The organism is Amycolatopsis sp. NPDC058340 (genome assembly GCF_042723975.1).
In the GTDB taxonomy this organism is placed as follows: Bacteria; Actinomycetota; Actinomycetes; order Mycobacteriales; family Pseudonocardiaceae; genus Amycolatopsis.
In genome coordinates this window covers 97,798-143,926 of sequence record NZ_JBHXIB010000019.1, presented here as the reverse complement: position 1 = coordinate 143,926, position 46,129 = coordinate 97,798, and the positions used below count along the sequence as shown (strand labels likewise).

Here is a 46,129-nt window from a genome sequence, read left to right as displayed (position 1 = left end):
TTCGCAACCTTCAACGTCGCGAAAGTGGCTTTCGCGACACCTGGGCCCGGTGCCAGGAGGAGCCGCGCGGCGTCAGTTGACGCAGGGCACGCCTTCGGCGGTGATCGGCTTCTCGTCGGACTGCTCGGGCGGCGGCGCGGCGGCCGACGAACCCGCGGCGTTCTGCGACGAACCCGAGCCTTCGGCCCCGCTCGGCGCCTTGAAGTCCGAACCGAGGAAGACCATCACGTGCCCGGCCTCGACACTCTTGTCCTCTTGGACGGTCGGGCTGCCGCCGAGCGCGTCGGCGACCGCCTGGCCCGCCGCCTTCTCACCCTTGGCGACCCAGACCACCGTCTTCTTGCGCGCGCTCGCGGTGGCCGTGTCGCCCGCGGTGAAGCCCTTGTCGACGAGCGTCTTCAGCACCGACGAGGCCAGCCCGTCGCGGTTCGTGGAGTTGCGGACGTCGACCGTGGTCGCCTTGTTGGGCGATTCGGCGGGCGGCGCCTGCTGCTGTTCGCCGGGCTGCGGGCCCGCGAGCCCCTGGACGAAGCTCTTGACCTGCTTCGGGTCGACCTGGATGGCGACGCCGTCGTTCGGGGTCTTGTACTCGATGTTGACGATCGGGATCGTCCGGAATTCGAGCTGACCGCCGGTCAGGCTCTTCATCTGCTGCGCGAACCCGAAGACGTCCCAGTTCTGGTTGAGCACGACCGACTTCTTGATGGCCGTGATCAGGTCGTTGAGCTTGCCCGGGTTCGCGAGCGTGCCCGCCGACAGCACCTTCCGCGCCATCCCGGCCATGAACACCTGCTGCCGGACGACCCGGTCGAGGTCGCCGCGCGGCAGCCCGTGCCGCTGCCGGACGAAGCCGAGCGCCTCGACCCCGGAGATGGTGTGCGGGCCCTTGGTGAACTTCGCGCCGGAGAACTGGTCGTTGACGTCGTTGTTGAGGCAGACGTCGACCCCGCCGATGGCCTGCGTGATCTCGCTGAAGCCCAGCAGGTTGATGGCGGCGTAGTTGTCGATGGTCGATCCGGTCAGCTGCTCGACCGTTTTGATCAGGGTCTTCGCGCCGGCCTCGTTGGCCTTCTGGTCGAGTTCCTTCGGGTCGGAGACGCCGTCTTCCTGCAGCTTCTTGCGCTCGTCGAGCATCGCGCGGGCGTAGGCGGAGTTGATCTTGTGCTTGCCGTAGCCGCCGGGGATGTCGACGTAGGAGTCACGCGGGAGCGAGATCGCGACGGCCTTGGAGCCGTCGTTCGGGATGTGCACGAAGATCAGCGAGTCGGTGTTCAGTTCGCCGTCGGCCTGCCCGGCGCGCAGCTGGGCCAGCACTTCCTTCGACAGCGGGTTGCCCTGCGCGTCCGTGCGGCTGTCGAGGCCGACGAGCAGGATGTCCCGGGCGCCGTCGGCGGGTTTCTCGCCTTCGTCCGCGCCGATACCGACGTTCGCGAAGGTCAGGCCGTCCATCGCGGCCCACGCGTAGCCGGTCAGGCCCATCACCAGCAGCGACACGAGGCCGAGGGCGATCTTGGGGCCGCGGAACGACTTGCGTCGCGGGGCCGGGCGCCGGGGCGGCTGACCCGCGGACTGCCGGGCAGGCGCCGGGCGGGCACCACGAGGCGGGGCCGGGCGGGAAGGAACGCGTCCGGGCGCGTCCTGCCTAGGCCGGGCGGGACGTCGATCCCCATGCCCATTCCGAGGCGGGTACTCCACGCGGTCTGCTCCTTCTGTTCGTTACCGGTTCGACGGTCTCTTCAAGGGACGCATGGTGCCTGTTGCGGGTTGTCGCAGGATTACACATCCCCCCGAAGATGTGGCACGCACCACCGGTTTCCTCTCAAGGGTACGGAAATCGCCTGGTCAGCGCCGTGCGGTTCAGGGAAGGACACGCCGGGCGGCGCGGGCGGGGACCAGGGTGGCGGCCGCCGCGAGCATCGCGACGACGATCGTCGCGACCGGAAGCGCGACGGAAGCGGCGCTCACTCGCTCGCCTTCGAGAGCGGTCATCAAGGGCGGCGCGCAGGCGACCGCGCAGACCAGCCAGGTCCCGGTCATCCGGCTCGTGCCGGTGCGCACGGTGTGCAGCAGGTACACCCCGAGCAGCAGGTTGACCAGGCTCTGAACCGGCCCGAAGCGGATCCCGAGCAGGTCGGCGTCGGCGGAGGCACCGCCGAACCGGGTCAGCGCGAACCCGAACACGCCGAGCATCGCGTACGCCATCCCGACCGTCGCCGCCGCGCGGCAGAACACCATGGCGCGCAGGCCCGGTTCGTCGACCGTCCGCTGTTGCGGTCCCGAATGGCGTTCGAACCACCAGAAGACGAGCACGGCCGGCACGGCCAGCAGGGCAAGCGCGAGCAACACCCTCGGGCGAGCCAGCCAGCTGAGCCCGTCCACGAACGGCCCCGGCAGGTAGACGACCGCCACGAGCAGCAGCATCGCGGACAGGAAGCCGAGGTACAGGCTCATCGGGGCGCGCAGGACGAGACGCGCGGCCGCGGCGATCGCCGGACGTCCGCCGAGGCGGGCCAGCGGCCGGGCGAGCAGGCCGAGGAGCGCGAGCTGCACCAGGCCGAGCAGGAGCACACCCCACGGCGGACCCGACAACGCGGCCGGGGCGCCGGGACCGCCGAGCAGCATCGGTCCTTCGCCGCGGACGACGACCGTGAGGCCGAGCCCGGCGGCGCCGGTGAACGCAGTCGCCACGAGGACGCCGCGCGGCAGGCGGGCACCGGAGGCGTGGGCGAACGCCAGCTGCTGGACGAACAGGGCGAGGAACAGTGTCTCCGCGTAGCGAGGGACGGCCGAGCCGGACCACTGCGCGGCCACTTCGCTCGCCAAGGTCAGGGCCAGCAGCCCGGCGACGGATGCGGCCCGAGTCCGGTGATAGAGCGCCAGCAGCGCCGGTGCGAGGACGACGGTCAGCAGGAAGACGCCGAGCAGCCACAGCGGGTGAAGCGCGATCCGCATGACCGTGGCGTTCGTGCCCGTCGGGATCCCCAGCACCTCCAGCGCGAGGGGGACGACCAGCGCGACCACGGCGAAGATCAGCGCCGGGCGCAGCAGCGGGCTCGCCCGGTCGGCGAGGTACTGCGGGTAGCGGCCGCCGCTCGCGCGGATCGACCGCCAGCCTGCTTCGTTGATCCGGCCGACCGAGAAGAAGATGAGCGGGCAGAGCTGGGCCAGCCAGGTGAACGGCCACAACGACCGCTCCGGCGCCCCCGCCCAGTGCGCGAGCGCGACGGCGGATTCGCCGAGCATCATGAGCACGACCCCGGCGACCCCGAGCAACGCCCATCGGCCGACCGGGACGACCGGCCGCGGTTCGCGGGGGAGCGTGACGGCGGTCCGGCGGGTGCGGACCCAGCCGCGGAGGCGGAACACCAGCAGCGCGCCGATCACCAGCACGCCGGCGATCATCGGGCCGAGCGGGTCGCCGACCGGCGGCCCCCAGCGCTGATGCCAGGAGTTGAGCACGAGTCCGGCGGTGTAGAGGGAGGCGACGACGTCGCAGGTGCCGCGCGAGTCCATCGGGTTGAGGACGCAGGCGTTGTGCATGTCGGCGGAGAGCCGGTCGTCGAGCGAGGCCCTCGCCTCCTGGCCGAGCGGATGCCCCTTGCGCTCGGCGTAGCGGAGGATGTCGTAGCCCAGGTCATGGGCCTTGCAGGGGACCGCGTAGTCCCATTTGGTGTTGTCGTCGCCCCAGGGCGCCGAGCATCCGCCGTCGGTGTGGACGGCGCGCATGGTGCCGTCCCGCGCGGTCATCACTCCAGGGGTGATCCCGCTGACCGCGGTGAAGTCGGCGGGCAGTTCGGCGATCGCGTTCTCGACCGGGCCCGGCCGCACCAGCGCGTCGACCGCGTTCTGCGCGGCGAGGATGTCACCCGTCGGTGGTCCCTGGTCCGGCGGCGATGCGGGCCGTGACGCGATCAGCCCGAAACCGAACACCAGCACGGTGACCAGCAGTAACCAGCCCGAAGTCGACCATGGCCGCCGGATCCGGGCAGGACGAGCGGCGGCGTCGGCTGTCGCTGGCATGGCGTCAAGGGTGCCATCCGCCGATCAAGGCCGACATCCGGATAACCCCCGGGTTTCGCCCGGAAGGGTGACCTGGGGCTGAAGGACGCTTTCACCGCATGCGACGCGGTGAAGGCTCCTTTCGTCGCATGTGACGCGGTGAAGGACGCTTTCAGCCCTCGACGGCGGGCGGGGGAGCGGGCCGGTCGACGTCCTGGGCGAAGCGCACCTGGTTCCGGCCGTTCTCCTTGGCCACGTAGACGGCGGCGTCGGACGAGTGCAGGAGTTCCTCCAGTGATTCACCGTGACGAGGGAACAGTGCCGCCCCGATCGAGGTAGTACGACCCGAGATGGTCACCCGGCTGCCCCTTTTGTCGGTAGTCACTATATGCAGTTCGGCGATAGCGCTGCGCACTCGTTCGGCGGCGAGTTTGGCCGCCGTTTCGTCGATATCCGGCAGGAGTACGAGGAATTCCTCGCCGCCGAACCGGCCGATGACGTCGGCGGGCCGGGTGACCTCGTCCAATTTCCGCGCCACATCACGGAGGACGTCGTCGCCCGCCGGGTGTCCATATGTGTCGTTAATCCACTTGAAGTGGTCGAGATCAATCATCAGGAGTGCCAGGTTGTCGTCCGATCGGGCAGTCCTTCCGAGTGCCCGTTCGGCCGACTCCGACCATCCGCGCATGTTGAGAACACCGGTTTTCGGGTCCGTGCGCGCGTCGTTTTGCAGTTGGTCGATCTCGGCGAGGCGATTGAACACCACCGTCACCACGGCCATCACGATCACCATCGGTGGCATGATCAACAGCAGCACCGCGGTGACCGCGCCGAGGCCGATCGTGATGGCCTCCAGCAGGTTGTCCGCCGCGTTGCCGAGCACGGTGGACATCGGCGGCCGCTTCGGCGAGCCGATCGCGAGGATGCCGCCGATGTAGGCGATCTGCACCGCTTCGAAGACCATCCCGGTGACGATCAGGACACCGAACTCGCCGAGGGTGTCCCAGCCGGAAATCCGACCCCATTCATGCGGTCCGAACGCGGCGAAGGTGAGCGACGCCAGTGTCACCGAAACGCCGTGGGTGACCGACGAGAACACGAAGTTGTGCGCGGGCCGCCGGGCGATGAACCAATGCTGGATCCGGACGATCGCGATGATGGAAAGCGTCAGCGAAAGCGGCAGGATGACCGCGGCCGGAAATGTCCATACCGCGGTGAGGTCGATCAGGACGGTACGGCTTCGATCGCGGCGCCTTTCCTCCTGTCGCTGAGTGAGCTGAATATGCGCCGTGGCGCCGACGGCGAGAATGGCGAAACGAACCCAGTCGATTCTTCCCGGATTCGTCGAATTCATCGTCGCGACGACCATGATCGCGATTCCGATGACCTCCATCGCGAAAAGGAACACGATGAACCGCTTCGGCCGCTGCCACAGCGCCCACGCCCTGGGATCGTAGGGATGGCGCTCCGGAGGGCCGGCCTGGTCACCTTCCGGGCTTGCCCGCCCGCGTTCGGTCACCGGTACACCGCTGTCCGCGGCGGCCGTCGCCGTTGCGTCGTCAAGGTCGCCGGTGCCGTCACCGTGCTGGCGACGGTCGCCGGTCTCGGCTGGCAATTGCTACCTCTTTTCCGCCCGGACGGCACGGCTGAGTAATCTCACCGGTACCGACTGATACACCGTTCGTATTCCACGGCCGGTATCATCCCATCGCAACAGTTGTCCGACAGCGGCAAGGGTGCCCGCGAACACGGACCGGAGGTGGCAATCGTGTCCCGTGATTTCTGATCTTGGCGGCTGAATGTTTTTCGAGACGCGTCGCGGAAGGGGTGACGGATAGTGTCCAGTCGTGACTTCTGAGCCCGGACAAGGTATTAGTTCGCAGCAACGAGGAGGCCGGGAGGTGTCGGACAGTGTCGAGCCGTGACTTCTGATCGAGAGTCGTTTCTTTTCACCGAGGTGTCGAAGGTCCGAGCGTGGAAGCAGTGTCCCGTGTGGATTCCTCATGACAGCAACGGTTCCGGGCTGGATCCGTTGATATGCCCCCAGCTGAGCGCGACCAGTACGGCCAGCAGCAGGCCGACCACGCCTGCCAGCGCGATGGCCGAGGTCGCCGACCCGAGCCGCTCGGCGGCGAGCCCGCCGAGTCCCGCCCCTATTCCTTGAGCCACCCGCAATCCCGTGCGGTACACCCCACCCGCACCGCCCCGTAGTTCGTTCGGGACCCAGGTGATGAACGTGGCGCTCACCGTGATCAGGTACGCCCCCGCGGCACCCGCCGCCGCCAACAGGAGCAACGCCGGAATCAGCCCCGGCTGGAGCGCGAAGGCGATCAGGGCGACCATCGGTAGTGCCGCCAGCACGCCGAGCAGCTTCCGCCGTTGTTCCGCCGAGACGAACCTGGACAGCAGGAACGCCCCGATCACGAACCCCAGCGGATCGGCGGCCAGCAGCCAGCCGACGGCCTGTTTCCCCACGCCCATCTCCGCGGCGAGCGGCGCGGCCAGGCCTTCGGGGATGACGGCGAGACCGACCAGCCACGAGAACCAGATCAGCACGCGCAGGTGACGGTTGCCGAAGACCTGCTTCACCGCGCCGAACCAGCTGCCGTTGCCGTCGGACGCCGCCGCCCGCCGGGAGACGGAGAAGCGGACCACTGCCGCGCTCAGCAGGAACGTCGCGGCGTCCAGCGCCAGCGCCCAGCTCACCCCGACCTGCGATACCAGCAGGCCGCCGCCCGCCAGGCCGAGCAGCATCGCGGTGTTGGTCGAGATGCCCCGGATGTCCTGGCTCTTGAGATAGAGGTCGTCGTCGGTGAACACCTCGCGGGTGAGCGCGTTCTGCGCCGCGTTGCCTGGCGCGTTCACGAGCCGCGCCAGCACCACCAGCCCGCACAACACGGCGAGCGGGGTGCCCGGGATCGCCATGATCGCGATCAGCACGCCCTGGATCAGGGACGAGACGACGAGGACGGTGCGTCGCGGGTAGCGGTCGGCCAGCTGGGAGAGGCCGAGACCGCCGGCCAGCGCGGGCAGGAAGGTCAGGGAGTAGACCACCGCGGAGAGCAACGCGGAGCCTGTCCGGTCGTAGACGAGGATCGCCAGCGCGACGATGGTGAGCTGGTCCCCGATGAGGGACTGCACCTCGGCGAGCCAGAGTGCGCGGAACTCGCGGTTCGCCAGGGCGGCGGTCATCCGCGGCGCCGCGTTCATCTTCACTGCGTGACCACCTCCCCCCGATCGGGTGAACTTACTTCCCTCGCATTCTTGCCTGCCGTGTTACGTGGTCAGCGAGGGAGTCACAGTTGCCGTCCCGCCGGACAACGTTCAGTATGCCTCCGGCTACAGGGAGACGAACAGAAGACGCCCCGATCCTTCGCCTGTTGGGCCGATCGGGCTACGCCGTCTGACCGGTGGGTGACGCCGGCCTGACTCGCCCGCGGGTATCTGCGCGCCGATCGCCTTGCCCTCGCTCGGCGCAGCCGGGCCGCCGTTCGCCGCCGCCGTCGTTCCGGCTGGGCCGAATGGGCCAACACTGAGTAGAGACCGGCCTGGAGGTGGAGGCCGGCTGGGTCAAAGGGGTGAAGGCGATGAACGGTTTGCTCGATGACAAGGCCGTCGTCGTGACCGGGGCGGGACGGGGCCTCGGTGAGGCGTTCGCGGTGCACGTCGCGAGGGCGGGCGGGGCCGTCGTGGTCAACGACATCGACGCCGGATTGGCCGAACGGACGACGGAGAACATCCGCCGGTTCGGCGGCAGGGCGGTCGCCAGCGGGCACAGTGTCGCCGATCCGAAGCAGGCGCAGGAGATCGTCGACCTCTGCCTCGCGGAGTTCGGCGCGATCGACGGACTGGTCAACAACGCGGGCCTCAACTACGAGGCGCTGCCGTGGGAGGACGACGTCGAGCAGGCCAGGGAACTGGTCGAGGTGAACGTCCTCGGCGTCATGTACACCGGGCTCGCCGCGATCAAGGCGATGGTTTCGCGGGGCACCCCCGGCTCGATCGTCAACATCTCGTCCGGGGCGTCGCTCGGGCAGCGCAAGCTCGGCGTGTACGCCGCCAGCAAGGGCGCGGTCGCTTCACTGACCTACTCCTGGGCGCTGGACCTGGAGGAGAGCGGGATCCGGGTGAACGCGGTCTGCCCGCTCGCGCACACCCGGATGGTGTGGAAATCCGAACGGTCGCTGCGGGCCTGCCCGCCGGACCGGACGCCGTCGCGGATCGCGCCGGTCGTGCTGTTCCTGCTCGGCTCCGGATCCGACGGGATCACCGGGCAGATGATCCGCTGCAACGGGCCGCAGCTGCACGTCATGGGCCAGCCGTTCCTCAAGCAGCCCATCCTCGAACGGCCGGTGTGGGACACCGAGACCGTGCAGCGCGCCTTCGACGAGGTCTTCAGCGCGCACCTGGAGAACTACGGCCTCGAAAAGCGTGTGCCACCCCGGCTGCGCAAGTGGACGGAGTCGACCCGGACCGCCTGACTCACGTGATCAGACGGACGACACGCGTGATCAGGTGGACGACACGCGTGATCGGGCGTGCCGTCCGTCCGATCACGTGAGTCGTCCATCCGATCACGCGTGTCGTCCGGTTCAGCCGATCACGAAAGGGAGTTTCGCGGCCAGGTCGCCGAGTGCGGCCTTCTCGGCGCCGGTCGGCTGACGGCGGCCGGTGCCGACCAGCAGCGCGTCGGTGTCGGAGAACGACGCCGGGAACGTCTCCCCGATGCGCCGCTCCATGATCCGCCGTGTCTCGGCGAGCGCGTCGGCGGCGGGGCCGTCGAGATGCGGGAGATGCGCGACCAGGTCGAGGTGGTGCAGCGTCCACTCCAGGACGTACGCGGAGAGGAAGTCGCCCGCCGTCAGGACGATGTCGCGGGTGGCGACCCTGGCCGCCGGGTCGGCGAGGCCGGCGGCCCGGCCCGCGGCGGAACCGACGTCGTCGAGGTGGAACTTGAGCAGCCGCGGTTCCTGGTACGCGGCGGCGAGCCGCACGATCAGCGCGTCGAGGTCGTCCTCACCGGTGGGCGGCTTCTCGGAGACCTCCCAGTAGGTGACCTCGTCGCGCGTCGGTTCCGTGTCGGCGGGGGTGGCGAGCGTGATCAGCACGTCCTGGGCGTCGATCACCAGGTGACACACCAGATCCCGCACCAGCCAGCCGGCGCAACCGGACGGCTTGCCGAAGTCTTCGTCGGGGGTTTCGGCGACGGCGGCGAGCAGCGCCGCCCAAGATCGGGAAAAGAGATCCACGGCGGCAAGTTAGCAGCGGTCGCCGACCGGTCGCGACTCCTTTCGTCCCGCGCTCGAAGCCGTAACTCGCGTGATTGAAGCCGGAACTCGTGAGTTACGGCTCCAGACACACGAGTTACGGCTCCAATCACGCGTGATCCGGGTTCCGTGCGTCAGGAGCCGGCGGCCGGGGCGGGTTCGGGGGCGGCCGCGTACAGGTCCGCGATGGTCGGCGCGTACCGGTCGTTGATGATCCGCCGTTTCAGCTTCAAAGTCGGCGTGACTTCGCCGGTTTCCGGTGTCCACGCCTTGGGGATCACGTGATACCGCTTGATCTGCTCGATCCTGGCCAGCCGCGCGTTCGCCGCCTCGACGGCCTTCTCGATCTCCGCGCGGACCTCCGCGTTGTCGGCGAGCGATTCGCCCTCGGCGAGCTGGATGCCGTTCGCGGTCGCCCAGCCCGGCGCGATCTCGTCGTCGACGACGATCAGCGCCGTGACGTACGGCCGTTTCTCGCCGATCGCGACGGCCTGCCCGATCAGCGGGTGTTCCTTGAGCAGTCCTTCGATCTTCGTCGGCGCGATGTTCTTGCCGCTCGAGGTGATGATCAGTTCCTTCTTGCGGTCGGTGATCGTGACGAAACCGCGTTCGTCGATCGTCCCGATGTCGCCGGTGGCGAGCCAGCCGTCGGCGTCGACGTCCGGTTTGATCGAGCCGTCCGCCTGCAGGTAGCCGAGGAACACGATCGCGCCGCGGACGAGGAGTTCGCCGTCTTCGGCGACCTTCACCTCGATACCTTCCAGCGGACGGCCGACCGAGCCCGCCTTGAACGCCGACGGCGTGTTGGACGTGACCGCGCCGGTGGTCTCGGACAGCCCCCAGACCTCCTGGATCTCGACGCCCAGCCCGGCGATGAAGTACAGGATCTCCACCGGAAGCGCGGCGGCGCCGCTGGAGGCGACCTCGATCTGGTCGAGGCCCAGCATCGCCCGCACCGGCGCGAGCGCGGCCGCGTCGGTCTGCGCGATCTTCTCCGCCAGCTCCGGTGGCACCTCCTTGCCGTCACTGCGCAGTTTGTAGCCCTGCTGCAGCAGTTCGTTCGCGCCGAGAAGACCGTTCCGCTTCTCCTCCGGCAGCGAGCCGAGCAGGTTCTTCAGGCCCGCCACCATCTTTTCCCACACGCGCGGGACACCGAAGAAGCTCTTCGGGTGCACTTGGCCCAGCGCGCCGACGACACCCGTCGGGTCGCCGACGGTGTGCACGTGCCCGGCCCACACGATCGGCATGTAGATCGACAGCTCCCGTTCGGCGATATGCGCGAGCGGCAGATACGCGATGTTCGTGGCGTGCATCGGGGAGTCGTGCAGTTTCTGGACGGCGACGGCCTGATAGATCGCGTTGCGGTGCGACAGCACGACACCCTTGGGGTCGCCGGTGGTGCCGGAGGTGTAGATCATCGACAGCGGGTCGTCCGGGGTGATCGCGGACCACGCCGTCTCGAACGCCTCCGGGTCGGCCGCATGGGCTTCGGCGCCCGCCGCGCGGAGATCGGCGAAGGACAGGAAACGCTTGTCGTCCGGAGGGATCACGGACGCGTCGAGCAGGACGACGTGCCTCAGGGCGGGCAGGTCGTCGAGCACCTGGGACCAGCGGGCGAGTTCGTCGGCACCGGCGAGGACGACGACGCCGGCAGCGCTGTGCCGGGCGACGAAGCCGATCTGCTCCGGGCTGAGCGTCGCGTACGCGGTGCACGGGATCGCGCCGAGATGGGCGGCGGCGAGATCGGCGATCAGGTGTTCGGGACTGCTCGGCGCCATGATCAGCATCCGGTCGCGGACGCCGAGCCCGAGCCCGGCGAGCCCGCGGGACACCTCCGCGATGGCGGTGCGGAATTCGGCCCAGGTCAGGGTCGGCTTGCCCTCGATGTCGAGTGACGTCACCGCCGGCAGGTCACCGAACTCCTGGGCGTTGCGGTGAAGCAGGGCGGGGATGGTCTGGCCTTCGATCTGCTCGGCGACGGTCGGCTGGGTGGTCAACGCTGGCCTCCTCGATGCTGCCTGATCAGGCACACTGTAAGGGCTGTCGGCAGTGCTGGATAGAGAATCGCGGCCACGGTTGCGCTACGCGAAATGTCCACCTTTTCCGTTTTCACCGCGTCAGTCATGGACTTCTCGAACACTCTCGCCGACGATGGTGGCCGTGACTGACCTCGTAGCGGAGGCCGCGGCGCTGGACGCGGCCGATCCCTTGGCGCACAAGCGAAACGAATTCGACCTCGACGCTTCCGTCGCCTATTTCGACGGCAATTCGCTGGGCGCCCCGCCGAAGCATGTGGCAGAACGCGTCGCCGCGGTCGTCCGCGAGCAATGGGGCGGCCGGCTCATCCGGTCCTGGTCGGAAGGCTGGTGGGAGGCGCCGGTGCGGGTCGGCGAGCGGATCGCGCCGCTGGTGGGCGCCGCGCCGGGTCAGGTCGTCGTGGCGGATTCGACGAGTGTGAACCTCTTCAAGGCGCTGGTCGCCGCCACCCGGCTCCGGCCCGGCCGCGACGAGATCCTCGTCGACGCCGACACCTTCCCGACCGACGGTTACATCGCCGACGAGGCCGCCCGGCTGACCGGGCGCACGGTGCGCCGGGTCGCCGCCGAGGACATGCCGGCCCAGGTGGGCGAGCGGACGGCCGTCGCGCTGATCAACCACGTCGACTACGTCACCGGGCGCGCCCACGACATGCCCGCGCTGACCGCGGCTCTGCACCGTGCCGGGGCGCTGGCGCTCTGGGACCTCTGCCACAGCGTCGGCGCGCTGCCCGTCGAGCTGGACGCGGCGGGCGTGGATCTCGCCGTCGGCTGCACTTACAAGTTCCTCAACGGTGGCCCCGGCTCGCCCGCTTTCCTTTACGTGGCGGCGAAATGGCTGGACCGGTTCGAGCAGCCGCTGGTGGGCTGGGCAGGCGACCGCGACCCGTTCGCGATGCGGGGCGCGTACGAGGCGCACGCGGGTATCGCGCGCGGCCGCGCGGGCACACCCGACATCCTTTCGCTGCTCGCGCTCGACGCAGCCCTCGACGTCTGGGACGGCGTCGATCGCGGACCGCTGCGGGAGAAGGGCCTCGCGCTCGGCGACTTCTTCTTCCGGTGTGCGGACGAGCTCCTCGACGGCGCGACGATCCCGACCCCGCGCGGCCGGGACCGCGGGCACCAGATCTCGGTGCTCGACGACGACGCGGCCAAGACGATGGCGGCCTTGATCGACCGCGGGGTGATCGGGGACTTCCGCCCGCCCAACGTGCTGAGGTTCGGGCTCGCGCCGCTGTACACCACCTACGGCGAGGTGCTCCGCGCCGTCACGACGCTTCGGGAGCTTCGAAGCTGAACGAGATGACACTGGCGGTGGCGAAAATGGTGAACCGCATTCGGAAATGGGTGGCAAATAGGTGATCGCCTCGCCCCGGCGGGGGAGATCCGGGGATTCTTCGCGAATTCGCTGTTAGGCTCGACATTCGCTCTCGCCGCGAGTGTGACATAGATCCTTCCCCTGTGGCGTAAGGGAAACCCGCGCCGCCCGTCTCACCGGCGATGGCGCGGGCCACGGCGCCTGGAGAAGGAGGGGATCGTGTCGTTCGCCTATGTCGTCGTCGCCGTGTTCGGTGTCGCCTCCGGTTTTCTGCTCAACGAATTCGGCTCCCGGTACCCGGTGGAGACGGTTCTCGTCGCGATCCTCATCTGCGGGGTGGCGACCCTGTGCTGGGCGGGTGTCCGGATGCTGCGGGACGCGTCCGGGCGGGTCGAGGAGCTCCTCGACGACGAACTCGGCCGCGCCAGGGAAGATCATTTCGCCGATTCCTCGGTGATAAGCGCCGGCAATTCTCGATTCCGTGGCGCGAAGGGTGTGACGACGGCGTTCCTCCGCGGCGATGTCGTTCGCAAACCGAACGGTATGTGGAGCCCTGGTCCGAAAGCGTGAGCGACGTCACGGCGAGTAGTTTTCGTCGGCTTTTCCGTCGGGACGAGGAGCCCGCGAGGGGTGACTTGATCGAGTCCGAAGAGTGTCGATCAAGCCGCTGCCTGCGCTAAACCGCCAGGTGACCTACTGGTCGGTCACTTGGCCGGGTGCCCTGTCCCACGTGGTGGACTTTCCTGGTCCGGCCGCCTCGTGTCAGCAGGTCACGGCCATACGCGACTACCCTTCGCGTCTGGACTTGACTCACCCGTTTGGGTCTCCTAGCGTCTTCGCGGGCGGAGCGGACCACGCTGTGTTGATCCGGCTATCGGATCCCGCGGGTATGAGATCCCCGGCGACCCGACACCAAAAACTGCCGGAAGGAAAACGGACCACGGTGAAGCAGATTTCCCTTCGACGAGGCCGCGGCTCTTCGATTCGTTCGCGCGTTCTGACGATCGCGCTCATTCCGAGCATCGCGCTGATGCTGGTCGGTCTCGCGATCGGCGGGTACCTGATCTTCGACGCGGTCAATGGTCGTGACTACGCGCAGCGGATCCGTGACTCGGAAGCCCCTTCTCTCCCCTTCTTCGTCCAAGTACAGGAAGAGCGGCGCCTGGCGCTGCGCGAACTCGCCGGCGACCGGTCGCAGCACGCCACGCTCACCGAGCAGCGCGCCAAGACCGACGCCGCCGCCCAGGGCGTCGCCGCGCATCTGCAGAAGTTCGTCGGGGACTCGCCCGACAGCGTGCAGCGCAACATCGCCACGCTGAACGGGCTCCTCCAGAAGATGCCGCAGATCCGGCAGTCGGCCGACTCCGGCCAGCTTCCGCTGCTGGACGCCTTCACCTTCTACAACCAGATCCTCGACCAGTTCGTCGACGGTCTCACCGGGCTGGCCCAGGACGCGCCGAACGCCGAGAACGCGTACCAGCGGATCACGGCGGTCCCGCTGTTCACCGCGATCGACCAGATGCAGCGTGCGAACGCCCTCGCCGCCGCGGCCGTCGCGGGCGGCGGGTTCACCGACGAGACCTACCGCGCGTACGTCACGGAGGTCGGTTCCTACCGCTCGCAGCTGGAGTCGTCGGTCTCCCGGATGCTCCCGGACGTCAAGGCGAAGTTCGACCAGCTCGTCGCGAGTGATCCGTGGAAGGCCGTCAACACGGTCGAGAACACCTTCCTGCAGAACAGCAAGGCCACGCTCCCCATCCCCGAGCAGACGTGGCTGCAGGCCGCGCGCGGCGTCAGCGACGCGATGATGCGCGGCTTCGTCGAGCAGAGTGGTACGGCCACGACGCAGGCGGTCGACGACGCCGACCGGACGCTGATCACGTCGGCCATCGCCGCGGCCATCGCGCTGCTGGTGGCGATCGGCGTGTTCGTCGTCGCCCTGCGGCTGTCCAACCGGCTCATCGGACGGCTGGCGCGGCTGCGCGAGGACACCCTCGACGTCGCCGAGATCCGGCTGCCGGAACTGGTCGACCGGGTGCGGGCGGGCGAACCCGTCGACCTCGACGACAAGGGCCACTTCCTCGACCACGGCGACGACGAGATCGGCCAGGTCGCCGAGGCCTTCAACAAGGCGCAGCAGACCGCCATCGCGGCCGCCGTCGAAGAGGCAAGGACCCGTGAGGGCACCAAGACGGTGTTCCTCAACATCGCGCACCGCAGCCAGGTCATCGTGCACCGCCAGCTCAAGGTGCTCGACCAGGCCGAGCGCAAACAGGAGGACCCGGAGCAGCTGGACACGCTCTTCCAGCTGGACCACCTCTCCACGCGTGCCCGCCGCAACGCGGAGAACCTGATCATCCTCGGCGGCGGCCAGCCCGGCCGTCAGTGGCGCAAGCCGGTGACGCTCGCCGAGCTGACCCGCGGTGCCTCGGCCGAGACCGAGGACTTCGCCAGGGTGAAGACGGCGAAGATGCCCGCGATGGCGGTGCAGGGCCCGGTCGTCGGCGACCTCGTGCACCTGCTCGCGGAGCTGATCGACAACGCGACCTCGTTCTCGCCGCCGCAGTCGCGCGTCGAGCTGCGGGGCAACGTGGTCGGCAAGGGTGTCGTGATCGAGGTCGAGGACCAGGGTCTCGGTATCGAGCCCGAGCAGGCCGCCGAGCTGAACGCGATGTTGGCCGATCCGCCGGACTTCGGCATCATGGCCTTGTCAGCCGAGCCACGGCTGGGCCTGTTCGTGGTCGCGCGCCTCGCCGCTCGGCACGGGATCTCCGTGCACCTGCGCGAATCCGCGTACGGCGGCACCAGGGCCATCGTGCTCGTCCGCACCGACCTGCTCGCGCCGGTCCCGTCTGATCAGCCGGAGGACGAGGTGGACCCCGAGAGCACCGAGGTGCCGGAGGCCGCGCCGCTGCTTCCGGGCCGTCGTGCCCGCCACCGCACCGAGATCCCGGCGGAACGGCCCGAACTCCCGGTGCCGATGCCGGTCGCGCCGCAGCCCCCGCAGCCCCAGCCGCAGCAGGGTCCGGAGCAGCCCGGCGGCGCGTTGCCGCCGCTGCCCCCGCGCCCGCCGCGGGTGCCCCGGCCGGAGACGCCGCGGCCCGAGCCGATCCGCCCAGAGCCCGTGCGCGCCGAGGGACGTCCGCAGCCGGTGCAGCCGCCGGCCTGGCCGCCCGCCGACACCCGGCCGCAGGACGGCCGTCCGCCGCAGACCCGGCGGCCCGGCCCCGAGGCGCCCGGCAGGCCACCGCTGCCGCAGCGCCGCCGTCAGGCGAACCTGGTCCCCCAGCTGATGGAGGACCGGCCCGCCGCCCAGCGCGAGGAGGTCCGCGAGGACACCCCCGAGCTGGCGAGGAACCGGCTCGCCGCGTTCCAGCAGGGCACGCGCCGCGCGCGGGACACCGAACCCACCGACGATTACACCGACCTCGACATGTACGGAGATCGTGACTAGATGGCCAACGCGGGAGTCAGTGAACTCGACTGGTTGCTGGATGACCTGGTCAAGCGTGTCGCCGGTGCCGACAGGGCGGTAGTCCTGTCCTCCGACGGCCTGCTCATCGGACGGTCCGGGAACCTGTCGGAACAGGACGGCGAGCACCTGTCCGCGGTCGCGTCGGCGTTCCAGAGCCTCGCGCGGGGCACGGGACGGCACTTCGGCGGCGGCAACGTCCGCCAGACCATGGTCGAGATGGACCACGCCTTCCTGTTCGTCACCGCGGCGGGCCGCGGTGCTTGCCTCGCGCTGCTGGCGAAGGAGGACGCGGACATGGGCCTCGTAGCCTACGAGATGAACCTGATGGTCAAGCGGGTCGGCGCGGTGCTCACCTCGGCGCCCCGCGCCGCGACTCCCACGTCGCCATGAGCGGGCGGCACGAGTCGTGGTTCGAGGAGGAGGCCGGGCCGCTGGTCCGGTCGTACGCCGTCACGGGCGGGCGCACCCGCTCGGACACGCTCGGCCTCGACCTGATCACCCTGGTGGTCGCCATGCGGTCCTCGCAGGAGGTCGCGGGCTTCGAGCCGGAGTACGGGCGGATCCTCAACCTGTGCCAGAGACCGACGTCCGTCGCGGAGGTCGCCGCGCGTATCGATCTGCCGCTGCCGGTGGTGAAGGTGCTGCTGAGCGACCTCATCGAACAGAACCTCGTGCTGTTCCGCACCGCGACCCCGGTCACCGACACCCCCAACAAACACGTACTCCAGGCGGTTCTTGATGGCATCCGGAAACTCTGAGCCCCGGCGATCCTTGACCGCGAACGCGGTCAAGGTCCTCGTCGCCGGCGGGTTCGGGGTCGGTAAGACCACGATGGTCGGTTCGGTCAGCGAGGTTCCCCCGCTGCGCACCGAGGAGGTCATCACCGCGGCGTCCGAGGGCGTCGACGACCTCACCGGTGTCGAGAAGAAGACGACCACCACGGTGGCCCTCGACTTCGGCCGCATCACCATCAACCCCGAGCTGATCCTGTACCTGTTCGGCACGCCCGGCCAGGACCGGTTCTGGTTCATGTGGGACGAGCTGGCCGAAGGCGCGCTCGGCGCCGTCGTGCTGGCCGACACCCGGCGGCTCGACAGCTGCTTCGCGGCCGTGGACTTCTTCGAGCGCCGCGGGCTGCCGTTCGTCGTCGCCGTCAACTGCTTCGACAACGCCTACCGCTACGGCACCGAAGAGGTCCGGCAGGCGCTCGACGTCGGTATGGACGTCCCGCTGCTGCTGTGCGACGCGCGGGAACGCGAGTCGACGAAGCAGGTGCTGACCGTGCTGATGGAGCACGTGCTGGCGCTTTCGGACCTTGCCGCAGGCCTGCCACAGGGCCGCTGAGAGTTTGTCCGTGAAGGCCTCCTTGAGGGACCCAGAGTCCCTCAAGGAGGCCTTCACGGACTTTCAGGACTTGCGGCGGCGGCGCAAGGTGTCGAGCGCGTAGGTGCCCGGTCCCACCACCGCGAACAGCAGGAAGATCCACGAGTACAGCGCGGCCGTCTCGCCCTTGTTCTGCAACGGCAGCAGCGCGTCGGGCTGGTGCACGACGAAGTACGCGTACGCCATCGTGCCCGAAAGCAGCACCGCGACCGGGCGGGTGAACAGACCCACCAGGACGAGCAGCGAACCGACCGTTTCGATCACCCCGGCGTACCAGCCCGGCCAGGTGCCCACCGGCACGGCGGCCTTGTCGAAGAAGCCCATCTTCTGCAGACCGTGGCAGAGGAAGAGGAACGAGACGACAACGCGGACGGCGGAGAGGGCCAGTCCTTGCCACTTGGGGGCGGTCGGACCCACCTCGGTGCTCGTGGCGGCGGTTGTCTGGGTCATGACACATCCTTCCGGCTCAAGGTGGTCTAAACCAGTGATGTGCTAGAGGATGCCGGACAACCCTATCGGCAGGGAACTTTCTTTCGGGGGGTAATTCGATGGTATGTCCGAATTTAACCGCGAGGAAACGCGAATAGGCCCCTTTCCTGGATTCATTCCAGGAAAGGGGCCTCGTGATTCCCATTCAGCGGCGGCGGCGCAGGGTGTCGAGGGCGTAGGTGCCCGGGCCGATCGCGGCGATCAGCAGGAAGATCCAGCAGTAGAGGGTCGACAGCTCGCCCATGTTCTGCAGCGGCAGCAGGCCTTCCGGCGCGTGCACGGTGAAGTAGGCGTAGGCCATGACGCCGGAGAGGAGTACCGCGACCGGCCGGGTGAACAGGCCGACCAGCACGAACGCGGCGCCGACGAGCTCGATCACGCTGCCGTACCAGCCGGGCCAGGAGCCGAGCTCGACCGAACCGCCCGCGCCGTCGACGCCACCGAAGAAGCCGAATCCCTGCAAACCGTGGCAGAGGAAGAGGAACGAGACGACGATCCGGACGGCGGACTGGATCGCGCCCTGCGCCTTCGCGGCACGCGGGGTGGTGGCGGTGGTCTTGGCGGGGGTGATGGTCTGCGTCATGGTTCCGGTCCTTCCGGGAGTGTCTGTCGGGCGGCTTCTGACAACGCGTCGGACGGGCACGACGCGATTCGACATCCGGGCGGAAACTTTTTTCGCGGGCCGGTCACATCACCCGGTCGGAGTAAGGCCAGACTGGACGGCATGGCGGGTAAGACGAGTGCCGGGATCCTGCTCTTCCGCAGGTCGGGCGAGGTGACCGAGGTGCTTCTCGGGCATATGGGCGGGCCGTTCTGGGCGAAGAAGGACGCGGGCGGCTGGTCGGTGCCCAAGGGCGAGTACGAGCCGGACGAGACGCCGGAGGCCGCGGCTCGGCGCGAGTTCCGGGAGGAGCTGGGGCTGCCGGCGCCGGAGGGGGAGTACCTCCCGCTCGGTGAGGTGAAGCAGTCCGGCGGCAAGGTCGTGACGGTCTGGGCGGTGGAGGGCGACCTCGACCCGGCTCAGGTCGTGCCGGGCGTCTTCGAGATGGAGTGGCCGCCGCGGTCGGGCCGGACGCAGGAGTTCCCGGAGGTCGACAGGGTCGCCTGGTTCGGGCTGGCCGAAGCCGGGGAGAAACTGCTCAAGGGGCAGCGCCCGTTCCTCGCCCGGCTTGGCGAGCTGCTCGACGGCTGAGCAGCTGTGGGCTGGGGACACTCAACGTCCCGAATCCTCCACACTCGACCGCGCCGCTCCAACCCGAACCGCCACTCGCGACCACCCTTGTGCGGGCTGGTCGTTTCGCGTGATCAGCCGGACGGCACGTGTGAGCCGATGGACGACTCGCGTGACTGGTTGGACGACACGGCGAGTCGTCCCGCTGATCACGCGTGTCGTCCCTCTGATCACGTGTGTCGTCCCTCGGCGCACGGCGGTAGGTGCCTAGCGCTGCTCAACGGCTGAGCAGTTCGCCGAGTGGTTTGTCGGCGAGTGAGCCCAGCACGAGGTCGGCGTGGTCGAAGTTCAGCACCGCGGTGATCGCGTTCGGCACCGCGACGCACTCGAGCCCGGCGGCCTTCGCCGCGGTGACACCGTGCGGTGAATCCTCGAACGCGATCGCCTCGGCCGCGGGCAGGTCCAGCGCGGCGAGCGCGGCCAGGTACAGGTCCGGGCTCGGCTTCGCCTCGTGGAGGTCGCCGGTGAGCACGGCCTCGAACGCGTCCGCGAGACCGAGCCGCTTCAGGTGCGTGGTGACCCAGTCGCCGGTCGAGCTGGACGCGATGGCCAGCCGCAGGCCCAGCTCCTTCGCGTCCGCGAGGTACTCCTCGACGCCTGGCCGCGGCCCCACGGTCTCCAGCAGTTCGGTGACCCTGGCGCGGACACCGGTGCGGACGGCGACCCGGTCGAGGTTCTCGTCGTTCTTCTCCAGCAGCTCGAACATCGCGACGGCGGTGTTCTGGGTGCCGATCACGGTGTGCCAGACGTCGAGGGGGAGTTCGCCGCCGCGGGCACGGAAGGTCTCCTGCCAGGCCACGAGGACGGCCGCTTCGGTGTCGACCAGCGTCCCGTCGAAGTCGAAGATCAATGCGCCGGTCATGGGACGAGTCTACGTCTTGACTCACTGAGTGGTACGGATTACCGTACGCATTCGTTAGGAAACTTACCAAACGAACAGTGTATCCGAAGTGAACGCCGCGCACCCGTCCCTCTCAACCCGCCGCCACGGATTCCCGGGGAGATCGATGTGAAGGCCCGAACCCGACTACTGCCACTAGGCGCGGCAGCCATCCTGTTGCCGACGCTGCTCAGCGGTAACGCGCAAGCCGCTGATGTCCTTTTGTCCCAAGGAAAACCCGTCCTCGTCTCCTCGGTGGAGTCGTCATCCTACGGTGGACCGCTCGCCGTCGACGGCAAGACGAGCACCCGCTGGGCGAGCGCGGAAGGCGTGGACCCGCAGTTCATCCGCGTCGACCTCGGCGGCCCGTCGGCCATCAACCGGGTCAAGCTGAACTGGGAAGCCGCGTACGCCACCGCGTATCGCCTCGAAGTCTCCAACGACGGCTCGGCGTGGACCTCGATCAAATCCGTCACCAACGGCAACGGCGGGACCGACGATCTCACCGGGCTGTCCGGCCGCGGCCGGTACCTGCGCCTCGTCGGCACCAAACGCGCCACCAGCTACGGCTACTCCCTTTGGGAGATGCAGATTTACGGCACGTCCGACTCCTCCGGGGACACGCAGGCGCCCACCGCGCCGTCGAATCTCAAGGCCGGTTCGGTCACGGCGTCCACTGTGGACTTGACGTGGACCGGTTCGACGGACAACGTCGGCGTCAGCGGCTACGAGGTGCTGCGCAACGGCCAGGTCGTCGGCACTACAGAAAGCGCTTCCTATACCGACAGCGGGCTGAGCGCGTCGACCGCGTACACCTACACCGTCCGGGCGAAGGACGCCGCCGGCAACACCTCGGCGGCCAGCAACCAGATCCAGGCGACCACGCAGGCGGGCGGTTCGTCGTTCGTCCTCGCCGCTTCCGGCGACATCGCCGAACAGTGCACCGCTTCCTCGTCTTCGTGTGTCCACCCGAAGACGGCCGCGCTGGTCGGCCAGATGAACCCGGCCGCGGTGATCACCATGGGCGACAACCAGTACGACGACGCCCACATCGAGGACTTCACGAAGTACTTCGACAAGACCTGGGGCAAGTACAAGAGCATCATGCACCCGGTCCCCGGCAACCACGAGACCTACGACCACACCCCGCTGGGCGCCTACAAGCAGTACTTCGGCAAGATCGCGACGCCGAACGGGAAGACCTACTACAGCTGGGAAATGGGCAACTGGCATTTCGTCGCCATCGACAGCACGGAGTTCTCGCCCGGCCTCGCCGCGAACGCGATCAGCGACGAGCAGCTGAACTGGATCAAGCAGGACCTCAAGAGCAACACCAAACCCTGCGTCGCCGCGTACTACCACCACCCGCGCTACACCTCGGGCGACCACGGCGACAACGACAAGATGGCCACGCTCTGGGAGACCCTCGTCCAGAACAAGGTCGACCTGGTGCTCAACGGACACGACCACCACTACGAGCGCTTCCACCCGCAGAACGCCGACGGTGACAAGGATCCCGCGGGTCCGGTGCAGATCATCGGCGGTGGCGGCGGGGCGACCCTGTACCCGGTCAAAACCGAACACCCGGCGACCGCGAAGGCGATCTCGACCTACGGCGTGCTCAAGCTGAACATGTCGGACAACGCCTTCTCCACCCAGTTGATCGGGCTCGACGGCAAGACGATCGACTCCTCTCCCACCTACACCTGCCACTGATTCCCGTGAGGAGGTGTCGCGTCGCGCCGCGGCACCTCCTTCCGGCGCTGGAGGTCTCCCATGTACATAGCCACCAGTAGGGGAGCGGACGCCGCGGCGGAGGTCCCGAAGAGCGGCGTCAAACGGGCCGTCACCGGGAATGTCGTCGCGCTCGGCCTGGTCAGCCTCGTCACCGACATCTCGTCGGAGATGGTGACCGCGGTCCTGCCGCTCTACCTCGTCCTCGGTCTCGGCCTGAGCCCGCTGCAGTTCGGTGTGCTCGACGGGCTCTACTCCGGTGTCACGGCCGTCGTCCGGCTCGTCGGCGGCCATCTCGCGGACCGTTGGCAGAAACTCAAGGCGGTCGCCTGCTTCGGTTACGGGCTCTCGGCACTGGGCAAGATCGGCCTGATGCTGGCGGGTTCGTCCACCGTCGCGATCGGCGCCGTGCTCGCGGCCGACCGCACCGGCAAAGGCGTCCGGACCGCCCCGCGCGACGCGCTGATCACCTTGAGCAGCGATCCCGAACATCTCGGCCGCGCGTTCGGCGTGCACCGCGCGATGGACACCTTCGGCGCGTTCCTCGGCCCGCTGGTCGCGATGGCCGTGCTGTGGCTCAGCCTGGGCAGCTACGACTCGGTGTTCTTCACGAGCTTCTGCATCGCCGCGATCGGCGTGATCATCCTGGTGGTGCTGGTGAAGGACCACCAGCCGAAACCGAGGGCCGAACGGGCCAAGGTCTCCTTGCGGGAGACCGCGGGCCTGATCCGGCAGGCGTCGTTCCGGCGGATCTGCGTGTGGGCGGCGCTGCTGGGCCTGGTCACCCTCAGCGACTCGTTCCTCTACCTCGTGCTGCAGCGCCGCTGGGAACTCGGCGCGGTCTTCTTTCCCTTGCTGCCACTGGGAACCGCGGGCGTGTACCTGCTGCTCGCCGTTCCGTTCGGCAGGCTTTCGGACCGGATCGGCCGCTGGAAGGTGTTCCTCGGCGGGCACGTCGCGCTGGTCGTCGCGCTGCTGGCGCTGCTCGGCCCGGTGGACGGCGGCATCCTCGCGGTGCTGGCGCTCGTGCTGCACGGTGTCTTCTACGCGGCCACCGACGGTGTCCTGATGGCCGCCGCCGGACCGCTGCTGCCCGAACACCAGCGGGCGAGCGGGCTGGCGCTGGTGCAGACCGGGCAGGCGACGACGCGAATGCTCGCGTCCGTCCTTTTCGGACTCGCCTGGACCACCTGGGATCTGCACGCCGCGGTCCTGGTCGCCGCGGGCGCGCTGGCCGTGGTGGTCGTGGCGGCCGCCGTCCTCCGTCCATTGCGGACCTACGCGTGAGGGCGCGGATCCTGGGCGTGGTGGCGGCGGTCGTCGTCCTGATCGCGGCGGCCGTCGGCTACGGCGTCCTCTCCCGGGACCGCGGGCCCGCGGTCAACGCGGTCGCCGTCGTCACCGGGCAGCCGGTTTCGGTGCAGGCCAAGGGACAACTGTTGTTCCGCAACACCGCCGAAGGCCCGGACTTCGGCCATCTCGCCACCGTCCCGGCCGATCGTCCCGGCGAACCCCGGAAGGTGTCCGGCCTCAGCTGCGACCGGTTCGCCGCTTCGGCCGGGACGGCGCTGTGCCTTGCCGCGCAGCCCGGGGTGCTGCCGCCGATGACCGACGTCATCGTGCTGGACAAGGACCTCAAGGAGATCCGCCGGATCGAACTGCCCGGCACCCCCAGCCGCGGCCGGGTCTCGCCGGACGGGAAGCTCGCCTACTGGACGCTGTTCGTCAACGGGGATTCCTATGCGGAGACCGGGTTTTCGACGCGGGCCGGGATCTTCAACCTGACGACCGGGAAGCTGATGAAGAGCATCGAGGAGATGGGGCTGCTGCTCGACGGCAAGCCGTACTACTCGTCCGACGTGAACTACTGGGGGATCACCTTCGCCCCCGACGGCAAGAAGTTCTACGCGACCGTGGGGACGAAGGGGAAGACGTACCTGGTCGAGGCGGACTACGAGAAGCTCGTCGCGAGGATGATCCGGGAGAACGTCGAATGCCCGTCGCTCTCGCCGGACGCGAAGCGGATCGCCTTCAAGAAGAAGGTCTCCGCCGATCTCGCGGCGCCGTGGCGGCTGGCCGTCCTCGACCTGGCCTCCGGCAAGGAGACCCTGCTGGCCGAGACGCGGAGCGTGGACGACCAGGCGGCCTGGCTCGACGACCGGACCGTGGCGTACGGCGTGGACTCGGCGGTCTGGTCGGTTCCCGCGGACGGGAGCGGGGCGCCCCGGGAGCTGGTCCAGCAGGGTAGTTCGCCTGCGGGCGTGTAGTGGGTCTCGTGAGTGGCAAGGACGGTTCTAACCGTCCTTGCCACTCACGAGACCCATCGCGTCCGCCTGCTCCCGGAACACGTCGTAGGCGGCGGTCCCGAAGAGCACGAACCGCACCAGTTCCACCGAGCACGAACCGGCCGCGAGCGTGTTCACCACCGTTTCGAGGGCGATTTCCGCCGCGGACTCGATGGGCCACCGGTAGATCCCGGTCGAGATCGCGGGGAACGCCACGGTGTGCGCGCCGAGATCGGCGGCCACGTGCAGCGAGTTGCGGTGGCAGGCCGCCAGCAGTGCCGAGCGGTCTTCGGATTCGGACCACACCGGCCCCACGGTGTGCACCACCCAGCGCGCCGGAAGGCGGCCCGCCGTGGTGGCGACCGCCTCTCCGGTCTTCAGTCCCTTGCCGTAGTGCCCCGCGCGCAGCGCCCGGCATTCGGTGAGGATCTCCGGCCCGCCGCGGCGGTGGATCGCGCCGTCCACCCCGCCGCCGCCGAGCAGTGACGAGTTCGCGGCGTTGACCACGACGTCGACCTCTTGTTCGGTGATGTCGCCTTCCACCAGTTCGATCATCGTGATCGCTCCGTCAGTCGCTGAAGTACTCGATCAGTACCGGGGCCACGGCCTTCGGTTTGAGCATATGCGTCTGGCCTTCGATCGTGCGGTGCTCGGCGCCGGGCACCGCCTTCGCCAGCGCGGCGACCCCGTTGCGGATCCACGCGGGGCTCTTGCCGCCGTCCATGACCAGCGTCGGCACGGAAACGCCTGCCCAGCGGCCTTCGGGCAGCGGGGTGCCGTCGTGCAGGCCGTCGAACAACGCGGCGTCGTAGCGCAGGGTCGGCGCGACCTTCTTCAGCTTCGGCCAGGCGGGCATGAACCGCATCATGAAGACGACCGGCGCCGGGACGCGGACGCCTTCCCGCATGAAGGTCTTGATCGCGGTACCGGGTTTCCCGTCGGTGATGGCCTTCTCCAGCCGTTCGTCGTAGTCGGCCGGGACCGGCGGGCGGGTGTCGTCGACGACCAGCGGGAACTCGTAGACCGCCAGTTTCGTGATCGGCAGCCCGGCTTTCGCGGCTTCGAGGGCGAGCGCGGCGCCGGAGGAGATCCCGTAGACGTGGGCCGTGCCGCCCGCTTCCTTGATCAGTGCCGCGATGTCCTCGACTTCGCGGGCGACGGAGAACGGCGCGGTGTCGCCGCTTTCGCCGCGGCCGCGGCGGTCGTAGGTGTAGACGGTGAAGTGCGCGGCCAGTTCGGCGGCCAGCGGTTTGGCCGGGCCGAACTCGCGGTGGCACATCGCGCCGTCGACCAGGATGACGGCGGGGCCGGAGCCGGTGCGGGTGTAGGCGATGGTGGTGCCGTCTTGCGAGGTCACGGTGCTCATGGCGGGAATTCTCCTAGGGTTGTCTAGCGGCTTGCGCGGAGGATGACGGCGGTGACCCAGCCCCAGGCCAGCATCACGGTGGCCCAGAAGGCGAGCATCACGACGGCGTTCGCGTTGCCGGAGCTGATCCCGGCGAAGGAGGCGAAGAACGCGATGCCGGTGGCGCGGGAGTAGACGGCCCAGCCGCGGTGGCCCTCACGGGAGAAGCGGCTCGCGAACACGAAGGTCGCGACGATCAGCGAGAGGAATCCGACCGAGCCGGCGGCCATGTGCAGGACGCCCGCGGTGCTGATGCCGGACGGACCGGAACCGACCGGGAAACCGTTGCCCGGGTCGGCCTTGAAGACCGCGGCGAAGAGCAGGCTGACGCCGAAGGCGCCCAGCAGCCGTGGCCCCCACGTGCTGCCTCTTCCCGGTTCGAGCGTCCGGCTCAGCCCGATCGCCCCCGCGATCATCAGGACCCCGGTGACCAGGAAGTTCGTCACCTGGATCCAGCCGGCGTCGCCGTTGCTCAGCATGCTCGCCGGGTGCTTCGTCATGTCGAAGCCGTCGCGCACGGCGGCCTGGGTGAGCGTGGTCAGGAAGTACAGCGGACCCGAGACGGCGCCGCAGGCGAGCAGGGCGCGGGCCGGGAGCGCGACGTGGGGGCGGGTGGCGGTGATGGTCATCGGTTTCTGCCTTTCGGGGCGCCGGTTGCGTTGGCACTACCTTCGCTCCGAAAATCTCGGTTGTCAAGACAAAAAAATTTGTCGGTGGTGCCGCCGGGACACCGCGAGGTGCCGCGACGGGATGGCTACTTGCCGTTTCGCAAGGTCAGGAGGCTGATCTCGCTCGGCGCGAAGACGCGCAGCGGCGGTCCCCAGAAGCCGGTGCCGCGGCTCGTGTAGAGCTGCGTGCGCTCGCCGTGCCGCGAAAGCCCGGCCAGCACGGGCTGGTCGAGCCGGACCAGGAGATGGAACGGCCAGATCTGGCCGCCGTGGGTGTGCCCGGAGATCTGGAGGTCGATACCCGCCTCCGCGGCCTGCTTGACCTGCTTCGGCTGGTGGGCGAGCAGGACGACCGGCGTGTCCGAGGCGACGCCGTCCAGCGCGGCGGGGAGGTCGGGGCCGTGGCCGGGCAGGCCGGAGGCGGCGCCGGTCGGGTCGTCGATCCCGGCGAAGACCAGCGTGTCACCGCGTTGGCGGACCTTCGCGTGCCGGTTGTGCAGCGTGTCCCAGCCGAGGTCGCGCATATGGTCGAGCCAGGCCTGCGCCTCGCCGAAATACTCGTGGTTGCCGGTGATGTAGAACTTGCCGAGTTTCGCCCGCACCTTCCCGAGCGGTGCGACCTGCTCCCGGCGCTTGGCGACGGAACCGTCGGCGAGATCACCCGCGTGGGCGACGACATCGGCGTCGAGCTCGTTCACCACTTCGACGACCTTCTCCGACCACTTCGTCCGGTTCAGCGGGCCGAAATGGGTGTCGGTGATGATCGCGAAGCGGAGACCGTCGAGCCCCGCGCCGAGGCGGGGGAGCACGACGTCGAGTTCCTTGAGCCTCGGCACGCGCCGGGCCTCGAACATCCCGTACGCGGCCAGCGCCACGAAGGCCACCAGGACGACGTCGGACACGATGCCCGCCGCACTGTCCACTCCGGACACGGCGAGGACGAGCCTCAGCACGTTTCCGAGTACGGACAAGGAGAACAGCAGCCAGATCAACCCGAGGGAGAGGTCGCCGATCTTCGCCGCGACGTCGCGCTGCCACGGCCCGTGGCCGAGGACCATGCACGCGGGCACGGCGAGGGCCGCGGCGGCGAACACGATCGTGCCGAGGACTTCGAGCGCGGCCGGGAGTTCGGGGGAACCGACGATCGTCCACCACGGCACACCGAACAGGAGGGCGAGAACGGCGATCAGCGCGGCGACGCGGACAAGGATGCGGGGCATGATGTCGGCAAGACTAACAGCCCATTGGTCTCTACCGCCGTCTTCGCTGAGGGGCGTCTCAGGTACGTAGGCAGACGTACGCGAGATGTCGCTTCACGGCCGACGCTTTCCGCGTCGCCCCGGATGACACTCGACGGCATGATGCGGACGATCGAACGTGTCGCCTACGCGACCGGGGCGCTCCTGTTCCTCAGCGGTCTCGTGCACGCGGTCGTGCTGGTCGCGTCCGGCGGTTCGTGGACCGGGCCGCTGTCGATGCGGAAGGCGGTCACCTTCGGCCTGTCGTTCGGGCTGACGCTGATCACCGTCGCCTGGGCGACGTCGTACGTCGCGGTGCGGCCACGCGTGCGGAACACGCTGCTCGGCGTCTTCACGGTGGCGAGTGTCGTGGAGACGGTGCTGGTGAGCATGCAGGCCTGGCGCGGGGTGCCGTCGCATTTCAACTTCGAGACCGGTTTCGACAACGCCGTGTCGACGACGCTCGCGGCGGGCGGCGGCGTCATCATCCTGACGGCGGTGACGTTCACGGCCGCGGCGATGCGTGGCGAAGGGGAGACGACGGCGAGCATGCGGCTCGCGGTGCGGTTCGGGCTCGTCGCGCTGCTGGTGGCGCTGGGCGCGGGCGCGGCGATGATCGCGAGCGGCGTCGCCGAGGCGCGGGGCGGGAACCCGCAGCTCGCGTACACCACCGCCGGCGCGCTGAAGCCGCTGCACGCGGTGGCGATGCACGCGATCCTCATCGTGCCGGGGCTCGCCTGGCTGCTGCGGTTCGCGGACTGGGCGGAACGGCGGCGCGTGCGGCTGGTGTGGGTGGCGATCGGTGCCTACTCGGTGCTGACCGCGGTGGTGGGGGTGGAGTCGGTGACCGGGGTTTCGCCGCTGGCGGCTTCGCCGGTGGAGATGGTGACTTCGGGGCTGGCTTTGGCGGTGCTGGGTTCGGCGGGCTTCGCGGCTCTCCTCGAAGCCCGCCGAGCTCGCTAGCGGCCCACGTAGGTGCGAAGGTGCCGCGCCGTGAGCGTCTCCCCGGAAGCGACCAGATCGGCCGGAGTCCCGGTGAACACGACCTGGCCCCCGTCCGAACCCGCGCCCGGCCCCAGGTCGACGATCCAGTCCGCGTGCGCCATCACCGCCTGGTGGTGCTCGATGACCACCACCGTGTTCCCGTCGTCGACGAGCCGGTCGAGCAGGCCGAGCAACTGGTCGACGTCGGCGAGGTGCAGGCCGGTGGTCGGTTCGTCGAGGACGTACGTCGCCGACTTCTCCGCCATCCGGATGGCGAGTTTGATCCGCTGCCGCTCCCCGCCGGACAGCGTCGTGAGCGGCTGCCCGAGCCCGAGGTAGCCGAGGCCGACGTCGGAAAGCCGGTCCAGGATCACCCGCGCCTGCCCTGACGGGAAGAACTCGCGCGCCTCGGCGACGGGCATGGCGAGGACCTCACTGATGTCCTTGCCCCGCAGTTTGTAGGTCAGGACCTCCGCGGTGAACCGCTTCCCCTCGCATTCCTCGCAGACCGTCGCCACGCCTGCCATCATCGCCAGGTCGGTGTAGATCAGCCCGATACCCTTGCATTTCGGGCAAGCGCCTTCGGAGTTCGCGCTGAACAGGGCCGCCTTGACGCCGTTGGCCTTGGCGAACGCGGTGCGGATCGGGTCGAGCAGGCCGGTGTAGGTGGCCGGGTTGCTGCGCCGCGAGCCGCGGATGGCCGACTGGTCGAGCACCACCACGTCGTCCCTTGTGGACAGTGAACCGTGGATGAGCGAGCTCTTGCCCGAACCGGCGACCCCGGTGACCACGGTCAGCACGCCCAGCGGGATGTCGACGTCGACGCCGCGCAGGTTGTGCCGGGTCGCGTTCCGGATGGGGATCTGCCCGGCCGGCACGCGGACGTCCGTGCGCAGCCGCGCCCGGTGGTCGAGGTGCCGTCCGGTCAGCGTGCCGGACGCCCGCAGGCCGGCGACATCGCCGGTGTAGCAGATCCGCCCGCCGTCCGGCCCCGCGCCGGGTCCGAGATCCACTACGTGGTCGGCGATTTCGATCGTCTCCGGTTTGTGCTCGACGACGAGCACCGTGTTCCCCTTGTCCTTCAACAGGAGCAGGAGACCGTTCATCCGCTGGATGTCGTGCGGGTGCAGCCCGACGGTCGGCTCGTCGAAAACGTAGGTGACGTCGGTGAGGCTGGAACCCAGGTGCCGCACCATTTTCACGCGCTGCGCCTCGCCGCCCGAAAGCGTCCCGGATTCGCGATCCAGGCTCAGGTAGCCGAGCCCGATCTCCACGAGCGAGTCGAGGGTGCCGCGCAGGTTCTGCATCAGCGGGCCCACCGACGGATCGTCGATCTTGCGGAGGAAATCGGCGAGATCGTTGATCTGCATCGACGAGCAGTCGGCGATGTTCAGCCCTTCGATCTTCGACGACAGTGCCGCTTGGTTGAGCCGCGCGCCGTCGCACGCCGGGCATCGCCGGAAGGTGATCGCCCGGTCCACGAAGGCCCGGATGTGCGGCTGCGTCGCTTCCTTGTCCTTCGACAGGAACAGCCGCTGCACCTTCACCAGCAGGCCTTCGTAGTTGGTGTTGATCCCGCCGAGCTTCATCTTGGTGGCGGGTTTGTGCATGAAGTCTTCCCACTGCTGCGGGGTGTAGTCCTTCAGTTTGACCGCGGGGTCGACGAAACCGGACTCCGCCAGCCCCTTCCAGTACCAGCCGCCGGGGGCGAAGTTCGGGACGGTGATCGCCCCTTCGTTCAGCGAAAGCTCTTTGTCGACGAGCTGGTCGACATCGATGCTGGAGACCTTGCCCAGCCCCTCGCATTCGGGGCACATCCCCTCGGGAAGGTTGAAACTGAACGCTCCCGACGTCCCCACGTGCGGTTTGCCCAGCCTGCTGAAGACGATCCGCAGCATCGTGTGCGCGTCGGTCGCGGTGCCGACCGTGGAGCGGGAGTTGGCCCCCATCCGCTCCTGGTCGACGACGATCGCGGCGCTCAGGTTCCGCAGCGCGTCCACGTCCGGCCGCCCGACCGGGGCCATGAACGACTGGATGAACGCGGTGTAGGTCTCGTTGATCAGCCGCTGCGACTCGGCGGCGATGGTGCCGAACACCAAGGACGACTTTCCCGACCCCGAGACACCGGTGAAGACGGTGAGGCGGCGTTTGGGGATGTCGACCGAGACGTCGGCGAGGTTGTTCTCTCTGGCTCCGCGCACCTGGATCATGTCGTGGCTGTCGGCGGCCGAAGGCATGGCTCTCCCCTGGTTGGAACTCTTTAGCCTGTAAAGTGAGGGTAGCAGAGGTTAGTTTATGCTGTAAGGAGTTGGCAAGTGGTCGTCTACGCGGCGCAAGGAGACCCCCGGCGGTCGATGGCCCTGCTGTGGCGGACCGAGCCGCCGGACGCCGAGCGACCCGGCCCCAAACCGGGACTTTCCGTGGATCTGATCGTCGAAACCGCCATCATCATCGCGGACGCCGAAGGCATGCCGGGCCTCTCGATGCGTGCCGTCGGCGACAGGCTCGGCCGGACGGCCATGGCGCTCTACACCTATGTCCCGAGCAAGAGCGAGCTCGTCGATCTCATGTACGACAAGGCGCTCGGTGAGCTTTCGGCCACTTACGACGCAGACGGCTGGCGCGCGGACGTGGCCCGCTGGGCCGAGGATCTCTGGGACTTCTACCTGCGGCATCCCTGGGTCCTGCAGGTCTCGCAGGCGCGGCCGGTGCTCGGGCCGAACGAGTACGTCGTGCTGGAAGCGCTGGTGAAGATCCTGCGCCGGACCGGGTTGCGCCCGGCGGCGCTGCGACGGCTGGTCAGCGCGCTGTATTCGTGCGTGCGCGAGCCCGCCAGGACGGCTTCGGAGGCCCGGCTGGCCGAAAAGGTGACCGGGCAGTCCGACGACGAGTGGTGGTACGCGCGGTCGGCGCGTCTGAAGGAGGTCTCGCCGGACTTCGCCGAGCGATTCCCGACGCTGACCTGGATGGAGGCGGAGCAGGCGTTCCGGATGGAGGACGAAACGGTGTCCTATCTGGAGCAGGAGGCGAGGGAGGCCTTCGAGTTCTCGCTGTCCGTCCTGCTGGACGGAATCGAAGTCGCGACCAAAGCGGAGTAGCCTTCTCCGCATGCCCTCCGATTTCGCCTTGAAGACCATGAACGCCGTCCACCGCGTCATCCAGAAGGTCAGCGGCGGCCGCGCCGGCTGGCAGGTCGCCGGGATGACCGTCCTGGAGCTGACCACCATCGGCCGCAAATCCGGCCAGCCGCGCACCGTCCTGCTGACCTCGCCGCTGCGCGAGGGCGACGCGTACGTCATCGTCGCTTCCCGCGGTGGCGACGACCAGCATCCGGCGTGGTTCCTCAACCTCCGCGACAACCCCGACGTCCAGGTCACGCTGAAGGGTGAGGCCGCGCGTCCGATGGTCGCTAGCGTCGCCGATGCCGAGCAGCGCGCCCGCCTGTGGCCCAAGATCACCGCGGACTACAAGAACTACGCGCAGTATCAGACCAAGACCGAGCGGGAGATCCCCGTGGTGCTGCTGTCGCCCAAGGCGTAGCCCGACGCGCGGGGGGGGTCTTGGGGCTCGTGAGTGGTAAGGACGGTTAGAACCGTCCTTACCACTCACGAGGCGCCGGCACTTACCGCGCCGCATCCCCCGCACGGGCCGGGTCCATCGGCCCTACCGGCGAGTCGGTAAGCCGGGGACCGTGGATCCCGACGAACCACACGACGAGAACGCGGGGATGCCGATGTCCGACTCCTTGGGTCTCGAGACGCTCGGCCGCGAGCAGTGCCTGGCGCTGCTCGCGGGCGCCGGGCTCGGCCGGGTGGTGTTCACCTCCCGGGCACTGCCCGCCATCCAGCCGGCGCCGTTCGCGCTGCACCACGGCGCGATCGTGGTGCGGACGCCGTCGCAGAGCGCGTTGTTCGCCGGGGTGCTCGACACCGTGGTGGCGTTCGCCGTCGACGAGTTCTCCGAGGACCTCGGGACGGGCTGGTTCGTCACCGTCGTCGGCCGCGCCTCCGAGGTGCGCGATCCACTGGTGATCGCCGAACTCGAGACCTTGCCGCTGGGCTGCTGGACCGGCCGGACGGACTCCCGGTATCTCCGGATCCCCATCGAGTCGGTGACCGGTAGAAGGATCCTCGCCGCTCGCGGTAACGAAGCACTGTCCGTGATCGACGCACCAGATGAGCGATCCGGGCGCGTTTGTCATTCCTGACCCCACTGCCCGGGGAGTTACTCCGGGACGGTGACGGCGGTGCGGCGGGTGAGTGCGGCGAGTGACGCCAAGGCGCCCAGGATTCTGGACGCGGTGGCGGGGATCGCCCACGATCTCAGCCTTTCCGACGTCCTGCGGCGGATGGTCGAATCCGCCTGCGAGCTCACCGGTGCGCCCTTCGGCGCGCTCAGTGTGCTCGATTCGGACGAGTTCATCCGCTTCGGCGACGCCTGGGAGCGGCCGCCGTCGGGCGACGACGCCCGTGTGGTGCCCATCCGGATGCGCGGCCGTATCTTCGGGATGCTGTACCTCGCCCCCAAACCGGGCGGTGAGGAGTTCACCGAATCCGAGGACGACCTGCTCGTCGCGCTCACCGCGGCGGCGGGTGTGGTGATCGAGAACGCCGCGCTGTTCGACCAGGTGCAGCGGCGCGAGCGCTGGCTCGAAGCCTCGTACCACGTCACCGGGGCGCTCCTGACCGACCAGGATCTGACCGCGACCCTCCGCCTGATCGCCGAACGCGCCCGCGTCGTCGCCGGTGGCACCGCGGGCGCGGTGGCCCGGCCGCGCGGTGACGGGCAACTGGTCTTCGAGATCGTGGAGCCGCCGGGCCCGGACTCGGACCGGCTCGCCGGGATCACCGTGCCGACCGAGGGCACCGCGACCGGGATGGCGTTCACCACCGGAAAACCCGTCGTGATCCGGGATTACGGCGAGAAGGTGGTCGAATTCCAGGGCGGTCGCGGCGCCGTGATGCCCGCGGCGATCAAGGACCTCGACTCCACGGTCGCCGTCCCGCTGATCGTCGGCGAGGAGAAGCTCGGTGTCCTGCTGGTGGCGAAGTTCCGCGACCGGACCCCGTTCTCCGCCTACGACGTCCAGCTCGCCGAGACCTTCGCCGCGCACGCCGCGCTCGCGGTCGAGTTCGCCCGCGCGCAACAGGACCGGCAGCGGCTCGCCGTCTTCGAAGACCGCGACCGGATCGCCCGCGACCTGCACGACCTGGTCATCCAGCGGCTGTTCGCGATCGGGCTCGGGCTGGAGGGGCTCAGCAGGCTCGCGAGCGAACCCGCCGTCGCCGACCGGGTGACCGGTTTCGCGCACGAGATCGACCGCACCATCCGCGAGATCCGCAACAGCATCTTCTCCCTGCAGGAACCGGCGGAGGCGCAGGGCAGTCTCCGGTCGGAGCTGCTGCGGGTCGCGCTGGACGCGGGCTGCGCGTCCGAACCCCGGGTCGGGTTCGACGGGCCGCTCGATTCGACGGTGCCGGACACGGTCCGCTCGGACCTCATCGCGACGCTCCGCGAAGCACTGTCCAATGTGGTCAGACATGCCGCGGCGACGCGGGTCTCGGTCGACGTCGCGGTCGATCGCGACGGGCGATGGCTGAAACTCTCGGTGGTGGACGACGGCATCGGCATGCCTGCCGAACCCGGCCATCGCAGCGGGGTGGCGAACCTCGCCGAACGCGCGGCCCGCTGGAACGGGACGTTCCGCGTCGAAGCGCGCCCCGAAGGCGGGACGAGGCTCGACTGGTCGGTGGAGCTGCCGGCCCGACAGGGGAGTGTGGGATGACGATTTCGGTGTTCCTCGTGGACGATCACGAACTCGTCCGCACCGGGCTCAAGACCGTCTTCGAGGCCGAGGACGATTTCACCGTGGTCGGCGAAGCCGCCACGGCCGCCGAGGCGTATGTGCGGATCCCCGCGGTCAAACCGCAGGTCGCGGTGCTCGACGTCCGGCTGCCGGACGGCGAGGGGGTGAGCGTCTGCCGGGAGATCCGGGCGTCCGTCGACCCTCCGCCCGCCTGTCTGATGCTGACTTCCTATTCGGACGACGACGCGTTGTTCGGCGCGATCATGGCGGGCGCGGCCGGATACATGCTCAAGCAGGTCTCCGGCGGTGCGCTCGTGAAGGCCGTCCGCACGGTCGCCGCGGGCGGATCGCTCCTGGACAGCACGCTGACGGCGTCGGTGATGAACCGGCTGCGCGGCGAGACCGACCTCCCGGACCCGCGGTACGAACAGCTGAGCCCGCAGGAGCGGCGGGTGCTCGACCACATCGCCGACGGGCTGACCAACCGCCAGATCGCGGAAAAGCTGTACCTGGCGGAGAAAACGGTCAAGAACTACGTGTCGTCCCTGCTGCACAAGCTCGGTTTCGAACGCCGCACCGCCGCCGCCGTGTACGCCACCCAGCGCCGTAAGCCCACCTCCTAGAAGAAGGTGAACCCGCCGGCGAAATCGGGATCCTCGCGCAGCACGCGGCGCAGTTCGTTGAGGGCCCGGTGCTGCGTGACGCGGACCGCGCCCGCGCTCGCCATCCCCAGCGCGCCCGCGGTCTCCTCGGCGCTGTACCCGTGGATCACACGCAGCACCAGCACATCGCGCTGTTTCGCCGAAAGGACCTCGAACAGCCGGGACAGCCGGCGGCGGCGATCGGCCCTCTCGACCTCTTCGAACGTCGGGTTCCACGGCCCGTCCTGGTCGGGCTCCGGATCGGGTACCGGTGCGGACGGGTCGCGGGCGAGGTTGCGGCGGACGTCGGCGACCTTGTGCGAGGCGATCCCGAAAACGTATGGCAGGAAGCTGTTGTCCTGGTAGCTGTAGCGCGGCAAGGCGACGAGGACGGCCATCAGGACTTCCTGTGCGCAGTCCTCGGCGCTGGAGACGCCGCGTATCGACCCGCCCAGCCTGCCCGCGCAGTACCGGAACACGATCGGGCGGAGGAGGGCCAGCAGGCTCCCGACGGCCCGCCGGTCACCGCTGATCGCCGCGCGGATCAGTTCGCCGTCCGGCTCCCCCGGGCGGGGCTGATAGGTCGGGCGCACGGCTTCGGACACGGTCATCACGCCGGATCTGCCGTTCTCGTTCCCAACATCCCCACCTCCCGAAAGCCCCCAGCCCTGTTTGGCCGTTCCGACGTTACGGAGCGCGCCCGCGCGTCACACCGGTATAGGAGCCCGGAGTAGTCGGGTCTTTGGACTCTGGCGGGACCGGGGTATGGACTTTCGGGAGATTGGTCTAGACAATTAGCCCAGCGCGGCGGCAGGCCGCCCTTTCACGGAGGAATCGCGATGAGGCGTTCCAGATCCTTGGCATTTCTGGCCGTTTTGGTGCTCACCTGCACCGGCCTGATCACCGGCGGCGGCACCGCGAACGCGGCCAACCTGCTCCTCAATCCCGGTTTCGAGGCGGGTTCGACCTCCGGCTGGTCCTGTGCGGCGGGCTCGGCCGTGAGCACACCGGTCCGTTCGGGCGGTTACGCCGTTTCGGTCACGCCCGGCTCGACGATCGGCAAATGCGCACAGACGGTATCCGTCCGGCCGAACACCACCTACGCGGTTTCGGCCTGGGTGAACGGGAACCCGGTGTACCTCGGCGTGACGGGCGGGCCGTCGACCTGGACCGCGGCGACCTCCTACACCCGGCTTTCGCTCTCGTTCACGACGTCGGCCACCCAGACGACGGCCGAGGTGTACGTCCACGGCTGGTACGGGTCGGGCACCTACTACGCGGACGACATCAGCCTCGACGGACCCGGCGGTGGTACCCCCGGCACGCCTCCGGCCCCGGGAAACCCGGCCGTGGGCACGGTGACGAACTCGTCGATCGCGCTCTCGTGGGGCGCTTCGGCGGGGACGGTGACCGGGTATCGCGTGTACGAGGGCGGGACCGTGGTCGCGACGGTGACCGGGACTTCGGCGACGATCTCGGGGCTGGCGGCCTGTTCGTCGCACAACTACTCGGTGGCCGCGTACAACAGCGCCGGCGAATCGCCGAAGACCACCGAGGCGGGCGCCACGACCTCCGGCTGCGTCGACACCGGCTTGCCGAAACACGCGCTGATCGGCTATCTGCACGCGAGTTTCGCCAACGGCTCCGGCTACACGCGGATGGCCGACGTCCCGGCGGCTTGGGACATCATCAACCTGGCCTTCGGTGAACCGACTTCGGTGACCTCCGGCGACATCCGCTTCACGCGGTGCCCGGTCGCGGAATGCCCGACCGTGGAAAGCGACGCGGATTTCATCGCAGCGATCCGCGCGAAGCAGGCGCAGGGCAAGAAGGTCCTGATCTCCATCGGCGGCCAGAACGGCCAGGTCCAGCTGACCACGGCCGCGGCGCGCGACGCCTTCGTCAGCTCGGTGTCCGCGATCATCGACCGGTACGGGCTGAACGGGCTCGACATCGACTTCGAAGGACACTCGCTGTACCTCAACGCCGGCGACAACGACTTCCGCAACCCGACCACGCCGGTGATCGTCAATCTGATCTCGGCGCTGAAGACGCTGAAAGCCCGCTATGGCGCGGGATTCGTGCTGACGATGGCGCCGGAGACGTTCTTCGTGCAGACCGGATACCAGTACTACGGCGGCCTCGGCGGCGCCGACAACCGGACGGGTTCGTACCTGCCGGTGATCCACGCGATGCGGGACGCGCTGACCGTGCTGCACGTCCAGGACTACAACTCCGGACCGGTGATGGGCCTGGACAACCAGTACCACTTCATGGGCGGCGCGGACTTCCACATCGCGATGACCGACATGATCAAGGCGGGTTTCACGGTGTCCTCGACGGGATTCCGGTTCCCGGGGCTGCGTGAGGACCAGATCGCGTTCGGCCTGCCCGCCGCGGTGAGCGCGGGCAACGGGCACACCGCGCCGTCGGCGGTGCATTCGGCGCTGAACTGCCTGGTGAAGAACTCCGGCTGCGGATCGTACTCGTTGCGCGGCGGTGCTTCGCCGGCGCTGCGGGGGCTGATGACGTGGTCGATCAACTGGGACCGGTACTACGGGTGGGAGTTCCAGAACGCCCACGAGCCGTTCTTGAACGCTCTGCCCTGATCCGCATTCAGAGGACTGAACGCGGAAGGCTGCGGGGTTGCCTGCGTTAGGACTTTCCGTGAAGGCCTCCTTGAGGGACCCAGAGTCCCTCAAGGAGGCCTTCACGTACCCAGAGCTCGCGGGGCATCGGTCACGAGGCCCGGAAGGTGTGGCGAAGGGCCTCACCTACGCGTTTAGTCCTCTGAACGCGATAGATGCGCACGCAAGGACCGCATTCAGAGGACTGAACGCGGGCAAGGGAGCGGGCCCGCACCGTGCAGCATCGATGCGGGCCCGCGGTTCGGGGAAGCCGGGTGCGAAGGGGACTTTCCCCGCATCCGACGAGGTGAAGGGCCCCTTCAGCCCCGGCCAAGGGACGTCAGAAGCCCGCGGTGATCCGCGTGAAGTCCCAGTCGTTCTGTGCGATACCACTGCAGTTCTCGGCGACCCCGCCGTTCGGGCAGCCCCGGTCGCGGTTGGTCGACCAGAACGCCAGCCTGGCGATCTTGTTGGTCTTCGACCAGTTCGTGATCCGGGTCCAGGTGTCGAGACTCGTCAGTTCCCGCTGGTCCGAAAGTCCGTTCATCCCGCTGATGCCCAGGTGGGCGTACGCCGTGGCGTCGTCCCACCCGAAGGCCGACTTCAGCTTGTCCCGCAGGCCGTTCGCGGCGTTGATCGTGTTGCCGTACATGTCCGCGCCACCGCCGAAGTCGAACGGCATGATCGTGTAGACGTCGATTCCGGCGTTCAGCGCCTTCGACTGGTCGATGAGCCGCTGGCCCCAGAAGTTCGGGCCGGTGGTCGTCGTGCCGAAGGTGAGGATGGTCTGGATACCGGGGTTGTTCGCCTTCACGATCTTCAGCGCGTTCAGCACACGGTCCTGCACGACCGCGTTCTCGAACTCGTCGGTGTTCTCGATGTCGATGTCGATCGCCTTGAGACCGTAGGCGTCGATCACCTTCTGGTAGGCGACGGCGAGCGCTTCCGGCGTCGAGCAGTTCGGGCCGAGCTTGTTGCCGCTCCACCCGCCGAAGGACGGCACGATCTGCCCGCCCGCGGCCTTGATCTGCGCGATCGCGTTCGCGTCGACGCCGCCCTGCAGCGGACGGCTGCCGTCCCAAGCCGGATTGCAGCCACCGGACGACAGGATGAACGCCATCGTGAACCATTTGATCCCGGTCGCGTTCATGACCGTCTGCGGGTTCGGCGGGCTGCCCCAGCCCATGTACAGATACGGCGCGCCACGGCCGCCGGGCAGCGGCGGGTTGCTCGTGGACGTCGTCGGAGAGGTGGTGGGCGTGGTCGGCGTCGTGGTCGGACCGCCGCCGCCCGGATCGCACGAACCGCCGTTGATCTTGCAGTTCGCCGGGGCGGCGTAGCCCCCGGAATACTTGACGTTGAACCCGAAACTGGTGCTGCCGCCGTTGGAAAGGTTGCCGTTCCAGGTGTTCTTCACCGTCACGTGCTGCCCGGAGACGGAGTAGCTGCCGTCCCACAGCGAAGCGATCGAGTGCCCGGCGGGGAGGTCGAATTCGACCGTCCAGGCGGGAAGGCTCGATCCCGAGTTGTTGCTGATCGTGTACTTGCCTTCCCAGCCCGAGCCCCAATCGGAGCCCTTGCTGAAGGCGGCGCCGACGCCGCCGGCCGCGGAGGCCGGCGCGATCACGAGGACCGCGCCGGCCGTCGCGGCAGCGGCGGACAGGCCGATGGCCTGGATCCAAGTCCGCTTTGCCACAGTCAACCTCTCAGTTCAGGCCGTTGCGCATGGCCGTGACCAGTTCGCCGTTCGAGGTGTCGCCACTGAGCTCCCAGAAGAACGCGCCGCCGAGACCCTGGTTCTTGGTCCAGCCCATCTTCCCGTTGATGGTCGCGGGAGTGTCGTAGCTCCACCAGTTGTTGCCGCACTTCGCGTACGCGGTGCCCGCGACGGTGCCGGTCGACGGGCAGCTGTTCTTGAGGATCTTGTAGTCCTCGATGCCCGCTTCGTACGTGCCCGGTGCCGCGCCGGTCGCGGTGCCGCCCGGGGCGTCCTGCGTGACGCCGGTCCAGCCTCGTCCGTAGAAACCGATACCCAGCAACAGTTTGCTCGCCGGGACACCCTTGGCCTTGAGCTTCTGGATGGCCTCGTCGGAGTTGAAGCCCTGCTGCGGGATGCCGGGGTAGGACGTCAGCGGCGAGTGCGGGGCCGTCGGGCCCTGCGCCGCCCAGGCGCCGAAGAAGTCGTACGTCATGACGTTGTACCAGTCGAAGTACGCCGACGCGGGGCCGTAGTCGGCGGCGTCGATCTTGCCGCCGCTGCTGGCGTCCGCGGTGATCGCGGCGGTGACCAGGAACGAGGAGCCGAACTTCGTGCGCAGCGCCTGTGCCACGTTCTTGATCGCGGCGGGGCCGCTGGTGTCACAGGTGAGACCGCAGGCGTTCGGGTACTCCCAGTCGATGTCGATGCCGTCGAAGACGTCGGCCCAGCGCGGGTCCTTGATCAGCTTGTAGCAGGATTCCGCGAACGCGGCCGGGTTCTTCGACGCCTGGCCGAAGCCGCCGGACCAGGTCCAGCCGCCGAACGACCACAGCACCTTCAGGCCCGGGTACATCTTCTTCAGCTTGCGCAGCTGGTTGAAGTTGCCGCGCAGCGCGCCCGCGTCCCACGTGTCCGCGACACCGTCCACACTGGACGCGGCGTCGTAGAACTTGTCGTAGTCGGCGTAGGTGTCGTCGTTCGCGGTGCAGGAACCGTTGGTGACGTTGCCGAAGGCGTAGTTGATATGCGTCAACTTCGCCGCGGAACCGGAAGTGTGGATGTTCTTCACGTGGTAGTTGCGGCCGTAGACGCCCCACTGCACGAAGTAGCCGAGGTTCTTCTTCGCGCCCGGGTTCGGGTTCGAAGTCGTCGTGGTCGGCGGGTTGCTCGTGCTGGTCGACGTCGGGGGATTGGACGTCGTGGTGGTCGGCGTGGTCGGCGTCGTGGTCGGGTTACCGCCGCCGGGATCACAGGAGCCGCCGTTGATCTTGCAGTTGGCGGGCGCGGTGTAGGTGCCGGAGTACTTGACGTTGAAGCCGAAGCTGGTGGAGCCACCGTTGGAAAGGTTGCCGTTCCAGGTGTTCTTGACGGTCACGTGCTGGCCGGAGACGGTGTAGCTGCCGTCCCACAGCGAAGCGATCGAGTGTCCCGCCGCGAGGTCGAACTCCACCGTCCAGGAGGGGAGACTCGATCCGGAGTTGTTGGTGATCGTGTACTTGCCTTCCCAGCCGGATCCCCAGTCCGAACCCTTGGTCAGGGTGGCTCCGACTCCTCCCGCCGCGTTCGCCGGGACGGTCACCAGACCGACCGCGAGCGCCGCGACGGCCGTGAACAGGCCGACCAGATGCCATCTTTTTCTCGACATTTCACTCCTTACAACCCGGTGCCGGGAAATGATCTTGGAGATGATTTCGTCAAAGGGAAATCGGCGACATCGCGTTGCCTCGGCCGAAACCGGGCAGGCGGGGATGAGTCTTCATCGACCACCTCCATGCGGAACGCTTTGTTGCGGGAGACGGTACGTGGTCTGGACCAATATGGGAAGCATCACTACGTAGCGTGGTGATTTTCCTGCGAACGGCCTAATACGTTCGACAGCGTTAACCGTTCACTGGTTCGGTGCGGTTCAGCGGCGGAATTCGTCCATTTCGCCGAGGCGGGCGATATTGGCCGATTCATCGGGGTCGGGCGCGACACCGGAAAGGAACACGTCGGTGATTTCGACTGCGACGTCGGGAGCGAGCCGCTTGAGGCTCAGTGCCAGCACGTTCGCGTCGTTCCACTTGCGCGCGCCCGCGGCGATCCAGGTGTCCCAGGCCAGCGCCGCGCGGACCCCTGGCACCTTGTTTGCCGCGATGGCCGTGCCCGTCCCGGTCCAGCACATCACCACGCCGAAATCGGCCTCGCCGTCCGCGACCGCCCTGCCCACCGCCGCGCCGAGTTCCGGCCAGACGTCCGACACCGCGGGCCGGAGCACCTCGTGGCCCGCCTCGGCGAGATAGGCCTGGACGGCGTCCGTGGTGGCGTTCCGGTCGTCGGCGGCGAAGGCGATCCTCATGTCCGGATCGTAACGCCGCGTCGACGGGTGACGAACCGGAAGTCATGGGAGGATCACGGCGTGGACTCGTCTGCGGAGGAGCACCAGGTCCAGCGTGACCAGGAGATCGCACGGACACGGATTCTCGAAACCGCCGCCCGCCTGATCGGCGAGGCAGGGTTCGCCCGGCTCAAGATCGGCATGATCTGCGCCAGGACCGGCTACCCCAGCGGAGTCGTCTACCAGTTGTTCGGCTCGAAGGAGACGCTGGTGCAGCGGCTCGTCGAGTTCGCCGCGGAGAAGTTCGCCGACGTCTTCAGCGCCGCCGTCGCCACGCGGACCGGCGGTTTGACCCCCAGCCCGATGGACATGCTGCGCGCCCTGCTGGACATCTTCTTCGAACTGCTCACCGACATGCCGCCGCTGAACCGGGCCTTCGTGGTGCTCTGGACCGACGCGACCGTCGGTGATCCGGCGGTGCGGTCGGCGATGACCGAGGCCGATCGCCGGTACCGGTTCGCCATCGCGCAGACCGTCGCCGCCGGACTCGCGGACGGTTCCATCACCGGCGTCCGCGACCCGGACGCCTACGCGGCGGCACTGGTGGGGCAGCTGCGAGGGGTCGCCGTGGCTTCGATCATCGACCCCGGCGGAATCGATCTGCGTGCCGTCCGCGCGGAGATGGAATACGCCGTGGACCGCCTCGCCTAAACCTTGGCCAGCTCCGCCGCGCCGAAGGACACGTTGAACCGGTCGCACCAGATCGTCACGCTCGAATAGCGCGCCAGATCGGTGCCCGCGGGCAGCTGATAGTTCTGGTTTCCCTTGTTGCCCTTGAGTTTCCCGACGCTCACGTACGCGCCGTCGTCGAACACGGACCACCCGGCCTTGCCGGGGATCACCGGCGCGTCGGTGAGCCAGACCCGCAGATCCGGGCCGTTGCTCGTGTCGAGGTTCTCGAGGCGCAGGACCAGTGATCCGTCGGCCGCCCGCAGGATCCGGACGTCGCCGGTGGTCGCGTGCTCGTGGCTGATCAGCGCTCCGGTCGCCACGACCGTGGGCTCTTTCGGGGCGGGCGTGGCGCTTCCCGAAGGCTGAGCCGTCGGTTGAGCCGAGGGCTGGGCGACGACGGGCACGGCCTCCTGGACCGTTTCGTTCACCCAGAGCTTCCACGGCTGGAACCAATAGAGGCCCGCGGCGGCCGCCACCGCCACGCCGACCGCCGCCACGGCGAGCACCCGCTTGCGTTTCATGAGGACATTCAACCGTGCGGACCGTCCGGATCGCCCGGTTCGGGCGGTTACCGAACTCTTACGGCGCCGATCGGGCGGGGTCACGGCTGGGTGTCGGTGCCTTGACCCCGGTCACGTCGCTTGACACGATTGCCGATCTGAAAAGGGCATATCGGACGGAGGCCCTCGATGGGTTCGGCGATGTTTTCCATCCTCCTGCCGGTAGCGCTGGCGCTCGTCATGTTCGGGCTGGGGCTGACCCTGACCGTCGGCGACTTCACGCGGGTGCTGAAGTACCCGAAGGCCGCCGTCATCGCGCTGGTGTGCCAGATGATCGTGCTGCCCGTGATCTGCGTCGGCCTCATCCTGCTGTTCGGCCTCGAAGGCGTGCTCGCGGTCGGCATGATGCTGCTCGTCGCCTCGCCCGGCGGAACGTCGGCGAACCTGTTCAGCCACCTCGCCGGCGGCGACGTGGCCCTCAACGTCACACTCACGGCGATCAACTCCGTGCTGGCCGTGTTCACCCTGCCGCTGGTGGTCGGCCTGTCGATGGCCGAATTCCTCGACGGCGGCGGCTCGGTCGGGCTCCAGCCCGCGAAGTTCGTGCAGGTCTTCGCGATCGTGCTGATCCCGGTCGTGCTCGGGATGGCGGTGCGAAGCCGGTTCACCGCCTGGGCCGAGCGGATGCGCAAACCGGTCAAGATCGGCTCCGCCGTGGTGCTCGTGCTGGTGATCGCGGCCGCGATCGCGCAGGAATTCCGGACGCTGGTGGACAACATCGGCACGCTCGGGCCGGTGGCGCTGGCGCTTTCCGTGCTCAGCCTCGCGATCGGGTACTACGTGCCGAGACTGTTCCGGGTGGACCGCGGGCAGGCGATCGCGTCCTCCATGGAGATCGGTGTCCACAACGCCACCCTCGCGATCGCCGTGGCGTATTCGGTACTCGGCGACAAGGCGATGGCCGTACCCGCCGGGGTCTATGGCGTGCTCATGTTCCTGCCCGCCGGGATCGCGGCCTTCCTGTTGTCCCGCAGCAGGGAGAGCGCGCCGGTCTAAGCTAGGACGTGCCTCGTTCCCCCATCGGCGAAATCCTCGACGTGAACGGCGTCGCCGTCCATATGCGCCAGGACGGCGACGGGCCGCCGATTCTGTTGCTGCACGGGTATTGCGGGTCGGTGCACTGGTTCGACCGGCTCACCCTCGGCCTGTCCGCGGCGCATCACGTGATCCGGGTGGATCTGCTGGGGCACGGCTGCACCGGTGGTTCTTCCGGGCTCGACGCGGTGTCGCAGGCGCGCATGGTGGCCGGTGTCCTCGATGCGCTGGGCGTCGAGGACGTGCTGGTCGCCGGGCACTCCTTCGGTGCGGATGTCGCGTTGGCGCTGGCCGGGATCTCGTCACGGGTGGGTTCCCTGGTGCTGATCGGGCAGGCGCCCGACTACAGCTACGCGTCCTTTCCGCCGGGGAGCGCGGTTCTGCTGCCGATGGTCAGCGCGCTCGTGCGGTTCGTGGCTCATCGCCCGTGGATGCGGTTCGCTTCGCGGTTCCGGCGAACGGGCTGGTTCGGCGATCCCTTGCAGGACCTGGCCGATCACGCCGTCACCTCGCCCGCGATGGCCCGGGTGGTGCTCGTGGAACGCGCGCGACTGCTCGCGTTTCGTCCTCTCGATGCGCAAGTGGCGGCCTTGGGTTTGCCGTGCCTGGTGATTCTCGGGCGCCGGGACCGCTTTTACGACTGTGACAGGACTTTCGCGCGTTATTCGGCGGTCGGGGCGCGGGTGGAGGTCGTGGAAGGTGCCGGGCATTCGCCGTTCTTGGAGCGGCCGGGCGAGGTCGCTCGGTTGCTTCGGGAGTTCCGGGCCTCGTGAGTGGCAAGGACGGTTAGAACCGTCCTTGCCACTCACGAGACTGGACTCAAGACCAGCGCGCGCTTGCGTCCCCGATCGCCTGGTCCAGCACCGCCAGCCCCTCCGCCAGCTCGTCTTCGGTGGCCGTCAACGGGGGAGCGATCCGGAAGACCCCGCCCATCCCCGGCAGCTGCACGATGTTCATGTGCAGCCCCAGTTCGAGGCAGCGCCGGGTGACCAGCGCACCGAGTTCGTCGGAACTCCGTTTCGTGGCACGGTCCACGACGAGTTCCACGCCGACCAGCAGGCCCCGCCCGCGGATGTCGCCGACGACGGGATGGCGGGCGGCGATGTCGTCGAGGCCGCGGCGGAGGAAGGCACCCAGTTCGGTGGCGCGTTCGTCGAGGCGGTCGCGGGTGAGGACGTCGAGCACCGTGTTCCCGACGGCCGCCACCAGCGGGTCCGCGACGTGCGTGGTGAAGAACAGGTAGCCGCGGTCGTGCGCCTCCTGCTCGATCTCGGCGCTGGTGATCACCGCCGCCAGCGGGAGACCGGCGCCCAGCGTCTTGGACAGCGTGAGGATGTCGGGGACGACGCCGTCGCGTTCGAAGGCGTACCAGTTTCCCGTGCGGCACAAGCCGGTCTGCGCCTCGTCGAGGATCAGCAGCATCCCGCGTTCACGGCATTTCTCTTGCAGAGCGGCGAAATAGCCCACCGGTGGCTCGATGATCCCGCCGGAGCTGAGGATCGGTTCGACGATGCACGCCGCGAGGCTGCCGACGGACTGGGCGTCGATCATCTCGAACCCGAAGTCCAGCTGGCGCTTCCAGTCCAGTTCCCCGTCCGGGCCGAGGAAATCGGGCCGGTACGAATTCGGCGAGGGAATGGCGAAGTTGCCGGGCGCGGTCGGGCCGTAACCCTTGCGGCCAGCGCTGTAGGTCGCGTTCGCCGCCGCTTGCGTCATCCCGTGCCACGACCGGGCGAACGACACGATCTCGTGTTTCCCGGTCACCAGTTTCGCCATCCGGATCGCGGCCTCGTTCGACTCCGCGCCGGTGGTGAGCAGCAGCGCCTTTTCCAGCGGCGAAGGCAAGGTCTCGGCCAGCCGTCGCGCGAGGTCGACGACCGGGCGGCTCAACATCCCGCTGAACAGGTGGTCCAGCGAGCCGATCTGCCGCCGCACGGTCTCGACGATCTCCGGATGCGAATGCCCGAGGATCGCGCTCATCTGCCCGGACGTGAAGTCGAGGATCCGCCGCCCGGATTCGGTGAACAGGTAGCTCCCGGCGGCGTGGTCGATGATCTCGCGGGTGAAGTCGCCGGCCCCGGCGTAACGCACGAGGTGCCGGTCGGCGTCGGCCCAGAAACGGTCGGTGGTGGACAGGTCGGTGATCGGAGCAGCCATGTCCCGACGGTAAAACCCCGCCGAGCGACACGTCCAGCTCACGATTCCGGCTGTGCTGTTCGGCTGATCCGTACAACAATGGGTGCCATGCTCAATCCTTGGAGGCTCAGCCTGTTGAGCAGGCTGGACACGCTCGGCACCGTCCGCGCGGTCGCGAAAGCGG

43 protein-coding genes (1 of these 43 cut by a window edge) are annotated in these 46,129 nt (G+C 68.6%); 23 read left to right on the top strand and 20 right to left on the bottom strand.

Translation table 11 applies throughout. From position 1 onward, the window contains the following. Nucleotides 1-72: 72 nt before the first annotated feature. The 3 genes from ACFWIW_RS22280 to ACFWIW_RS22270 all read right to left on the bottom strand — a co-directional run bounded on the left by ACFWIW_RS22280 (nt 73) and on the right by ACFWIW_RS22270 (nt 5,392). On the bottom strand, nt 73-1,479 hold the full coding sequence (locus tag ACFWIW_RS22280; RefSeq protein ID WP_378370190.1) for an LCP family protein: 1,407 nt from the start codon (nt 1,477-1,479) through the stop codon (nt 73-75). A 378-nt stretch (nt 1,480-1,857) separates the two neighbouring features. Further along, on the bottom strand, nt 1,858-4,020 hold the full coding sequence (locus ACFWIW_RS22275) for a phospholipase A2 (RefSeq protein ID WP_378370182.1): 2,163 nt from the start codon (nt 4,018-4,020) through the stop codon (nt 1,858-1,860). Between the two features lie 151 nt (nt 4,021-4,171). Beyond that, nucleotides 4,172-5,392: a GGDEF domain-containing protein gene (locus tag ACFWIW_RS22270; RefSeq protein WP_378370181.1), complete on the bottom strand. Its 1,221-nt coding sequence runs from the start codon at nt 5,390-5,392 to the stop codon at nt 4,172-4,174. A 66-nt stretch (nt 5,393-5,458) separates the two neighbouring features. Between ACFWIW_RS22270 and ACFWIW_RS22265 the strand changes: the two genes are divergently transcribed. Continuing rightward, nucleotides 5,459-5,653: a hypothetical protein gene (locus ACFWIW_RS22265; RefSeq protein WP_378370180.1), complete on the top strand. Its 195-nt coding sequence runs from the start codon at nt 5,459-5,461 to the stop codon at nt 5,651-5,653. Nucleotides 5,654-6,000: 347 nt separating this feature from the next. Here the strand turns inward: ACFWIW_RS22265 and ACFWIW_RS22260 are convergent, their stop codons facing one another. After that, on the bottom strand, nt 6,001-7,215 hold the full coding sequence (locus tag ACFWIW_RS22260; protein ID WP_378370179.1) for an MFS transporter: 1,215 nt from the start codon (nt 7,213-7,215) through the stop codon (nt 6,001-6,003). Between the two features lie 371 nt (nt 7,216-7,586). Here ACFWIW_RS22260 and ACFWIW_RS22255 point away from each other — a divergent pair, with 371 nt between their 5' ends. Beyond that, on the top strand, nt 7,587-8,480 hold the full coding sequence (locus ACFWIW_RS22255; protein ID WP_378370178.1) for an SDR family NAD(P)-dependent oxidoreductase: 894 nt from the start codon (nt 7,587-7,589) through the stop codon (nt 8,478-8,480). Between the two features lie 111 nt (nt 8,481-8,591). Here ACFWIW_RS22255 and ACFWIW_RS22250 read toward each other — a convergent pair whose 3' ends face one another. Both ACFWIW_RS22250 and ACFWIW_RS22245 read right to left on the bottom strand, forming a co-directional pair. Next, a complete protein-coding gene (locus ACFWIW_RS22250) occupies nt 8,592-9,248 on the bottom strand; it encodes a maleylpyruvate isomerase N-terminal domain-containing protein (RefSeq protein WP_378370177.1) in 657 nt (218 codons plus the stop codon). Between the two features lie 152 nt (nt 9,249-9,400). Further along, nucleotides 9,401-11,263 carry an AMP-dependent synthetase/ligase gene (locus ACFWIW_RS22245; protein WP_378370176.1) on the bottom strand — a complete coding sequence of 621 codons (1,863 nt, stop codon included), beginning with the start codon at nt 11,261-11,263 and terminating at the stop codon, nt 9,401-9,403. A gap of 154 nt (nt 11,264-11,417) precedes the next feature. Here ACFWIW_RS22245 and ACFWIW_RS22240 point away from each other — a divergent pair, with 154 nt between their 5' ends. The 6 genes from ACFWIW_RS22240 (at nt 11,418) to ACFWIW_RS22215 (ending at nt 17,439) form a co-directional block, all read left to right on the top strand. Then, nucleotides 11,418-12,599, top strand: a complete 1,182-nt coding sequence (locus tag ACFWIW_RS22240; RefSeq protein WP_378370175.1) for a kynureninase — start codon at nt 11,418-11,420, stop codon at nt 12,597-12,599. A gap of 240 nt (nt 12,600-12,839) precedes the next feature. Further along, entirely contained in the window at nt 12,840-13,190 is a 351-nt protein-coding gene (locus tag ACFWIW_RS22235; protein WP_378370174.1) for a hypothetical protein, read from the top strand. A 373-nt stretch (nt 13,191-13,563) separates the two neighbouring features. After that, nucleotides 13,564-16,074 carry a nitrate- and nitrite sensing domain-containing protein gene (locus ACFWIW_RS22230; protein ID WP_378370173.1) on the top strand — a complete coding sequence of 837 codons (2,511 nt, stop codon included), beginning with the start codon at nt 13,564-13,566 and terminating at the stop codon, nt 16,072-16,074. Next, nucleotides 16,075-16,485, top strand: coding sequence for a roadblock/LC7 domain-containing protein (locus ACFWIW_RS22225; protein WP_016336740.1), 411 nt, complete (start codon nt 16,075-16,077; stop codon nt 16,483-16,485). Further along, the gene (locus tag ACFWIW_RS22220) at nt 16,482-16,853 is read left to right on the top strand and encodes a DUF742 domain-containing protein (protein ID WP_378370172.1); all 372 of its coding nucleotides are present in this window, start codon (nt 16,482-16,484) and stop codon (nt 16,851-16,853) included. The genes ACFWIW_RS22225 and ACFWIW_RS22220 overlap by 4 nt, the downstream gene beginning before the upstream one ends. After that, on the top strand, nt 16,834-17,439 hold the full coding sequence (locus ACFWIW_RS22215) for an ATP/GTP-binding protein (RefSeq protein WP_378370171.1): 606 nt from the start codon (nt 16,834-16,836) through the stop codon (nt 17,437-17,439). Before ACFWIW_RS22220 ends, ACFWIW_RS22215 begins: the two co-directional genes overlap by 20 nt. 63 nt (nt 17,440-17,502) lie before the next feature. Here ACFWIW_RS22215 and ACFWIW_RS22210 read toward each other — a convergent pair whose 3' ends face one another. After that, nucleotides 17,503-17,928, bottom strand: a complete 426-nt coding sequence (locus ACFWIW_RS22210; RefSeq protein ID WP_378370170.1) for a DoxX family protein — start codon at nt 17,926-17,928, stop codon at nt 17,503-17,505. 184 nt (nt 17,929-18,112) lie between these two features. After that, on the bottom strand, nt 18,113-18,550 hold the full coding sequence (locus ACFWIW_RS22205) for a DoxX family protein (RefSeq protein WP_378370169.1): 438 nt from the start codon (nt 18,548-18,550) through the stop codon (nt 18,113-18,115). Nucleotides 18,551-18,691: 141 nt separating this feature from the next. Between ACFWIW_RS22205 and ACFWIW_RS22200 the strand changes: the two genes are divergently transcribed. Beyond that, nucleotides 18,692-19,159, top strand: a complete 468-nt coding sequence (locus ACFWIW_RS22200; protein WP_378370168.1) for an NUDIX domain-containing protein — start codon at nt 18,692-18,694, stop codon at nt 19,157-19,159. Between the two features lie 256 nt (nt 19,160-19,415). Here ACFWIW_RS22200 and ACFWIW_RS22195 read toward each other — a convergent pair whose 3' ends face one another. Beyond that, nucleotides 19,416-20,060 (bottom strand): HAD-IA family hydrolase, encoded by a 645-nt coding sequence (locus ACFWIW_RS22195; RefSeq protein ID WP_378370167.1) that lies wholly within the window; start codon nt 20,058-20,060, stop codon nt 19,416-19,418. Nucleotides 20,061-20,255: 195 nt separating this feature from the next. Here ACFWIW_RS22195 and ACFWIW_RS22190 point away from each other — a divergent pair, with 195 nt between their 5' ends. From ACFWIW_RS22190 to ACFWIW_RS22180, 3 genes are read left to right on the top strand one after another with little or no spacing between them, the layout of a single operon-like run. Next, on the top strand, nt 20,256-21,794 hold the full coding sequence (locus ACFWIW_RS22190; protein ID WP_378370189.1) for a discoidin domain-containing protein: 1,539 nt from the start codon (nt 20,256-20,258) through the stop codon (nt 21,792-21,794). Between the two features lie 60 nt (nt 21,795-21,854). Further along, a complete protein-coding gene (locus ACFWIW_RS22185) occupies nt 21,855-23,099 on the top strand; it encodes an MFS transporter (protein ID WP_378370166.1) in 1,245 nt (414 codons plus the stop codon). Next, a complete protein-coding gene (locus ACFWIW_RS22180) occupies nt 23,096-24,079 on the top strand; it encodes a hypothetical protein (RefSeq protein WP_378370165.1) in 984 nt (327 codons plus the stop codon). The genes ACFWIW_RS22185 and ACFWIW_RS22180 overlap by 4 nt, the downstream gene beginning before the upstream one ends. Nucleotides 24,080-24,106: 27 nt before the next feature. On the opposite strand, the gene ACFWIW_RS22175 is transcribed toward ACFWIW_RS22180, so the two are convergent. The 4 genes from ACFWIW_RS22175 to ACFWIW_RS22160 form a co-directional block, all read right to left on the bottom strand. Then, a complete protein-coding gene (locus ACFWIW_RS22175) occupies nt 24,107-24,652 on the bottom strand; it encodes an O-acetyl-ADP-ribose deacetylase (RefSeq protein ID WP_378370164.1) in 546 nt (181 codons plus the stop codon). Between the two features lie 13 nt (nt 24,653-24,665). After that, nucleotides 24,666-25,463: an alpha/beta fold hydrolase gene (locus ACFWIW_RS22170; RefSeq protein WP_378370163.1), complete on the bottom strand. Its 798-nt coding sequence runs from the start codon at nt 25,461-25,463 to the stop codon at nt 24,666-24,668. Nucleotides 25,464-25,486: 23 nt separating this feature from the next. Continuing rightward, nucleotides 25,487-26,131, bottom strand: a complete 645-nt coding sequence (locus ACFWIW_RS22165; protein WP_378370162.1) for a DUF998 domain-containing protein — start codon at nt 26,129-26,131, stop codon at nt 25,487-25,489. 125 nt (nt 26,132-26,256) lie between these two features. After that, on the bottom strand, nt 26,257-27,390 hold the full coding sequence (locus ACFWIW_RS22160; protein ID WP_378370161.1) for a metallophosphoesterase: 1,134 nt from the start codon (nt 27,388-27,390) through the stop codon (nt 26,257-26,259). Between the two features lie 138 nt (nt 27,391-27,528). Here ACFWIW_RS22160 and ACFWIW_RS22155 point away from each other — a divergent pair, with 138 nt between their 5' ends. Beyond that, nucleotides 27,529-28,371, top strand: coding sequence for a hypothetical protein (locus tag ACFWIW_RS22155; RefSeq protein WP_378370160.1), 843 nt, complete (start codon nt 27,529-27,531; stop codon nt 28,369-28,371). Here ACFWIW_RS22155 and ACFWIW_RS22150 read toward each other — a convergent pair. Then, nucleotides 28,368-30,629 (bottom strand): ATP-binding cassette domain-containing protein, encoded by a 2,262-nt coding sequence (locus tag ACFWIW_RS22150; protein WP_378370159.1) that lies wholly within the window; start codon nt 30,627-30,629, stop codon nt 28,368-28,370. The two genes, ACFWIW_RS22155 and ACFWIW_RS22150, sit on opposite strands and share 4 nt — an antisense overlap. A 78-nt stretch (nt 30,630-30,707) precedes the next feature. Between ACFWIW_RS22150 and ACFWIW_RS22145 the strand changes: the two genes are divergently transcribed. From ACFWIW_RS22145 to ACFWIW_RS22125, 5 genes are all read left to right on the top strand, one after another. Beyond that, nucleotides 30,708-31,490 (top strand): TetR/AcrR family transcriptional regulator C-terminal domain-containing protein, encoded by a 783-nt coding sequence (locus ACFWIW_RS22145; protein ID WP_378370158.1) that lies wholly within the window; start codon nt 30,708-30,710, stop codon nt 31,488-31,490. Between the two features lie 10 nt (nt 31,491-31,500). Continuing rightward, on the top strand, nt 31,501-31,932 hold the full coding sequence (locus ACFWIW_RS22140) for a nitroreductase family deazaflavin-dependent oxidoreductase (protein ID WP_378370157.1): 432 nt from the start codon (nt 31,501-31,503) through the stop codon (nt 31,930-31,932). A gap of 193 nt (nt 31,933-32,125) precedes the next feature. Next, nucleotides 32,126-32,599 carry a pyridoxamine 5'-phosphate oxidase family protein gene (locus tag ACFWIW_RS22135; protein ID WP_378370156.1) on the top strand — a complete coding sequence of 158 codons (474 nt, stop codon included), beginning with the start codon at nt 32,126-32,128 and terminating at the stop codon, nt 32,597-32,599. 30 nt (nt 32,600-32,629) lie between these two features. Beyond that, the gene (locus ACFWIW_RS22130) at nt 32,630-34,177 is read left to right on the top strand and encodes a GAF domain-containing protein (RefSeq protein ID WP_378370155.1); all 1,548 of its coding nucleotides are present in this window, start codon (nt 32,630-32,632) and stop codon (nt 34,175-34,177) included. After that, complete coding sequence (locus ACFWIW_RS22125; protein WP_378370154.1) at nt 34,174-34,821, top strand: response regulator; 648 nt, start codon at nt 34,174-34,176, stop codon at nt 34,819-34,821. Before ACFWIW_RS22130 ends, ACFWIW_RS22125 begins: the two co-directional genes overlap by 4 nt. On the opposite strand, the gene ACFWIW_RS22120 is transcribed toward ACFWIW_RS22125, so the two are convergent. Continuing rightward, nucleotides 34,818-35,450, bottom strand: coding sequence for a sigma-70 family RNA polymerase sigma factor (locus ACFWIW_RS22120; protein ID WP_378370153.1), 633 nt, complete (start codon nt 35,448-35,450; stop codon nt 34,818-34,820). The two genes, ACFWIW_RS22125 and ACFWIW_RS22120, sit on opposite strands and share 4 nt — an antisense overlap. A gap of 228 nt (nt 35,451-35,678) precedes the next feature. Here ACFWIW_RS22120 and ACFWIW_RS22115 point away from each other — a divergent pair, with 228 nt between their 5' ends. Beyond that, on the top strand, nt 35,679-37,448 hold the full coding sequence (locus ACFWIW_RS22115; RefSeq protein WP_378370152.1) for a chitinase: 1,770 nt from the start codon (nt 35,679-35,681) through the stop codon (nt 37,446-37,448). A 358-nt stretch (nt 37,449-37,806) separates the two neighbouring features. Here ACFWIW_RS22115 and ACFWIW_RS22110 read toward each other — a convergent pair whose 3' ends face one another. From ACFWIW_RS22110 to ACFWIW_RS22100, 3 genes are all read right to left on the bottom strand, one after another. Next, nucleotides 37,807-39,135, bottom strand: coding sequence for a cellulose binding domain-containing protein (locus ACFWIW_RS22110; protein ID WP_378370188.1), 1,329 nt, complete (start codon nt 39,133-39,135; stop codon nt 37,807-37,809). 37 nt (nt 39,136-39,172) lie between these two features. Continuing rightward, entirely contained in the window at nt 39,173-40,810 is a 1,638-nt protein-coding gene (locus tag ACFWIW_RS22105) for a glycosyl hydrolase family 18 protein (protein ID WP_378370151.1), read from the bottom strand. 261 nt (nt 40,811-41,071) lie between these two features. Beyond that, complete coding sequence (locus ACFWIW_RS22100; RefSeq protein ID WP_016336715.1) at nt 41,072-41,503, bottom strand: RpiB/LacA/LacB family sugar-phosphate isomerase; 432 nt, start codon at nt 41,501-41,503, stop codon at nt 41,072-41,074. A 60-nt stretch (nt 41,504-41,563) separates the two neighbouring features. On the opposite strand from ACFWIW_RS22100, the gene ACFWIW_RS22095 reads away from it, so the two are divergent. Further along, a complete protein-coding gene (locus ACFWIW_RS22095) occupies nt 41,564-42,193 on the top strand; it encodes a TetR/AcrR family transcriptional regulator (RefSeq protein WP_378370150.1) in 630 nt (209 codons plus the stop codon). On the opposite strand, the gene ACFWIW_RS22090 is transcribed toward ACFWIW_RS22095, so the two are convergent. After that, nucleotides 42,190-42,735 (bottom strand): DM13 domain-containing protein, encoded by a 546-nt coding sequence (locus ACFWIW_RS22090; RefSeq protein WP_378370149.1) that lies wholly within the window; start codon nt 42,733-42,735, stop codon nt 42,190-42,192. The two genes, ACFWIW_RS22095 and ACFWIW_RS22090, sit on opposite strands and share 4 nt — an antisense overlap. 168 nt (nt 42,736-42,903) lie before the next feature. Between ACFWIW_RS22090 and ACFWIW_RS22085 the strand changes: the two genes are divergently transcribed. Then, nucleotides 42,904-43,770 carry a bile acid:sodium symporter family protein gene (locus ACFWIW_RS22085; protein ID WP_378370148.1) on the top strand — a complete coding sequence of 289 codons (867 nt, stop codon included), beginning with the start codon at nt 42,904-42,906 and terminating at the stop codon, nt 43,768-43,770. 8 nt (nt 43,771-43,778) lie between these two features. Next, nucleotides 43,779-44,582: an alpha/beta fold hydrolase gene (locus tag ACFWIW_RS22080; RefSeq protein WP_378370147.1), complete on the top strand. Its 804-nt coding sequence runs from the start codon at nt 43,779-43,781 to the stop codon at nt 44,580-44,582. A 46-nt stretch (nt 44,583-44,628) separates the two neighbouring features. Here ACFWIW_RS22080 and ACFWIW_RS22075 read toward each other — a convergent pair whose 3' ends face one another. Beyond that, a complete protein-coding gene (locus ACFWIW_RS22075; RefSeq protein WP_378370146.1) occupies nt 44,629-45,966 on the bottom strand; it encodes an aspartate aminotransferase family protein in 1,338 nt (445 codons plus the stop codon). Between the two features lie 87 nt (nt 45,967-46,053). Between ACFWIW_RS22075 and ACFWIW_RS22070 the strand changes: the two genes are divergently transcribed. After that, nucleotides 46,054-46,129, top strand: the 5' end (the start) of a protein-coding gene (locus tag ACFWIW_RS22070) for a LysR family transcriptional regulator (RefSeq protein WP_378370145.1). The gene runs 821 nt beyond the window's last position; 76 of the gene's 897 nt are visible here — the first part of the coding sequence; it begins with the start codon at nt 46,054-46,056; its stop codon lies off the right edge, out of view.

Bases quoted from the DNA above. Each gene is read 5' to 3' on its own strand.
- ACFWIW_RS22170 (WP_378370163.1), bottom strand. From the start codon at position 25,463: ATGAGCACCGTGACCTCGCAAGACGGCACCACCATCGCCTACACCCGC.
- ACFWIW_RS22160 (WP_378370161.1), bottom strand. From the start codon at position 27,390: ATGCCCCGCATCCTTGTCCGCGTCGCCGCGCTGATCGCCGTTCTCGCC.
- ACFWIW_RS22175 (WP_378370164.1), bottom strand. From the start codon at position 24,652: ATGATCGAACTGGTGGAAGGCGACATCACCGAACAAGAGGTCGACGTC.
- ACFWIW_RS22195 (WP_378370167.1), bottom strand. From the start codon at position 20,060: ATGACCGGCGCATTGATCTTCGACTTCGACGGGACGCTGGTCGACACC.
- ACFWIW_RS22280 (WP_378370190.1), bottom strand. From the start codon at position 1,479: ATGGGCCTGACCGGCTACGCGTGGGCCGCGATGGACGGCCTGACCTTC.
- ACFWIW_RS22085 (WP_378370148.1), top strand. From the start codon at position 42,904: ATGGGTTCGGCGATGTTTTCCATCCTCCTGCCGGTAGCGCTGGCGCTC.
- ACFWIW_RS22265 (WP_378370180.1), top strand. From the start codon at position 5,459: ATGGCGCTCCGGAGGGCCGGCCTGGTCACCTTCCGGGCTTGCCCGCCC.
- ACFWIW_RS22185 (WP_378370166.1), top strand. From the start codon at position 21,855: ATGTACATAGCCACCAGTAGGGGAGCGGACGCCGCGGCGGAGGTCCCG.
- ACFWIW_RS22120 (WP_378370153.1), bottom strand. From the start codon at position 35,450: ATGACCGTGTCCGAAGCCGTGCGCCCGACCTATCAGCCCCGCCCGGGG.
- ACFWIW_RS22220 (WP_378370172.1), top strand. From the start codon at position 16,482: ATGAGCGGGCGGCACGAGTCGTGGTTCGAGGAGGAGGCCGGGCCGCTG.
- ACFWIW_RS22135 (WP_378370156.1), top strand. From the start codon at position 32,126: ATGTCCGACTCCTTGGGTCTCGAGACGCTCGGCCGCGAGCAGTGCCTG.
- ACFWIW_RS22275 (WP_378370182.1), bottom strand. From the start codon at position 4,020: ATGCCAGCGACAGCCGACGCCGCCGCTCGTCCTGCCCGGATCCGGCGG.
- ACFWIW_RS22125 (WP_378370154.1), top strand. From the start codon at position 34,174: ATGACGATTTCGGTGTTCCTCGTGGACGATCACGAACTCGTCCGCACC.
- ACFWIW_RS22200 (WP_378370168.1), top strand. From the start codon at position 18,692: ATGGCGGGTAAGACGAGTGCCGGGATCCTGCTCTTCCGCAGGTCGGGC.
- ACFWIW_RS22150 (WP_378370159.1), bottom strand. From the start codon at position 30,629: ATGCCTTCGGCCGCCGACAGCCACGACATGATCCAGGTGCGCGGAGCC.
- ACFWIW_RS22240 (WP_378370175.1), top strand. From the start codon at position 11,418: ATGGTGGCCGTGACTGACCTCGTAGCGGAGGCCGCGGCGCTGGACGCG.
- ACFWIW_RS22155 (WP_378370160.1), top strand. From the start codon at position 27,529: ATGATGCGGACGATCGAACGTGTCGCCTACGCGACCGGGGCGCTCCTG.
- ACFWIW_RS22115 (WP_378370152.1), top strand. From the start codon at position 35,679: ATGAGGCGTTCCAGATCCTTGGCATTTCTGGCCGTTTTGGTGCTCACC.
- ACFWIW_RS22205 (WP_378370169.1), bottom strand. From the start codon at position 18,550: ATGACGCAGACCATCACCCCCGCCAAGACCACCGCCACCACCCCGCGT.
- ACFWIW_RS22075 (WP_378370146.1), bottom strand. From the start codon at position 45,966: ATGGCTGCTCCGATCACCGACCTGTCCACCACCGACCGTTTCTGGGCC.
- ACFWIW_RS22140 (WP_378370157.1), top strand. From the start codon at position 31,501: ATGCCCTCCGATTTCGCCTTGAAGACCATGAACGCCGTCCACCGCGTC.
- ACFWIW_RS22100 (WP_016336715.1), bottom strand. From the start codon at position 41,503: ATGAGGATCGCCTTCGCCGCCGACGACCGGAACGCCACCACGGACGCC.
- ACFWIW_RS22225 (WP_016336740.1), top strand. From the start codon at position 16,075: ATGGCCAACGCGGGAGTCAGTGAACTCGACTGGTTGCTGGATGACCTG.
- ACFWIW_RS22270 (WP_378370181.1), bottom strand. From the start codon at position 5,392: ATGGAGGTCATCGGAATCGCGATCATGGTCGTCGCGACGATGAATTCG.
- ACFWIW_RS22210 (WP_378370170.1), bottom strand. From the start codon at position 17,928: ATGACCCAGACAACCGCCGCCACGAGCACCGAGGTGGGTCCGACCGCC.
- ACFWIW_RS22215 (WP_378370171.1), top strand. From the start codon at position 16,834: ATGGCATCCGGAAACTCTGAGCCCCGGCGATCCTTGACCGCGAACGCG.
- ACFWIW_RS22090 (WP_378370149.1), bottom strand. From the start codon at position 42,735: ATGAAACGCAAGCGGGTGCTCGCCGTGGCGGCGGTCGGCGTGGCGGTG.
- ACFWIW_RS22255 (WP_378370178.1), top strand. From the start codon at position 7,587: ATGAACGGTTTGCTCGATGACAAGGCCGTCGTCGTGACCGGGGCGGGA.
- ACFWIW_RS22165 (WP_378370162.1), bottom strand. From the start codon at position 26,131: ATGACCATCACCGCCACCCGCCCCCACGTCGCGCTCCCGGCCCGCGCC.
- ACFWIW_RS22105 (WP_378370151.1), bottom strand. From the start codon at position 40,810: ATGTCGAGAAAAAGATGGCATCTGGTCGGCCTGTTCACGGCCGTCGCG.